This is a genomic window from Streptomyces sp. JK94 (genome assembly GCF_053613315.1).
Genome location: NZ_JBSICH010000019.1, coordinates 1 through 55914 on the forward strand (window position 1 = coordinate 1; position 55914 = coordinate 55914).

A 55914-nucleotide genomic window follows, 5' to 3' on the forward strand; every position below is an offset into this window, starting at 1 on the left:
CCGGACACCTTCGAGGACACACCGGCCAAGGACCGGGACCCGGACTGGTTCAAGCGAGCCGTCTTCTACGAGGTCCTCGTCCGCTCCTTCCAGGACAGCAACGGTGACGGCATCGGCGACCTCAAGGGACTCACCGCCAAGCTGGACTACCTGCAGTGGCTGGGCGTGGACTGCCTGTGGCTGCCGCCCTTCTTCAAGTCACCGCTGCGGGACGGCGGCTACGACGTCTCCGACTACACCGCCGTACTGCCCGAGTTCGGCGACCTGGCCGACTTCGTCGAGTTCGTGGACGCCGCCCACCAGCGCGGCATGCGCGTGATCATCGACTTCGTCATGAACCACACCAGCGACCAGCACCCCTGGTTCCAGGAGTCGCGCAACAACCCCGACGGCCCGTACGGCGACTACTACGTCTGGGCGGACGACGACAAGCAGTTCCAGGACGCGCGGATCATCTTCGTCGACACCGAGGCGTCGAACTGGACCTACGACCCGGTGCGCAAGCAGTACTACTGGCACCGCTTCTTCTCCCACCAGCCGGACCTCAACTACGAGAACCCGGCCGTCCAGGAGGAGATGATCTCCGCCCTGAAGTTCTGGCTGGACCTGGGCATCGACGGGTTCCGGCTGGACGCGGTGCCGTACCTCTACCAGGAGGAGGGCACCAACTGCGAGAACCTCCCGGCGACGCACGCGTTCCTCAAGCGGGTGCGCAAGGAGATCGACGCGCAGTACCCGGACACGGTCGTGCTGGCCGAGGCCAACCAGTGGCCGGAGGACGTGGTCGACTACTTCGGCGACTACGCCTCCGGCGGCGACGAGTGCCACATGGCCTTCCACTTCCCGGTCATGCCCCGCATCTTCATGGCGGTCCGCCGCGAGTCCCGCTACCCCGTCTCCGAGATCCTCGCCAAGACCCCGGCCATCCCCTCCGGCTGCCAGTGGGGCATCTTCCTGCGCAACCACGACGAGCTGACCCTGGAGATGGTCACCGACGAAGAGCGCGACTACATGTACGCGGAGTACGCCAAGGACCCGCGGATGCGCGCCAACATCGGCATCCGCCGGCGCCTGGCCCCGCTCCTGGACAACGACCGCGACCAGATCGAACTGTTCACCGCGCTGCTGCTCTCCCTGCCCGGCTCGCCGATCCTCTACTACGGCGACGAGATCGGCATGGGCGACAACATCTGGCTCGGCGACCGCGACGCCGTCCGCACGCCGATGCAGTGGACCCCCGACCGCAACGCCGGCTTCTCGACCTGCGACCCCGGGCGCCTGTTCCTGCCCACGATCATGGACCCGGTCCACGGCTACCAGGTGACGAACGTCGAGGCGTCCATGGCCTCGCCCTCGTCCCTGCTGCACTGGACCCGGCGCATGATCGAGATCCGCAAGCAGAACCCGGCCCTCGGCCTCGGCACCTACACCGAGCTGCCCTCCTCCAACCCCGCCGTGCTGGCCTTCCTGCGGGAGTACGAGGACGACCTGGTGCTGTGCGTGAACAACTTCGCGCGGTTCGCCCAGCCCACCGAACTCGACCTGCGGGAGTTCGCCGGACGCCACCCGGTCGAGCTGTTCGGCGGAGTCCGCTTCCCCGCCATCGGTGAACTGCCGTACCTGCTGACCCTCGGGGGCCACGGCTTCTACTGGTTCCGGCTCACCCGAGTCGCATCCCGCATCGGCCGCCGCGTGTGAGCGCGGGCCGAGGAAAGGACGCGTCACCATGCCGAAGACCGCATCCCTGCGCCCCAGACGCGGGCATCTCGCCGGGCCCATGGCGTCGCTCGGCGAGCTGCTGCGCCAGTGGCTGCCGCGCCAGCGCTGGTTCGCGGGCAAGGACCGGCCCGTGGCCGAGCTGGGCCTGCTGTCGATGACCGAGCTGTTCCCCGGCTGCCTGCACCTCCTGGTGCACACCGGGCACGGCCCCGTGCCCGCGCCGGGCGGCGCTCCCCCCGCCGGGGACTGCTACCAGCTGCTGCTGGGCGTACGCGAACACCCGTCCCCGCGCCTGGGCCGGGCGCTCATCGGACAGGTGCAGGACGGCCCGCTGGCCGGCCGGACGGTCTACGACGCGCTGCACGACCCCCGCACGGCCCAGTTGCTCCTGGAGCGGCTCAGGCACCCCGGCAAGGCGGGTCCGCTGCGTTTCGAGGCCGACCCCTCGCGGCCGGTGCCCGGCGGACTCGTGCCGCGGCTGCTGGACGCCGAGCAGTCCAACTCGTCGCTGGTCTACGGCGACGAGTTCATCCTGAAGCTGTTCCGGCGTGTCCAGCCCGGCGTCAACCCCGATCTCGAGGTGCCCGACGCGCTGGCCCGCCAGGGCTGCGGCCGGGTCCCGGCGCCGGTCGCGTGGATGCGGACGACCCAGCCCTACCAGGCGACCCTGGGGGTGCTCCAGCCCTTCCTGCACGACGCCTCCGACGGCTGGACCCTCTCCCTGGACGCGCTGGCCGCCGGGGACGACTTCACCGTGCAGGCCCGTGAACTGGGGCGGGCGACGGCCGACGTGCACCTGGCGCTGGCCTCGGCCTTCCCGCCCGGTGCCCCCGGGGAGAACGACCGGACCGCCGCCGCGATGACCGAGCGGCTCACCGCCGCCGCGCACTGCGTACCGGCGCTGCAGCCCTTCGTCCCCGGGCTGCGGGCGGCCTTCGCGGCGCTGTCCACCTGCGACTCCGGACCGCCCGCCCAGCGCGTCCACGGCGACCTGCACCTGGGGCAGGTGCTGCGGGCGGGCCGGGACTGGTTCGTCATCGACTTCGAGGGTGAGCCGTCCCGTCCGCTGTCCGAACGGCGCAGCGCCCACTCCCCCGTGCGGGACATCGCGGGCATGCTGCGTTCCTTCGACTACGCGGCCCGGCAGCGCCGCCCGTGGCGCCCCGAGTGGGCGCGCCGCTGCCGGGAGGCCTTCTGCGCGGGCTACGCCGCCCGCGCCGGCTGGGACCCCCGTAAGAAGCACGGCCTGCTGCGCGCCTACGAGACGGACCGCGCCGTGTATGAGGTGCTGTACGAGGCCCGGCACCGCCCCGACTGGCTTCCCGTACCCATGGCGGCGATCGAACGACTCGCCGTGAGAGGAGACTGACCCGTGGCCCTCCGCGACACCTCGCTCCCCGAGCCGTCCGGTCCCGTCCCGCCCGCAACCGGTGCGTGCGGGGCCGCTCCGCCCCTGGACCCCGTCGACCGGGGGCGCCTCCTGGCGGGCGCCCACCACGACCCGCACGCCCTGCTCGGCGCCCACCCCGTGCCCGGCGGCGTCGCCTTCCGGGCCCTGCGCCCGTTCGCCCGCGAGGTGGGCGTGGTGGTCGACGGCGAGCGCCACGCCCTCGTGTCGGAGGGGGACGGTCTCTTCTCCGGTGTGCTGCCCCTGCCGCGGGTCCCGGCGTACACCCTCGTCGTGTCGTACCCGGAGGGCGAGCAGGAGACGCACGACCCGTACCGCTTCCTGCCCGCCCTCGGCGAGCTGGACCTGCACCTGATCGCCGAGGGACGCCACGAGCAGCTGTGGCGGGCGCTGGGCGCGGAACCGATGGCCCACGGGGGTGTCGCCGGCACCCGGTTCACGGTGTGGGCGCCGAACGCCCAGGGAGTGCGGGTCGCCACCGACTTCACCCACTGGGACGGCACGGCGTTCCCGATGCGCTCGCTCGGCGCGTCCGGGGTGTGGGAGCTGTTCCTGCCGGGCGTCGGCGAGGGCACCCGGTACAAGTTCGAGATCCACTCGCGGTACGGGGACCGGTTCCTCAAGGCGGACCCGATGGCGCGCCGTGCCGAGGAGCCCCCGAACACGGCCTCCGTCGTGACCGCGTCGCACTACGCGTGGGACGATGCCGAGTGGATGCGGACCCGCGCCGACAGGCCCGTGCACGAGGCGCCGTTCTCGGTGTACGAGGTGCACCTGCCCTCCTGGCGGCCGGGGCTGTCCTACCGCGAGCTGGCCGACGTGCTGCCCGCGTACGTCAGCGACCTGGGCTTCACCCACGTCGAGCTGATGCCGGTCGCCGAGCACCCCTACGGCCCGTCCTGGGGCTACCAGGTCACCGGCTTCTACGCGCCGACCGCGCGGCTGGGCTCCCCGGACGACTTCAGGTACCTCGTCGACGCCCTGCACCGGGCGGGCCTCGGCGTGATCATGGACTGGGTGCCGGCGCACTTCCCGAAGGACGACTGGGCGCTGGCCCGCTTCGACGGGGACCCGCTGTACGAGCCCGGGGACTCCCGGCGCGCGGAGCACCCGGACTGGGGGACCTACACCTTCGACTTCGCGCGCACCGAGGTACGCAACTTCCTGGTGGCGAACGCCGTGTACTGGTGCGAGGAGTTCCACATCGACGGCCTGCGGGTCGACGCCGTCGCCTCGATGCTCTACCTGGACTACTCGCGCGACTCGGGCCAGTGGGAGCCCAACCAGTACGGCGGCCGGGAGGACCTGGCGGCCATGGCGTTCCTCCAGGAGATGAACGCGACGCTCTACCGGCGGTGCCCCGGCGTGGTGACGATCGCGGAGGAGTCGACCGCCTGGGGCGGGGTGACCCGGCCCACCGACACCGGCGGGCTCGGTTTCGGCCTCAAGTGGAACATGGGCTGGATGCACGACTCGCTGGAGTACGCCGCCCACGAGCCGGTGCACCGCAAGTACCACCACCACGAGATGACCTTCTCGATGGTGTACGCGTACAGCGAGAACTACGTGCTGCCGATCTCCCACGACGAGGTGGTGCACGGCAAGCAGGCGCTGGTGTCGAAGATGCCGGGCGACTGGTGGCAGCGGCGGGCGAACGTCCGCGCCTATCTCGGTTTCATGTGGGCCCACCCCGGCAAGCAACTGCTGTTCATGGGCCAGGAGTTCGCCCAGGGCGCCGAGTGGTCGGAGAAGCAGGGCCCGGAGTGGTGGCTGCTGGACGAGGGCTATCACTCGGCGGCCGACCACCGCGGCGTCCAGAACCTGGTGCGCGACCTCAACGCCCGCTACGGGCGGACCCCGGCCCTGTGGCAGCGCGACACCGACCCGGCAGGTTTCCGGTGGGTCGCCGTGGACGCGGCCGAGGACAACGTCTTCGCGTTCCTGCGGTTCGACGCGGACGGCACCCCGCTGCTGGCCGTGTCGAACTTCTCCCCGGTCGTCCGGCACGACTACCGCCTCGGTGTCCCCGACGACGTCCCCGCCTGGCAGGAGGTCCTCAACACCGACGCCGAGCAGTACGGCGGCAGCGGTGTCACCGGCCCCGGCCCGGTCGAGCCGGAGGACGGGTGCGTGCGGATCACGCTCCCGCCGCTGGCCACGGTGTGGCTGATGCCGAACGCCCTGTGAGGCGCGGCGGCGCGACCAGGTGTCCGGCCGCCCTCTCGGGGCAGGCGGTGGTCCTACGACCGGGACATCCTAGTCGTCGCCGCAGCCGGGCTCACAGAAAGGCGGCATCACGTGCGCACCGTCGGAGTGGAGGAGGAACTCCTCCTGGTCGACCCCGAGACCGGGGAGCCGCGGGCGCTGTCCGCGGCCGTGCTGGCCCGGGCCTCGCTCGAGGATGCCGAGCAGGACGTGTTCGAGAAGGAGCTGCACGAGCAGATGCTCGAGTTCGCCACCCATCCGCAGGCGGACATGGAGCAGCTGCACGCGGAGATCGTCCGCTGCCGCGAGGAGGCCGGGCGGCACGCCGGAAGCATCGGCTGCGCCGTCGCCGCGCTCGCCACCTCGCCGCTGCCCGTCACCCCCTCCATCGGCATGAACCGCCGGTACGACTGGATGGCGGACCAGTACGGCGTCGTGGTCCACGAGCAGCTGGTCCTGGGCTGCCACGTGCACGTCTCGGTCGAGTCCGACGAGGAGGGCGTCGCGGTGATCGACCGGGTGCGGCCCTGGCTGCCGGTGCTGACCGCGCTCAGCGCGAACTCCCCCTTCTGGCAGGGCAGGGACTCCTCGTACAGCAGCTACCGCAGCCGGGTCTGGCAGCGCTGGCCGTCGGCCGGACCGACGGAGCTGTTCGGGTCGGCCGAGGCCTACCACCGGCGGGTCGCGGACATGGTCGCCACCGGCACGATCCTCGACGAGGGGATGATCTACTTCGACGTCCGGCTGTCCCAGCGGTATCCGACGGTCGAGTTCCGGGTCGCGGACGTCTGCCTGGACGCGAGCACGGCCGCCCTCGTCGCGTCCCTGGCCCGCGCGCTGGTGGAGACGGCCGCCCGGGAGTGGCGGGAGGGGCGCGAGCCGGCCGGGCACAGTGTGAGCCTGCTGCGTCTCGCGGCCTGGCGGGCCGCCCGGTCCGGGCTGACGGAGGAGCTGCTGCATCCGGTGACGATGCGGCGGATGCCGGCCGAGAGCGTGGTGCAGGCACTGATCGAACACGTCGAGGAGGCGCTGGCGGCCGGCGGCGACCTCGACCGGGCGCGGGACGGTGTCGCGGGGCTGCTGCGGCACGGCAACGGCGCACGGGTGCAGCGCGAGCTGCTGGAGCGCACGGGCAGCCTGCGGGACGTCGTCACCGAGTGCGTTCGCCGTACGCAGGCGGTCTGAGGCGCCCCGCGGGGCCGTCGCGCCGAGTTCCCCGTCAGAGGATGAGGACGAGGGCGTAGCCCAGGAAGCCCGCCGCGACGAGGGCCACGAGGACGAGGATCGCCGTCAGGGGCGCCATGGCCCAGCCCTTGGACGGGTTGTTCCCCTCCCACGGGCCGGCCTCGGACATGCTGCTCTCCCCCGGCGGGGTCTCGCCGGGGGGCACACCGCCTCCCTGCTCCAGTCCGGTGCTGCGTTCGGGTTCCGGGTCGGGATTCGTGTATCTCATGCCGTCCGGGTCCCCCGATCCGCGGAGATCACCGGGTGGGAACACTTCTGCCGTCCGGGCCCCCCGGCCCGCGCGCCTCGGCTAGATTCGAGCACCGCCCATCACGGTGCTCGTCGGCGAAGTCACCGTCTGTACATGTCAGGAGCCAGCGCATGCGCGACCTCGCTCTCGCTCCCTCGGCCGCCCCGCCCCTGACCGGCGGGCTCGCCGACAGCCTCTTCGAGACGGCCGCCCGCACGCCGGACCTGCCGATGCTGGCCCGCCGTCCCGGTCCGGAGGCGGCCGTCTGGCAGGAGGTGACGGCCGTGGAGTTCCGCGACCAGGTGGTCGACCTGGCCAAGGGGCTGATCGCGTGCGGCGTCTCGCCGGGCGACCGCGTGGCGATCCTGGCCCGCACCCGGTACGAGTGGACGGTCTTCAGCTACGCGCTGTGGGCGGTGGGCGCCGAGGTCGTGCCGATCCATCCGACCTCCTCGCGCGACCAGGTCGAGTGGATCCTGCGGGACGCGGGCTGCGTGGCCGTGGTGGTCGAGGACGAGCAGAGCGTGATGACCGTCGGGTCGGTGTGCGCGTCGCTGCCGTCACTGCGCCACGTCTGGCAGCTGGACGCGGGCGCGCTGGACACGATCGTGGCGCGCGGCGTGTTCCTCCCGTTCACCGCGGTCGACTCCATGCGCCGCATCGTGCTGCCGGACTCCACCGCGGTCGTCGCCTACACCTCGGGCACGTCCGGGCATGCCCTGGGCTGCGCGCTGAGCCACCGCAGCCTGGCCGGACCGTGCGACACGCTCCTCGCCGGCTGGGGGCACACGGTGGCGCCTCCCGGGGAACAGGGCGCCGTACTCGCCTTCCTGCCGTTCTCGCACGTGTACGGGCTGATGATCCAGAACCTGTGCGTACGGGGCAGGCTGCTGATGGCGCACGAGCCCGCCACGACCGAGGAGGCGCTGTCCTCGGCCCTGCGTTCCTTCCGCCCCACCTACTTCTACGCCGTCCCGTCGGTCCTGGAGAAGCTCTACAAGAACTTCCTGCGCGCGGCCCAGAAGGCCGGCCGCGGCGCGCTGTTCGAGCGGGCCGCCGGGACGGCGCGCGACTTCGCCGCCGCGCTGGAGCGCCAGCGGCTGGGCCGGGGGCCGGGACCCGGTTTCGACCTCCGTCTCCAGCACGCCCTGTACGAGCGGACGGTCTACCGCCGGCTGCGGACCGCGCTGGGCGGCCGGGTGCGCCGGGCGACGTCCGGCGGATCGCCGCTCAGCCGCGAGCTGTCCCTCTTCTACGAGGGCATCGGCGTCTACGTCCACGACGGCTACGGCCTGACGGAGACCAGTGGCGGCCTGACCATGCAGCCGCTGGGCCGGGAGAAGTCCGGCACCGTCGGGCAGCCGCTGCCCGGCATGGAGATCCGGGTGGCCGACGACGGGGAGATCCTGGTGCGCGGGCCGTGGCTGTTCCACGGGTACATCGGCGACGAGGACGCCACCCGTCGGGTGCTGCGCGGGGGCTGGCTCTCCACCGGGGACATCGGGCACCTGGACGATGAGAACTACCTGGCGATCACGGGCCGAAAGAAGGACGTCATCATCACCAGCGGCGGCAAGAGCGTGGCCCCGGCCGCGCTGGAGGAGCGGCTGCGCATGCACCCGCTCGTCCACCAGGCCGTGGTCGTGGGGGACAACCGGCCGTGCGTCGGCGCTCTGATCACCCTCGATCCGCAGTTCCTGACGCACTGGCGGGCGGGTCTGACCCTGCAGGGCGACGCCCCGGCCCGGGAGGCACGCGAGGAGAACGCGCTGCGGGAGGAGGTCGCGCGGGCGGTCGCCGCGGCCAACAGCGCCGTGTCGCGCTCGGAGTCGATCCGGGTCTTCCGCGTCCTGCCCGAGCCGTTCGGCGTGACCAACGGGCTGCTCACGCCGTCGATGAAGCTCCGGCGGGACGAGATCGTGCGGACCTACGCCCTCGAGATCGACGCCATGTACGAAGCCCGGTCCCATCGCCGGCCGCAGGTGCCGCTCGTGGAGCAGGCCGGCCGGGAGGACTCGGACAACGTCTTCCTCCGGTGACCGCACCCCCCGTGACCGCTTTCCCGTGACCGCTTCCTCGGTGACCACGCACGTGTCGCCCGGCCCGCCGGACCGCACGTCCGCCCCGGACCGGTCGGACCGTCCGCTCCCACTCCGGCGGCGTGGCGGCGGGTGACGGCCCCGTCACCACCGGCCACCGGCCCCCGGGCCCGGCAGAACGAGGCGCGTAGCCTCGGCCCGCTCGGGAACTAAGGAACGAAGGGAGTACGAAGAAGGCAACGCCCGGCCGAGGCCGGGCCGGGAAGGCGAGATGGCAGCCGAGTCACGTTGGGACAGGACACTGGCTTCCGAGGAGATCACGAACCGCAGCGCCAGCTTCACCGGAGAGCTGCACAATGTGACCGGTGCGCGCCTGGTCGCGGAGGAGTTCCTCTACGACCTGGCCCGTGCGGCACCGCCCTCGGCGCCCGAGCACTGGGACGACATCCTCCTCGTCGTCACCGAGCTGGCGGCGAACGCGGTGCAGTACGCCCCGGGGCCCTTCCAGTTGCGGCTGCGCCGCACCTTCGACGGGGTGCACGTGGTCATGCACGACACCAGCACCACGGAACCCGCTCCCCGGGCCTTCCACCCGAACAGCGGCGGCGGCGGCATCGGCTGGCACCTGATCCACACACTGTCCGACCAGGTGAGCGTGGTCACCGGCGAGCGGGGCAAGGACATCCACGTCTTCCTGCCCTGGTGACCGCGACCGCTCCGGTCAGGGGGTGGCCGTGTCCCTCAGGGGCACCAGCACGCTGATCGTCTTGTCGCCCTCCGCGCACCGCTCGACGGCGATGCCCCTGGCCAGGCGGACCACGAGCGGCCAGCCGTACCCGCTCCCCCGCTGCGTGGCGGGGAACGCGTACGCGGCACGGGGCACCACCGCGCTGTGGCCGTGGACGGCGATCCACACGCCCTCGTCCGTCGGCCGGACCTCGAAACCGGCCGGCCCGTCACCGTGCCGGATGGCGTTGGTGACCAGTTCCGGGACCACGAGCAGCAGGTCGACGACGTCTTCCTCCCGTACCCCGCGGCCCGTCCCGCGTCGCCCGCGCGCCACCGACTCCGCGTACGCGCGTGCGGGGGCCGCGCTGGTCACGGCGCCCGCCCCGGACGCCGGCACGGGGAGCAGGCCGGTACCGGGGGAGGCCGTGGGAATCGCGTCGGTCGGTGCCGGGTCGGTGGTGTCCCTCGTGTTCGCCGTGCTGTCGTCCGGCACCGGGTCAGTCCGCGGAGTCCTCCCGCGGCGGCAGCCGATGGTAGTACTCGCCGACGGACGCCAGGTAGTCCCGGTCCATCGTCTCGCTGTCGGTCCGGAACCGGGGCGCGGCCTTGACCTGCGCCCTGGTGCAGGCCACCGTGACCGTGCGGGCCTCGGGGTCGAAGCCCCTGACCATGCCGACCGGTACGAGCACGCTCCGTCCGAAGACCCAGACGCCGGTGTCCACGACCAGGTGCCGCATGCCGAAGTGCTCGGCCTGCCGGTCCACGTGGCCGATGGTGCCGTCGCCGGCGACGACGGTGCAGCCCGTCAGGTCCTGTCCCTCCACGTGACCGCTGCCCGCCGTGTACGACCAGATGCTCTCCATCGGCACGCTGTCCCTTTCCTCCCGCGTCGCTGACGACTGTGGGGCCGGGCGGACGCCACGGGCCGGACCGGCTCCACAGCAGCGGATACCCGGCCCGGGCCACCGCATTCGGGTTCCGTCCCGGTCCGGCGGCGGCGAAATCCGGCCGGGTACCCGGTGCGGGTACCCTCATGCACACCGTTCCCCGTCCGGGGGCCGTTCTCCACCCGTCGGCACCCCGCTTTGGCGCATGCCCGGAACCTGGGTTAGCCTCGGGCGTATTTTTCTCATGAGGCAGAAGCGTGAACTGCGGAAATACGCGCGCAGCAGGCCGGACCGCACGATCGGTCCGGAGGGGGTTCCGAGTCCTCGCTCCGAGGGCTCCTGGGGAGCGGAACGAGGGTGCGAATGACCAGCGACAGCACCGGAGCCGTCGACACGGCTCCGGGCGATCAGGAGCTGCGCCGTCTTCTGGCGGGCCTGACCGCCGTACGGGACGGTGACTTCGGCACCCGCCTGCCGGACGAGGCGGACGGCCTCATGGGCGACATCGCCACGGTCTTCAACGGCATGGTGGACCAGCTGTCCGTGTTCACCTCCGAGGTCACCCGGGTGGCCCGCGAGGTCGGCACGGAGGGGACCCTCGGCGGGCAGGCCAGGGTGCCGGGGGTGTCGGGCACCTGGGCCGACCTCACGGACTCGGTCAACGCGATGGCGGGCAACCTGACCAACCAGGTCCGCGACATCGCCCAGGTCGCCACCGCGGTGGCCAAGGGCGACCTGTCGCAGAAGATCGACGTGGACGCGCGCGGGGAGATCCTGGAGCTGAAGAACACCATCAACACGATGGTCGACCAGCTCTCCGCCTTCGCCGACGAGGTCACCCGCGTCGCCCGCGAGGTCGGCACCGACGGACGGCTCGGCGGCCAGGCCGACGTCCAGGGCGTCAAGGGCACCTGGCGCGACCTCACCGACTCGGTGAACTTCATGGCGGGCAACCTGACCAACCAGGTCCGCAACGTCGCGCAGGTCGCCACCGCGGTGGCCAAGGGCGACCTGTCGCAGAAGATCACCGTGGACGCCCGCGGCGAGATCCTGGAGCTGAAGAACACCATCAACACGATGGTCGACCAGCTCTCCGCCTTCGCCGACGAGGTCACCCGCGTCGCCCGCGAGGTCGGCACGGCCGGGAACCTGGGCGGCCAGGCGCAGGTGCGCGGCGTCTCGGGCACCTGGAAGGACCTCACCGACAACGTCAACGTGATGGCTTCCAACCTGACCGGGCAGGTCCGCTCCATCGCCCAGGTCGCCACCGCGGTGGCGCGCGGCGACCTCTCGCAGCGGATCACGGTCGAGGCCAAGGGCGAGGTCGCCGCGCTGGCCGACGTCATCAACACCATGGTCGACACGCTGTCGGCGTTCGCCGACGAGGTCACCCGCGTCGCCCGCGAGGTCGGCACCGAGGGCCGGCTCGGCGGCCAGGCGCACGTGCCGAACGTCGCCGGGACCTGGAAGGACCTCACCGACAACGTCAACTCCATGGCCAACAACCTCACCGGCCAGGTGCGCAACATCGCGCTGGTGACGACCGCGGTGGCCCGGGGCGACCTGTCGAAGAAGATCGACGTCGACGCGCGCGGCGAGATCCTGGAACTGAAGACGACGATCAACACGATGGTCGACCAGCTCTCCGCCTTCGCCGACGAGGTCACCCGCGTCGCCCGCGAGGTCGGCACCGAGGGCCGGCTCGGCGGCCAGGCCGAGGTCGAGGGTGTCTCCGGCACCTGGAAGCGCCTCACGGAGAACGTCAACGAGCTGGCGGGCAACCTCACCCGGCAGGTCCGCGCGATCGCCGAGGTCACGTCCGCGGTCGCCGAGGGCGACCTGACCCGCTCCATCAACGTGGAGGCGTCCGGCGAGGTCGCCGAGCTCAAGGACAACATCAACGCGATGGTGCAGTCCCTGCGCGAGACCACCCGGGCCAATCAGGAGCAGGACTGGCTCAAGACCAACCTCGCCAGGATCTCGGGCCTGATGCAGGGCCACCGGGACCTGCCCGTGGTCGCCGAGCTGATCATGGACGAGCTGGTGCCGCTGGTGGCGGCCCAGTACGGCGCCTTCTACCTGGCGGAGGACGGCCACGACGGTCCCGAGCTGCGGCTCGTCGGCTCCTACGGCTACCCCGAGGACGCGGCCAAGCCCACCCGCATCGCCTTCGGCCGGACCCTGGTCGGCCAGGCCGCGCGCAGCCGGCGCACCATCGTGGTGAACGAACTGCCGCCGGGCTACGTGACCATCTCCTCGGGGCTCGGCGAGGTGGTGCCGACCGCCTTGGTGCTGGTGCCCATCGTGGTCGAGGGGCAGGTCCTGGGCGTCATCGAGCTGGCGTCGGTCGCTCCGTTCACCCAGATCAACCGCGACTTCCTGGAACTGCTGATGGAGACCATCGGCGTCAACGTCAACACGATCGTGGCCAACGCCCGTACCGACGAACTGCTCGCCGAGTCGCAGCGCCTGACCGCCGAGTTGCAGGCCCGCTCGGCGGAACTCCAGGTGCAACAGGAGGAGTTGCAGCGCTCCAACGCCGAGCTGGAGGAGAAGGCGTCCCTGCTGGCCACGCAGAACCGGGACATCGAGGCGAAGAACCTGCAGATCGAGCAGGCCCGGCAGGAGCTGGAAGCCCGCGCCCAGCAGCTGTCGCTGGCCTCGAAGTACAAGTCGGAGTTCCTGGCGAACATGAGCCACGAGCTGCGCACCCCGCTCAACAGTCTGCTGATCCTCGCCCAGCTGCTCGCGCAGAACCCGTCGCGCAACCTCACCCCGAAGCAGGTCGAGTACGCGGGCATCATCCACTCCGCTGGCTCGGACCTGCTCCAGCTGATCAACGACATCCTGGACCTGTCGAAGGTCGAGGCCGGAAAGATGGACGTCTCCCCCGAGCGGGTGACGCTGCGCCAGCTCATCGAGTACGTCGAGGCCACCTTCCGGCCCATGACGACGCAGAAGGGCCTGGAGTTCACGGTGTCCACGGCCACCGGAGCGCCGGCGGACCTGCTGACCGACGACTCCCGGCTGCGTCAGGTGCTGCGCAACCTGCTGTCCAACGCGGTGAAGTTCACCGAGCGGGGCGGGGTGGAGCTGGCCATCGGACCGGCGCAGGACGACGAGGTGCCCCCGGGCGTGGTCCGGGGCGGTGCCGTGGTGGCCTTCCGGGTGAAGGACACCGGCATCGGCATCCCCGAACAGAACCTGGAGTCGATCTTCGGCGCCTTCCAGCAGGCGGACGGCACGACGAGCCGCAAGTACGGCGGCACCGGACTCGGGCTCTCCATCACCCGGGAGATCGCCCAGCTGCTCGGCGGTGCGGTCACGGTGGACAGCACGCCCGACCGGGGCAGCACCTTCACCCTGTTCCTGCCCGCGGCCCGGCCCGACTTCGAGGACCTGCTGGCCCGGGGCCCGGAGCGCGCCCCGGCCGAGTCGCCCGCCGACGTGCTCACCAGCCCGGCAGCGGTGCCCGAGCTCACGAGCGGCCAGCGGCAGCGTCCCCGGCGGCTGCTCGTCGTGGAGGAGCGTCCGCGCGGCCTGCTCACCCTCGTCGCGGAGAGCGTGATCGCCGACCTGACGCACGGACGCGACGACGCGGGCGACCGTCCGCCGCTCGACGTCATCACGGCCGTGGGGGCGCAGGAGGCCGCGGGCGCGCTGGCGGCCGAGCCGTGCCACTGCGTCGTCCTGGAACTGGGCATGCGGGACGCCGAGGCCTCCCGCTTCCTGCAGGCCCTGCGGGGTGACTCGGCGCTGGCGAGCGTGCCGGTGCTCGTACACAGCGGCCACCGTGCGGACGTGGCCCTGGAGGAGAGCCTGCGCTCCGGCGCGCAGGACGGAGCGCTGGAGTTCCTGTCCAGCCTCGACGAGCTGCGGGAGCGCATCGCGCTGCATCTGGCCGCCGAGGAGCCCGGGGACGTGCTCTCCCTGGTCCGGCCCGAGGAGCCGCAGCCGCTGCCCCCGTACGCCGGGGGCGACTCGCCGGCCGGACGCACCGTCCTCGTCGTCGACGACGACGCCCGCAACCTCTTCGCGCTCAGCGGCATCCTGGAGCTGCACGGTTTCCGGGTCCTGCACGCGGAGAACGGGCGCCGGGGCATCGAGACGCTGGTGGACCACCCGGAGGTCGCGCTGGTCCTGATGGACGTGATGATGCCGGAGATGGACGGCTACACGGCCACCGCCGAGATCCGCCGGATCCCCCGGTACGCCGAGCTGCCGATCATCGCCGTCACGGCCAAGGCGATGCCCGGCGACCGCGAGAAGAGCCTCGCCTCGGGCGCCAGTGACTACGTCACCAAGCCCGTCGACACCCAGGACCTCATCGCCTGCGTCCAACGGTGGCTGCCCGCATGAGCAACGCGGCCCCCGTCCCGTACACCGGTGGGCCGGGCGGTGCTCGGCGCGGCGCGTCGTACACCCTGGCGGTCTCCAGCCGAGGAGCGTCCCCATCGTGAGCATGTCCGAGCAGTCCCGCGAAACGGCCGGCGGCGCGCCGCCGGCCCCGTCCGCCGCGCCCCCTTCGGATTCCGGGCCGCGCTCCCCCGCGGTCGACGGGCCGGCCGCCGACCTGCGCGCGATGACCCCGATGTCCCCCGTGGGCAGGCTGGCCGCGACGGTGGACCGGCTCAGCCGCGAGGTGCGCGCCGCCCAGGCGGAGGCCGAGGGCCGGGCCCTGATCGAGCTGGCCAAGGGCATCCTGGTCGCCCGGCTCGGGTGCGGCCCGGCGCAGGCCGCCCGGCAGCTCGCGGAGCTGGCCGACCAGTCGCAGGTGACCCCGCTGGAATTCGCGGTCGACGTCATCAACCAGGCCGCCCGTGACCGCATGTCGGAGGTGACCGACGCGTTCCTCACCGCCACCTCCGCCGCGCAGAGCACCGACGACGAGGAGGGCACGGCCGACGCGGACGCGGAAGCGGCGGCCGAGTCGGCCGCCGTGCGCCTGCGGGCGGCCGAGAGCGGCGCACTCGCCGCGGACGACACCCAGGCCGTCGCCGACGCCCTGCTGGAGCAGGCCCTGCGCCCGCTCGGCGCGGCCGCCGTGGCCATCTGGGCGGCCGGGTACGACGGGTCGCTCACGCTGGCCGGCAGCGCGGGTTTCTCCGCGGCCGAGGCCACCCGCTGGCGGTACGTGCCGCCGGACGTGGCGACGGTGGCCCGGTGCGGTCTGACCGAGCGCACGGGCCAGTGGATCACCTCCCTGGCCACGACCGGCCTGCCCAGCGTGGGCCGGCACCAGTACCCGGACGGCGGCAGGGCCGCCGTGCCCGCCGGTACCGGGGGCCGCATCCACGGTGTACTGGAGATCGCCTGGCCGGAGCCGCTGGCCCCGCAGCCGCCCCAGGTGGTGCGCCAGGTGGAGGCCCTGGCGGAGCTGTGCGCGCACACGCTGGAGTCGTACACGCCCTCGCACGGCACCGGGCAGGAGCCGCGGGTCGTGCCGGACGCGGTGGAGCTGATGGACCTGGCCGACGGGCTGTACGACCCGGCGCTGGTCCTGGTGCCCCATCTGGACGCCGACGGCCACCTGGCGGACTTCCGCATCCAGCACGTGAACAAGCGCTTCCTGGACCCCGCCGGGCGACCGCGCGCCGTCGTGGGCGGCGCGCTGCTGCTGGAGGCCTACCCGATGGCCGCCGGGGACAGCGAGCTGTTCCAGAACGTGGAGCGGGTGTACGCCACCGGTGAGCCGTTCCGGGCCCGGCGCATGAACCTGACCGCCCTGGTGGACCAGGTACCGCTGTCGGCGATCGCGGACATCAGCGTCAGCCGGCACGGCAACGCCGTCCTGCTGATCTGGCGCATCGAGGACGAGACGGCCCGGCTGGCCAGCCTCCTCCAGCACGCCCAGCGCCTCGGCCGCATCGGCGGCTTCGAGGAGAACCTGCTGACCGGCGAGATCACCTGGAACGGCCAGCTGTTCGACCTGTACGGGCGCCCGCAGACGAGCATCCCGGTGCCGCTGGAGGAGCTGGCGGCGCACGCCCACCCGGACGACGCCGTGACCATCGGCCGGTTCCTGCGCACGCTGATGCACCACCGGCGGCCGGCGTCGGCGGCGTTCCGGCTGCAGCGGCCCGACAGGGTCACCCGGCACGTGCGGGTGGTGGCCGAACCGGTCCTGGACACCGACGACCGCCTGCTCGTCGTACGGGGCGCCTATCAGGACATCTCGGCCCAGCACTGGACCGAGGTGGCGCTCGCCGCGACGCGCGACCAGCTGGCGCACACCGAACAGCAGGCCATCGAACGCAACCGGCTGACGCTGCAGCTGCAGCACGCCATCATGCCGCCGACGCGCAACCCGCTGAAGGTGCCGGACCTCCAGGTGGCCGTCCGGTACCGGCCCGCGGAGACGGAACAGCTGGTGGGCGGCGACTGGTACGACGCCGTGATGCTGCCGAACGGGCTGGTGCTGCTGTGCGTGGGGGACGTGGCCGGGCACGGCATAGAGGCCGCGACCAGCATGGTGGTACTGCGCAACGCGCTGCGCGGCCTCGCGGTGACCGGTGCCGGGCCGGGGCAGCTGCTGTCCTGGCTCAACATCGTGGCGCACCACCTGACCGGCGGGGTCACGGCCACGGCGGTGTGCGGCCTGTACGACCCGGCCCGGCGGACGCTGCGCTGGGCCAGGGCGGGGCATCTGCCCCCGGTGCTGGTCCGGGGCGCGGCGGCCCAGCCGCTGCCGCTGGTCAAGGGGATGCTGCTGGGCGCGGTGGCCGAGGCGGCGTACGAGGAGGACGAGGTGCAGCTGGCCGGCGAGGACACCCTGCTGATGTACACCGACGGTCTGGTCGAGCGCCGCGACCGCTCGGTGGAGGAGTCGCTGGCCCAGCTGCTCAGCACGGTCCGCACGGCGCCGAACACCCTCGACCAGCACCTGGACCGGCTGCTCACCTACAGCAGGTCGGACACGGACGACGACACGTGTCTCGTGGGCATCAGGGTCGGGTGACGGAAGGTGACCGGTCACGGTCCCGGCCGGACGGGTGTGACACTCCGATTCGGGGGTAGCCGCGGTGCGCGGTGGGACATGACGTCCCACCGCTCCGGCCGCTTTGTTGGAGGTACACGTGCCCATAGCCCAGAACCCGCTGTCCGTCGAGGTGACGCTGCCGCGGGAGGAGGTGGCGCTGCTCAAGGTGGAGGGCTACCTGGACGTCGACACCGCGACCGAGTTCCAGCACCATCTGGCCAACCAGCTGCACCACGGCCGGCGGCACTTCCTGCTGGACCTGTCGGAGGTTCCGTTCATGGACTCCTCCGGCATGAACATCATTCTGCGGGTCTACCAGGAGGCCCGCGAGCTGCCGGGCAGTGTGCACATCATCTCGCCGGCCCCGGCGGTGCGGCGGGTCCTGGACCTGACGGGCGTCAGTATCACCGTGCCGGTCTCCGAGAGCGTCGACGAGGCGCTCTCGCGCGTCGACGCGCACCCGGAGGGGCCGCAGGTACCGGACGCCTGAATCCCGGTTGCCGCCGCTCATCCGGGATCAGGTGTCGTACGTGGTCGGCGGGTGGATACAGTTGTCGCCCGGCAGGATCACATCGCCGTCACGCTGCCTGCGGGTTCGGTGCGACGCAACGTGGATGAGGAGTGGAACAGGTGCCGGAACAGGCCGAGGGAACAGCGGGATCGCCGACGCACGAGGTCAGGGACTTCCTGCGACGCCGCCGTGAGCAGATCGCCCAACGATGGGCGGACGAGGCCTTGTTCCGGGCCGTGTTCACCGTGTCCCGCGACGAGGCCGTCGAGGCGGGCAAGGCCGTGGTGGACGCGCTGGCCCAAGTCGCGGACGCGGCACGGGTGGAGGACCCGGACGCCGCCGGATTCACGACGGTGCGCGAGCAGTTGGCGAGGATGGGTGCGGCCCGCTCCCGCGCCGGCCTGAGCACGGCGCAGGTGTCGAGCGAACTGGCCGCCCTGCGCCAGCCGGTCGAGAACCTGCTGCTGTCCGATCTGCCGGACACCTCTGCCGAGGACGCCCGGGCCTGTGTCACCACGCTGACCGTGCTGATGGGCACCCTGCGGGTCGTGGTCATGCAGACGGCGCTCAGCGAGGGGCAGGCGCTCATCGACCGGCAGCGGCTGCAGCTGATGGAGGTGGCCACCCCCGTCATCAAGCTGTGGGACGGCATCGTGGCCGTTCCGCTGATCGGGACGCTGGACAGCGCCCGCAGCCAGGTCGTCATGGAGACGCTGCTGGAATCCATCGTGGAGCAGCAGGCGCGCTACGCGATCCTGGACATCACCGGGGTCCCGACCGTCGACTCGCTGGTCGCCCAGCACCTGATGAAGACGGTCGCGGCGGCCCGGCTGATGGGCGCCGAGTGCATCGTCTCCGGCATCCGGCCCGCGATCGCGCAGACCATGGTCCACCTCGGTCTGGACCTGGGCACCGTGGTCACCCGGGCGAGCCTCGCCGACGCCCTCGGGTACGTCCTGCACCAGCTCGGGGTCGGCATCGTGAACCCCGTGGTGAACGGACCGGTCGCGCGGTGAGCGAGGCATTCCCGGGACCCCACGGGGGTCCCGTGACGGGTCATGTTCCGGTGCTCCGGCTCGGCGAGGTGCTGCTGGTCACCCTCCAGGGGGACCTGCACGACAGCACGGCGCAGCAGCTCCAGCAGGACCTCGCCGAGACCATCTCCCGCAGCGGTGCGACGGGAGTGATCATCGACATCTCCGGGGTGGAGATCGTCGATTCCTTCCTCGGCCGGATCCTGGCCGAGATCGCCGGCCAGACCGAGCTCCTGGCCGCCCGGACGGTGGTCGTCGGCATGCGCCCGGCGGTCGCCATCACCCTGGTGGAGCTGGGTCTGTCGTTGCCCGGGGTGCACACCGCGCTCAGTACCGAGGTGGCCATGGAGCTGCTGACGCGGCACGCCCCGTCGTCCCGCTACGGCGGCCTGCGCCAGGAGAGTCCGTGATGCACACTGCCGCGGGCGCCCAGGCCCGCCTGCCGATCCGTTCGGACATGGATCTGGTGTGGGTACGTCAGCACGTGCGGCAGACGGCCGCCCAGCTCGGCTTCGGTCTGGTGGACCAGACGAAGCTGGTCACGGCGGCCAGTGAACTGGCTCGCAACACGCTCGTGTACGGCGGCGGCGGAACGATGGAGACGGAGTCCCTCGCCGAGGCGGGCGTGCAGGGGCTGCGGCTGACCTTCCGCGACGAGGGACCGGGCATCGCGGACCTTGAGCAGGCGCTGAGCGACGGCTTCACCTCGGGCGGCGGCCTGGGCATGGGCCTGGGCGGCGCGCGGCGCCTGGTGCACGACTTCACGATCGAGAGCAACCCGGGCGCGGGCACCACCGTGCGGGTGACCTCCTGGGTGGGCCGGCCGCCCCGGCCACGCGAGGAGTCCTGATGCCACGCGTGTGGGAGGTACCGGTGCACGACTCGACGCGGGTGCGCGACGCCCGCGTGGCCGCGGAGCACGCGGCGGCCCTGGCCGGGCTGGACCAGCAGCGCACCGCCGCGGCGGCGCTGGTGGCGACCGAGCTGGCGACCAACCTCCTCAAGCACGCCGGGGGCGGCCAGGTCCTCATCGACGTCGTCGCCCCGCCGGTCCTCGCGGCCGGCCGGGACCGGGCCACGCTGGTGCAGGTCGCCACGGTCGACCACGGTCCCGGGATCGCCGACGTGTCCGTCGCCCTGCGCGACGGTTTCACCACGACGCAGTCCCTCGGTGCGGGGCTGGGCACCTGCGCGCGCCTCGCCGACGACTTCGACCTGCACAGCGTCCCGGGCCGGGGGACGGTCGTGGTCGCCCGGGTCGGTGCCGTGCTCGACCGCCCCGTCACCGACCCGGGTCCGGCCGCCCGGGTGCGGGCCGGTGCCGTGAACGTCCCGTTCGGCGGCGCCGAGTACTCGGGCGACGCCTGGGCCTGGGCCCGGGACGGGGACCGGGTCACGCTGATGCTGGCCGACGGGCTGGGCCACGGCCCGGAGGCGGCCCGTGCCTCGACCGCGGCCGTGGAGGCACTGCGCAGCGCGGCCCACCTGTCGCCGGCCGAGGCGCTGCGGCGGCTCGACAAGGCGCTGACCGGCACCCGCGGCGCGGCCGTGGCGGTGGCCCAGGTCGACACGCGTGCCGCGGTGCTCAGGTTCGCCGGGGTCGGCAACATCGGGGCGCGGCTGTGCGAGGGCGGCACCTGGCGGCACCTGGTCTCCCGGCCCGGCATCATCGGCACCCACCGGCCCACCACCCTGCGCGAGGAGGAGAGGGCCTGGACGGACGACCGGGTGCTGGTCCTGCACAGCGACGGCCTGCCGAGCCGCTGGGCTCCGACGGCCGACACCTGCCGCACGGCGACCGACCCGGCGGTGACGGCCGCCGTGACCGTCCGTGACGCCAGCAGCTCGGCCCGCCCGGTGCGGGACGACACCGCAGTCGCCGTACTGACCACGACCCCGTCGGACCGCCCATGACCCGTACCTGGCAGATCACCGACGTCACCGACGCGGCGCGGGCCCGTATCGCCACCGCGCGCCTCGCCGCGGCCTACGGTGTGCCGCCGCTGGAGCGCACGCGACTGGTGGCCTCGCTCGGCACGCAGCTGCGGCTGTGCCTGGCCAAGGGCGGCACCTGGCGGCTCACGCTGGAGACGGGCACGGCCTCCCCCGTGACGCCGGAGGCCGGGGCGAGCGTGCTGCACGCCGTGGTGGCACCGGCGCGCGACACCGCCACCGCCGGCCAGCCCCCGTGGCGGGTCACGGTGCCCTGTCCCGAGGCCGTGCCCGGCGTCGGCGCCGACGCCGCCGTGGACGATCCGGCCGTGCTGGCGGAGGCCCTGCTGGGCGCCGACGAGGACACCGCGCTGGTGCTGGACAGGCTCAGCGAGCAGGAGCACCTGGTCGACTTCCACCGGGAGGAGCTGCAGCAGACCAATCAGGGCGTGGTGGCGCTGCACGCCGAGCTGGACGCCGCCGGGCGGGCGCAGCGGGAGGCGTTCGCCGCCGAACGCAAGGCGCGCACGGAGGCGGAGAACGCCCGGCGCAGGCTGACCTTCCTGGCGGACGCGAGCGCGGTGCTGACGGCCTCGCTCGACCACCACGAGATCGTGCGCCGGCTGCCGGAGCTGCTGGTGCCGGAGTACGCCGCGAGTGTCGACGTCTGGCTCTTCGAGCAGGACGGCGAACGGCCGGGCCCGGCCCATCCGGCCGCCGCCGTGGTCGCCGCCCGCACCGGGCGGCCGCAGTACGCCGCCGCGCACCCGGGCGGTCTGTCCGGTGTCGACGACCAGCCGCCGTCGGCGCTCGAACCGGAGCGGCCCCTGCTGTGCGTCCCGCTGCCGACGCGGCAGGCGCCCCTGGGCGTGGTGACCCTGTCGCCGCCCGGGGAACGCTGGGATCCCGACGACGCCGTGATGCTGATCGAACTGACCCGGCGGGCGAGTACCGCGATCGACCACGCGCAGCGCTACCAGCACAACCGCGACATCGCCGAGACGCTGCAGCGGGCACTGCTCACGGAACTGCCGGCCCCGCCGGGACTCGCCCTGGCCGCGCGCTATCTGCCCGCCACCCACGGGCTGAACATCGGCGGCGACTGGTACGACGCCTTCCGTCAGCCCGACGGCGGCACCATCGCCGTGGTCGGCGACGTGACCGGGCACGGGCTGCGCGCAGCCGTGATGATGAGCCAGCTGCGGACCGCGCTGCGAGCCTACGCCGTCGACGGCGGCAGCCCCGGCCGGCTGCTGACCCGGCTGCACATCTTCCTGCACCACCTCCAGCCCGACCTGTTCGCCACGGCCGTCATCGCGCGTTTCCACCCCGACGACCCCACTCTGACGTGGGCCGCCGCCGGTCATCCGCCGCCGGTGCTGCGTACCCCGGACGGGCGGGTCCAGACCCTGGACGCCAAACCCGGTGCGATGCTCGGCATCCCGCTGCGCCAGGAGATCGCCGACCACACGGTTCCGCTGGCGCCGGGTTCGACGCTCGCGCTGTACACGGACGGTCTGGTGGAGCGGCGTGCCCTGGGGATAGACCCGGGCATCGAGCGGCTCGCCGAGGCGCTCGGCTCGTTCGGCTCGGCCCGGCTGGAGGCGGACCTGGACGGTTCGGCGGACGGCATCCTGCGTCCCCTGCTGAGCGACTCGCAGCGCGACGACGACGTGTGCCTGCTGCTCTGCCACCTCCGCGGCTCCGGCTGAGGCCGGGGCACCGCCCCCCCCACGGGACGGTCCGCGTCCGTTCACACCCGTCCGTCCGATGCCTTCCGGGGCCGGCCGGGGCACGGTGACCGCCGGGGCGAGTCGCCTGCCTGCCGCACCCGGCTGGCCGATCCGGCGCGGGCGCGGTGGGATCGACGAGGTGCGAAGGAGCGATCCAGGGGCAGGCGAATGGCGTTCGCGGCAGACCGCCTGGAGCCGCAGAAAGGGATGAACACCGTGACACGACCCAGGATCCTGGTGGTCGGCGCAGGTTTCGCCGGCGTGGAGTGCGTCCGTCGTCTGGAGCGGAGGCTCGCCCCCGACGAGGCCGACGTCACCTTGGTGGCGCCGTTCTCCTACCAGCTCTATCTGCCGTTGCTGCCCCAGGTCGCCTCCGGGGTGCTGACGCCCCAGTCGATCGCGCTCTCCCTGCGCCGCAGCAGCAAGTACCGCACCCGGATCATCCCGGGCGGGGCGATCGGGGTGGACCTGAAGGCGAAGGTCTGCGTGGTGCGCACCATCACCGACCAGATCGTCAACGAGCCGTACGACTACATCGTGCTGGCCCCCGGCAGCATCACCCGCACGTTCGACATCCCGGGGCTCACCGACAACGCGTTCGGCATGAAGACCCTGGCGGAGGCCGCGTACGTCCGCGACCACGTCATCTCGCAGCTCGACCTCGCCGACGCCAGCCAGGACCCGGCGGAACGCGCCTCCCGGCTGCAGTTCGTGGTGGTCGGCGGCGGTTACGCCGGCACCGAGACCGCGGCCTGTCTGCAGCGGCTGACGCACGCGGCCGTCAAGCGCTACAACCGGCTCGACCCGAGCCTGATCAAGTGGCATCTGATCGACGTCGCACCGAAGCTGATGCCCGAACTGGGCGAGAAGCTCGGCCGGGACGCGCAGCGGATCCTCACGCGGCGCGGCATCGAGATCTCCCTGGGCGTGTCCATCGACAAGGCCGGGCCCGAGGAGGTCACCTTCACGGACGGCCGGGTGGTACCCACCCGCACGCTGATCTGGACCGCCGGGGTGGTGGCGAGCCCGCTCATCGCCACGCTCGGCGCGGAAACGGTCAAGGGACGGCTCGCGGTCACCGCCGAGATGTGCCTGCCGAACCACGACGGGGTGTTCGCGCTCGGCGACTCCGCGGCGGTGCCCGATCTCGCCAAGGGCCAGGAGGGCGCCGTCTGCCCGCCCACCGCCCAGCACGCCATGCGGCAGGGCCGGCACGTCGCCGAGAACCTCATCGCCACGCTCCGCAACCAGCCGATGCGGCCGTACGTCCACAAGGACCTGGGGCTCGTCGTCGACCTCGGCGGCGCCGACGCGGTCTCCAAGCCCCTCGGCATCGGGCTGAAGGGCCTGCCCGCCCAGGCCGTGGCCCGCGGCTACCACTGGTCGGCGCTGCGCACGGGCGTGGCCAAGGCCCGGGTGGCGACCAACTGGGCGCTGAACGCGGTCGCCGGCGACGACTTCGTCCGCACCGGTTTCCAGGCCCGCAAGCCGGCCAAGCTGAAGGACTTCGAGTACACCGACGCCTATCTGACGCCGGAACAGGTGCGGGAGCACGTCGGTGGGATGAGCCGGGTGGAGTGACCCTGCGGCCGGGGCCGGTCCGCGGCATGGCATGCTGAGAAGTGGATCTCGGCGTGAACCGGCCGGGACCCGGCTGTGAATGGCCGGAAAGAGGCTGTGGATCGGGAGAGTGTACGGCGGCGTGAAGGCAGCGGGGCGCTCGGCGCGGACACGGCTGCGGGACCGCGTCGCCGCGTCCGACCCGGGGCTGCTGCGACTGACGGCGGGGCTGCGCACGGTGGGCGCCATCGCGCTGGCGCTGGCCGTGCTCGCCGTCTTCGACGCGGACGTCACCCATCTGGTGGCGGGCGCCATGACGGCGATGGTCGCCACCTTCGCCATCCGGGAGAAGGAGCCCGGCCCGCAGGCCGTCACCCTGGCGCTGGGGCTGCCCGTCGCCCTGGCCGCGGTGTCGACCGCCTCACTGCTGTCCTCACGGGTCGTCGTCGGTGACGCGTTCTTCGTCGTCCTGATCTTCTGCGCCGTCTTCGTCCGCAGGTTCGGCGACCGCGGTACGGCCCTGGGGTTGATCGGCTTCCAGGTCTACTTCGTCTCCCTGTTCGTCGGCGCGAAGGTGTCGGTGCTGCCGGGACTGCTGAGTGCCATCGCGGTGGCGTTCGTGTCCAGCGCGGTGGTGCGGTTCGCGGTGGTGCCGGCGACGCCGGCGGGCGTCCTCCAGCGGCTGCGGCAGGCGTTCCGGGCCCGGCTGGCCCAGCTGATCGCGACGCAGGCCGAACTGCTGGACGCCGGACCGGACGAGATCGAGAAGACGCTGGAACGCCTGCGGTCCGGCACCGCGCGGTTGCACGAGACGGCCCTGATGATCCAGTCCCGGCTGGAGGAGGGCACCCCGGACGAGCCCACGGCGCGGCTGGTGCAGCGGCGCGTCGCGGACGCCGAGATCGCCGCCGAGCGGCTGGGTCTGCTGCTGCTGACCGCGCGCAGCGCCGAGCGGGCGGACACCCTGACCCTGCACCTGCCGGGGGCGCCGGCGCCCGCGGTGGGCCGCTCACCGGCGCCCGGCGAGGCCACGGAGATCCTGCGCCGCGACCTGGCGGCGCTGCGCACCCTGGTGCTGCGGCCGCCCGCCGAGGCGCGCGGCACCGCGCTGTCCCTTCTGCGCAACCGGCTCCTCGGTTACCGCGACGAGGAGAACCTCCCCGAGGCGACCCCGGCCGTCCAGGACGTGTTCCGCGGCCTCGGCGAGAGCGCGCGTGCGGTCATGGGCCTGCGGATCGCCCTGGACGGGCCGCAGGACGAGTCGGACGACACCCCCGCGACGACCCGTTCCCGGGAGGAGCTGGACGCCGAGGACGCGGCCATCGACGCCGGAGAGGAGGCCGTGGCGAAGGAGGAGCCGACCGGTTTGCGGCGGCCCACCACGCGTGCCGCGGTACAGGTCGCCGTGGGGTCCTCGCTCGCCATCGCCGGCGGGGAGCTGCTGTCCTCCCAGCGCTGGTACTGGGCGGTCCTCACCTGCTGGATCGTCTTCATCAACACCGCGTCCACCGGCGAGATCCTGGTCAAGGGCTACCGGCGCCTGCTGGGTACCGTCCTGGGCGTCGTGGCGGGCATCGTGCTGGCCGGTCTGGTCGGCAACCACACGTGGACCGCGTTCGCCCTGGTGCTGCTGCTCATCTTCGCGATGTTCTACACGGCGCCGCTGTCGTACACCCTGATGTCCTTCTTCGTCACCGCGATGCTCGGGCTGCTGTACACCCTGCTGCACACCTACAGCCTGTCGGTGCTGCTGCTGCGCATCGAGGAGACGGCGCTCGGCGCGGCCTGCGGGATCGTCGCGGCGGCGCTGGTGCTGCCGATTCGCACCGATCGCCGTACGAACGAGCTGCTCGGCACGGTGCTGGAGCGGCTGACCGACGTGACCGAGGGCGCCGTCGACCAGCTCAGCGGCGGCGCGGCGGCCGATCTGCTGGACACGGCGCGGGAGCTGGACCAGGCACTGGGTGACCTGCGGGCCGCCACCCAGCCGCTCACGCATCCGATCACGCCGTTGCGGGCCCGGCGCGACACGGCCCGGTACGTGGTGGCGCTGCTGGAAACCTGCGCCTATCACGCCCGGTCCCTGGCGGCGACGGCCGAGCTGCTGCCGACCCATCCCTCGATCGCCGCCGATCCCCGGCTGCGCGGGGCGGTACGGCGCACGGTGCGCAACATCGGGGCGATCGCCGCGCGCGTCGCCGACGACGGCGCGCGGACGGAGGTGGAGACCGGGCCGAGCATCGCGTCGCTGCTGGAACCGGACGCCGCCGGGGTGCCGCGGTACGGCCGCATCACCGGCCGGGTACTGCGGCACCTGGAGCGCCTGGACGAGGCGGTGACGGGTCTCGCCCGACCGCTGGACGTGCCCGTCAGGGCGCCGCGGCGGTGAGGGTCAGAAGTCGCTGGGCAGACCGCTGGCCTCGGCGATGCCGCGCAGTTCCTCGTTCTGCCGGTGCCGTTCCTTGAGGTAGTCGGCTATCTCCTCGAGGCGTTCGGGGTCGGAGGCGGTGGTCGCGTCGGTGACGACCCGGACGGGTCCGGTCTCGTCGGTGTCGATCTCGACGACCTCGTTGTCCAGCCGGCCCGTGACCGCGGTGGCGATGACCAGGGCGGCCTCGTCCCTGATCTCCTGGGGCAGTGCCTCGGCGTTGTCCCCGTCCAGGGAGAAGTCGATGGTGGGCATCTGGTGCTCGTCGATCGCCTGGAGGACGGGTTCCACCACGCTGAGCAGGAGCTGGTAGGCGTCGGTCTCCATGCGAACGCGCAGGAGGTCGAGGTAGACGTCCACGGGACGTCCGTCCGGCGGAGGAATCTCGTGTTCGTTCATTCGCCCCGTGTTCCCCGTGCGGGGCGGCTCAGACCCTGCGCCACCGCGCGAGGGCGAAGGAGAACACGCCGAACAGCACCAGGCCTGCGGCGACGCAGACCAGCAGCCAGGGTCCGAGCGGGGTCTCGGCGAAGGAGCGCAGGGTGTCGTCCAGTCCCTTGGCCTCGTCGGGCCGGTAGTCGACGGCGGACCGCACGGCGAAGGCTCCCGCCGCGGCGAAGACGAGGCCGCGCGCCACCCCGCCCCCGACGCCGGTGACGTCGACCAGCCGTCGGGCCCGCGGGCTCAGCTCCCCGAGCTTCAGCTTCTTGTGGTAGTTGCGGCGCAGCGCCTGTACGGCGATCACGACTCCGGCGATCACCACGGCGACGCCGGCCAGGCCCACGAGCCACTGCCCGGCGGGCATCTCCATCACCCTGGAGGTGACGTCCCGGGACTGCCGGTCGCTGGACCCGCTGTCGCCGGAGCCCGCCGCGAAGGCCAGGACGGAGTACGCGACGAACGTGTAGAACACGCACCGGGCGGCGGCCGGCAGCCGCTTCTTCGCCGTGTGGCCGTCCTTGCCGGTGACGCCGAAGAGCGCCTGTGACAGCCGCCAGAGCGCCATGCCCACCAGCCCGGCACCCAGCGCCCACAGCAGCACGGCGCCGAAGGGCTTGTCCGACAGCTCGGCCAGGGCACCGCCCCGGTCCGCCTGGCGGTTCCCGGTGCCGAAGGCGATCTGCAGGGCCAGGATGCCGACCAGCAGGTAGATGACGCCGCGGGCGGTGAGTCCCGCGCGTGCGGCCCCCTCGGCGGTCGACCCCTTCGCCGCCCGGCGGGCCCGGCCCCGGCCCGTACGCCCCAGAACGTTCGTGTTCATCTGCACATCCCCTCCCGGACTCCCGCATGCCCCGTCGCCCCGGGCACACACCCGGCTGCCCGCACACCGCCGTACGGTGTGCGGGCAGCCGGGCCGCCGCTGCGTTCCCCGCCCCGCGTCAGTCCGCCACCGGTGCGGGCCCGGCGCACACGGGCGCCGGGGCCGGGGCGGCCGCGAGCTGGTGCCGTGCCGCCTCCAGGGCCTGCCGCACGTCCCGCGTGCCGGTCGACACGCACAGCGTGTACGCCAGGTCCCGGGCCCGGGGGCCGGGTCCGCCCGTGTCGTCGGCGGGTTCGCAGGCTGCTGCCGCCTCGTACGCGTCGACGAGTCCGCGCAGCACCGCGGGGTCGGGCATCAGCATCCGTCCCGTTCCTCCCGCGCTCGGTTCTCGGCCGCTCACCGGCGCACCGGCCGGCCGCTGCCCCGGTGGCCCGCCCGCTGTCCCATCGCCTCGTCGCGCACCCGGGCGCAGCTGCGGCTGATGAGCCGTGAGACGTGCATCTGCGAGATGCCGAGACGATCGGCTATCCGGCTCTGCGTCATGTCCTCGAAGAAGCGCATGTAGAGGATGGCCCGCTCCCGCTCGGGCAGCCTGCGCAGCCCTTCCTTGGCGGACTCCCGGTCGATGACGGTCTCGTACGACCCGTCCGCGGTGCCGAGGGTGTCCGCGAGGCTGTAGCCGTCGTCGCCGGCCGAGAGTTCCGCGTCCAGCGACAGGGTGCTGAAGCTCTCCAGCGCCTCCATCCCGGCGCTGACCTCGTCCTCGGTCAGCCCGGTGTGGGCGGCGAGGGCGGCCACCGACGGTTCGGGGCTGCCGGGGCTCTGAGTGAGCTCGCGCCGGGCGACCCGCACCTTGTTGCGCAGTTCCTGGACCCGGCGGGGCACCCGCAGGGCCCACATCCGGTCCCGGAAGTGGCGCTTGACCTCACCGGTGATGGTGGGCACGGCGTAGCTCTCGAAGGCTCCCCGCTCCGGGTCGAAGCGGTCGATGGCCTTCACCAGGCCGAGCGCCGCGACCTGGCGCAGGTCTTCGATGGACTCTCCGCGGTCCCGGAACCGGCCGGCGATCCGGTGGGCCATGGGCAGCCAGGCGGTGACGAGTTCGTCCCGGACCGCGTCGCGTTCCGGCCCGTCCTCCAGCTCCGCGAGCCGTGCGAAGCGGGCCATGGTGTCGGGCGCGTCGTCGTGCCGGCGGCGGGTGGCGGCGGTCTCGGTGGTTCCGGGGCGGACAGTGGATGTTTCGATGAGCATGCGGATCGCTCCTGAACGGTGGTCTCAGGGGAACATTCCGCGGGAACGGTGCTTTCCGGGTGACCTCACCCGGAGGGCCCACGCAGCCATACCGCTCCCGCTGCTGCGCCTCCGGTCCGAAGCACGAACTTGCGACTGCCCCCACCCCGGGGGAACAAACTCCGCTTTTCGAAATGTACTCAGGACAGCGGAACGACCACGGTGATGCACTTGCCTCCCGCGGGAAGATCTGCCACGCGTACGTCGCACGCGAGCCGGCAGACGATCGGCCAGCCCCGGCCGCCGACGCGGCGGCGTCCCTGGGCATCGGTCCGCGGCACGGCCACCGGCAGGTCGTGACTGCGGTCGCACACCGACAGGCGTACGCCTGGTCCGACGACGTCGACCCGGAAGTCGGTGATGCCCCCGCCGTGCAGGATCGCGTTGGTGGTCAGTTCCGAGGCGACCAGCACGGCGTCCGACAGGGCGGCGGCGTCGCACGCCGCGTGGCCGTCGGTGCCGCAGCACTCGGTGACGACGCGTTCGACGGTCCTGCGCGCCTCGGCGGGTTTGCACGGCCGGAACCGTCGGTGCCGGTCCGCGTCGTACCGCTCGACGACGGGTTCGGTCGTGTGCCTGTCACACATCCGTGGGCTCCCTGGTCGGTGGGTCGTACCGGGTCCGGCCGGCCCCACGCGCTGTGTGCCGTGTGGCCTGGTCACTGTCGGCTCACCTCTGTCGGTGGGGCCAAACCTCCGGCCCTTCTTACGGCTCAACGGCCATCCCCGCGGCCCACGGGGGTATGCGGAAGGCATGACGGATGTTGTGGATTCGGACGAACTGCTGCGCCGCATGCACCGTGCGAGGGCCTGCGCGGTGGAACAGGAGCGGAGCTGGCGGGCGCGGAGCGAGGAACTGCGGCCGACCGACCCGGAGGGCTCCCGGGAGGCCGCGGTGCGGACGGTGGCGTACGAGGCCGTCCTGCGGGTGCTGGACGAGGTGCTGACCCCGGGCCGCAACGGGCGGTGACGGACCGCGGGGCGGATCGCCCGGGTGGTCGCCGGGAGAGCGGGTCGGCAGGGCGGCCGGCCACACCCGGCCGCCCGTACGGGCGGCCGAGCCGGTGCTACGGGTTCCGCGCGGTGGTCCGGACTCCGGGACGTTCCCACCGGACCCGAGCGGTCCGGCGCGGGAGACGGTCGGGACCGTCGCGGACAGCGGTGGAGGAGTCCGTGCCGTGCCGACGGGACGGCACGGAGGGTCGGGTCGCCGGCGGGAGCCGCAGGTGAAACGGGTCACGTGACCGGGTTCCGGTTGCATGGAACCCCGAGAGATGGTTTAACGTTCATCCATACGTGGCGACGAAGTCGACCCCGAGCGTCCTTCGTACGTCACCGCTTCACGGCCCTGGCTGGCTCCCCCCGTCCAGCCAGGGCTTTTTCACGCCCTCGCGCCTTCGACCCCGGTTCCGGCACCGAATCCGTACCGGATCCGCCGTCCCGCCGAGGTGCCCGGGAAGCCGACAGCGACTGAAATGGACATAGGGAAAGCCCCGGAACCGAAGCGTCGGCGAGGAGCCCCGTGCCATGACCAAAGCGACCAAACTGCTGACCGCCCTCCCCCAGCCCCAGCGCGGGCGGCTCACGGCACTCGCCCGGGAGGTCTCCTTCCCCGAGGACGTTCGGATCTTCGAGGCGGGCGGCAGGGCCGACCGGTTCTGGGTGGTCCGTTCCGGCGCGGTGTCCCTGACCCAGCAGGTGACGTCCCTGCAACGGGTCACGGTCGCCAGCCTCGGCGCGGGCGACCTGCTCGGCTGGTCCTGGCTGTTCCCGCCCTACGAGTGGGACTTCGGCGCCGAGGCCTTCAGCCCGGTGCGCGCCTACGAGTTCGAGGCGTCCGCGGTGCTCGACCTGTGCGAGGAGGATCCCCGGCTCGGCATCGTGCTGGTGCGCTCGGTCGCCGAGATCCTCGCGCACCGGCTGGAGACCACCAGAGGACGGCTCATGGAGCACTACGCGCTGCACGGGCGCGGGTCCCTGTGAGGCGCCCTCGGAACCGGCGACGGTGACGCGCCGGCAGCACGGCCGCCGGCCGAGGGGCCTTCACGGCGGAGAGTCCGCCGTCCGGGACAAGGCGGGCGACGGAGGCGTCGCGGACCGCTCGCGGCGCCGTCCCGGGCCGGGGAGCCGGTGACGTCGTGGATCCGCGCGGGCGCGGCGACGGCGGTGCGCCCGCTGCCGGCGGCCGGGCCGGGCAGGCTCAGGCCCCGGTGACGAGGGTGATCCCGAGAACGACCATGGTGGCGGCGACCAGTCCGTCGAGGACCCGCCAGGCCGCGGGCCGGGCCAGGAAGCGGCCGAGGTGGCGGGCGCCGAAGCCGAGCGCGGCGAACCAGCACAGGCTGGCGGCCGCGGCGCCCGCGCCGAAGGTCCAGCGCAGCGCTCCCCGGTCGGCGGCGACCGAGCCCAGCAGGAGGACGGTGTCGAGGTAGACGTGCGGGTTGAGCCAGGTGAGGGCCAGGCAGGTGAGAACGGCCCGGCGGCGCGATCCGGCCGCGTCACCGTCCGCCCGCAGCGCGCCGGCCGGCCGGAAGACGCGCCGGGCGGCCAGGGCGCCGTAACAGAGCAGGAACGCACCGCCGATCCAGCCGACCGCCGTCAGCGCGCCCGGCCGGGCCACCACCACCGCGCCGACCCCGGCGACCCCGAGGGCGATGAGCAGGGCGTCGGACAGCGCGCAGATGCCGACCACGGCGAGGACCGCGTGGCGGCGGACGCCCTGGCGCAGGACGAAGGCGTTCTGGGCACCGATGGCGACGATGAGCGAGAGACCGGTGCCGAAGCCGGCGGCCGTGGCGGTGAGGGCGTTGGACATGCCTACGGACGCTAAGCGAATGATAACCGGACGTACAGCTAAAGATTCTTACGTATCATTAGCGACCGTGATGACACCGGAGGCGACGGGATCGGCGGGGGCGTTCGCGGACTTGCCGCTCGAACAGGTGCGCACCCTGCTGGCCGTGGTGGACGAGGGCACGTTCGACGCGGCGGCCGCGGCGCTGCACGTGACGCCGTCGGCGGTCAGCCAGCGGGTGAAGGCGCTGGAGCAGCGCACCGGCCGGGTGCTGCTGCTGCGTACCAAGCCGGTGCGGGCGACGGATTCCGGCGCGGTGCTGGTACGCCTCGCCCGCCAGATGATCCGGCTGGAGCGGGACGCGTACGCCGAGTTGGGGCTGAGCGGGGCCGGAGAGCCGACGCGGGTCTCGGTGGCGGTCAACGCCGACTCCCTCGCGACCTGGTTCCTGGGCGCCCTCACCCGGGTGCCCCCGGAGCCGCGGCTCTGTTTCGAACTGCGCCGCGAGGACGAGGACCACACCGCGGCCCTGCTGCGCGAGGGCGTGGTGATGGCGGCGGTGACCTCGTCGCCCGACCCCGTCCCCGGCTGCACCGTCCAGCGCCTGGGCCGGATGCGGTACCTCCCGTGCGCCGAACCCGGTTTCGCCGCGCGGCACTTGGACGGGCCGCTGCGGCAGTCGCTCGGCGAGGCACCGGTGGTGGTCTTCGACCGGCGGGACGACTTCCAGGACGGCTTCGCGCGCCGGTTCGGCCACGACGGCGCGAGTGCCGTGCGGCACCACGTCCCGACCTCGGAGGGGTTCGCCGAGGCGGTCGCCGCGGGGCTGGGCTGGGGCATGGTGCCCGAACCGCAGGCGCGACCGCTGCTGCGTTCGGGGCGACTTGTCGCCTTCGCCCCGGATCTGCCGGTGGACGTCTCGCTGTACTGGCAGCAGTGGAGACTCGACTCCCCGGCGCTGGCCACCGTGGCCGGCGCGGTGGTGTCGGCGGCGGCCCGGGCGCTGCGGAAGTAGGCGCGCGGCACGACTGATGGCACACAGCCGGTTTCACTCCGGTACCGACAGGTCACCCGGAACGGGGTAAGGCAATCAGGGCGCGAACGAGACCGATCGCAGGTGACTTTGATGGACAACTGGCGAGAGTACGCCGCGTGCCGTACGGAGGACCCCGACCTGTTCTTCCCGATCGGCACCACCGGCCCGGCCGCTTTGCAGACCGAGCAGGCCAAGACCGTCTGCCGGGGCTGCCCGGTGCAGGAGCAGTGTCTGCGGTGGGCACTCGACACGGGGCAGACCATCGGCGTCTGGGGCGGGACGAGCGAACTGGAACGCCGTGCGCTCAAGCGGCGCGAGTCCGCGCGCAGGCGCTCCGGCTGACTTCCGCCACGGCCCGGTCGCCGCGGCGGCCGGCCGTGGGCCGACGTCGAACGCCCGGCGTCCGTCGGCCCACGACGGCGGGACCCCTGGCAGGACCGGCCTGAACGTGCGGGTGAGCGGGCGGAGGGGAGCCGCCGGCGTGACGCGTCCGCGGCTCAGGCGGTCTGCCGCGCCGCGGCCCGGCCCGCCGCCCGCCCGGAGAACAGGCAGCCGCCGAGGAACGTCCCCTCCAGCGCGTTGTAGCCGTGCACTCCGCCGCCACCGAAGCCGGCCACCTCACCGGCCGCGTACAGGCCCGCGATCGGCGTGCCGTCGGCCCCCAGGGCGCGGGAGTCCAGGTCGGTCTGGATGCCGCCGAGGGTCTTGCGGGTGAGGACGTGCAGCTTGACGCCGATCAGCGGGCCCGCCGCCGGGTCGAGGATGCGGTGCGGGGTGGCGACCCGGCCGAGCCGGTCACCGATGTAGCGGCGGGCGTTGCGGATGCCCTGGACCTGGGCGTCCTTGGCGTACGGGTTCGCCATCTGGAGGTCGCGGGCCTCGATCTGGCGCCGGATGCCGGCGGCCTCCAGGAGCGGTGCGTCGGTCAACCGGTTCATCTTCTCGACCAGTTGTTCCAGGTTCGGTGCCGTCACGAAGTCGGCGCCGTTGCGCAGGAAGGCGTCCACCGGTCCCGGCGCTCCCTTGCCGAGGACGCGTTCGCGCAGGAACCCGGCGCGGTCCTTGGCGGTGATGTCGGGGTTCTGCTCGGAGCCGGAGAGCGCGAACTCCTTCTCGACGATCTTCTGGGTCAGGATGAACCAGGAGTGGTCGTGGCCCGCCAGGTCGTCGGCCGTGCGCAGGTGCCGCAGCGTGCCGAGGGTGTCGTAGCCGGGCAGGCACGGCTCGGGCAGGCGGCGGCCGAGGGCGTCGAACCACATGGAGGACGGCCCGGGCAGGATGCGGATGCCGTGGCCGGGCCAGATGGGGTCCCAGTTGCGCAGGCCCTCGGTGTAGTGCCACATCCGGTCGCGGTTGACCAGGCGTACGCCCGCCTCGGCGCTGATGTCGAGCATCCGTCCGTCGACGTAGGCGGGAACGCCGGTGACCATCTCGGCGGGCGGTGTTCCCAGGCGCTCGGGCCAGTGGCGTCGGACGGTGTCGTGGTCCGCGCCGATGCCCCCGGAGGTGACGATCACGGCCTGGGCGGTGAGGCTGAACGCGCCGGTCTCCTCGCGGTTGGACGCGGCGCCCCGGGGCGAGGAGTCCTCGGCGAGGATCGTGCCGCGCACCCCGCGCGCGGCGCCGCCCTCGACGACCAGGTGGTCGACGCGGTGGCGGTGGTGGAAGGTGAGCAGCCCGTCGCGCGCGGCCTGCTCCGCGTACCGTACGAAGGGCTCGACGACGCCCGTGCCGGTGCCCCAGGCGATGTGGAAGCGGGGCACGGAGTTGCCGTGCCCGGCGGCCCTGAGGTCACCGCGCTCGGCCCAGCCGACGGTGGGCAGGAAGCTGATGCCGTGGCCGGCCAGCCAGGACCGCTTCTCCCCCGCCGCCCACTCGACGTACGCCCGGGCCCAGCGCACCGCCCAGGAGTCCTCGTCCTCTATCCGGTCGAAGCCCGCGCTGCCCTGCCAGTCGTTCCAGGCCAGGTCGAGGGAGTCCTTGACGCCCAGACGGCGCTGCTCCGGGGAGTCGACGAGGAAGAGGCCGCCGAAGGACCAGAAGGCCTGCCCGCCGAGGTTGGCGGCGTTCTCCTGGTCGACGAGGGCGACCCGCCGCCCCCGGCTGGTCAGTTCGTGCGCCGCGACCAGGCCCGCCAGGCCCGCTCCGACCACGATGACGTCGGCATCCATGGCGACCGTCCCTTCCTGTTTCCGTGCGTGCGATGGGGAGTTCAAGGGGATCCGTGCGCAGCGCCGAGGGCTCGCGGGGGCGCCGCCGCCCTCGGTGAGCCGCTGCCCTCGGTGAGCAGTGCGGTGAGCAGCCGTCCCAGCCAGGCGCGGGCGTGCCCGGTGTCCCGGTCCAGGAGCAGTTGGGTGGTGACTCCGTCGTACGCGGCGACCACGGCCTGTGCGGCGCCGTCGACGTCGCCCAGCACGGCCGGCAGGGCCGTGTGCCCGCGGGCCCGGGCGAGCCGGCCGGCGATCGCGCGCCTGAGCCGCGCCCGGTGTTCCAGCAGGGTGCGTGCCACGGCCGGGTCGCGGGCGGCGTGCGCCAGGAAGTCCGTCTTCACCAGGAGCCAGTCCCGGTCCAGGAGCAGCACCTCGGTGACGCGGTCCACCGCGGCGGGCACGTCCAGGTCCGGCCCGTCCTGGGCCAGGGCGTCGGACACCTGGTCCGCGATCAGGTCGGCCCGTTGGCGGTAGAGGGCGAAGAACAGCTCGTCGAGGCTGTCGAAGTTCGAGTAGAAGGCGCCCCGGCTGTACCCGGCCGCGTCGCAGACCTCCTCGATCGAGACCCGGCCGAACCCCTTGGCCGCGAACACCGTGAACGCCGCCCCCAGCAGGTCCGCGCGGGTACGCGCGCGCCTCCTGGTCACGCGCCCGGTGGTCGCCCTCGCCGCCATGTCCGGCCCCTCCTCCCGCTCGATACGCGAAGGTATCCGATACATCGGCGTATCCACAGCCCCGCGCCATATGTAGAACACATTTTCGAATGAGGGGTACGCTGGTGCCATGACCACGCACCTCCAGGGCTCGCTCTTCGACCAGGCCGACGAGGCCCGGCTCGGCCCGCTGGACGCGGTGCGCCGCACCCGCCTCGGCGCCGGGGCCTGGATCGACCTGCTTCCCGGCTGGCTGAGCGGCGCCGACGCGCTGTTCCAGCGACTGGCCGCCGAGGTCCCGTGGCGAGCGGAGCGGCGCGCCATGTACGACCAGGTGGTGGCCGTTCCCCGGCTGCTCGCGTTCTACGGCGCGGGCGACGCGCTGCCGCATCCGCTGCTCACCGAGGCGCGTGACGCGCTGTCCGCGTACTACGCCGAGGAGCTGGGCGAACCGTTCACCACCGCCGGGCTGTGCCACTACCGCGACGGCCGGGACAGCGTCGCCTGGCACGGCGACCGGACCGGGCGGGGGGCGCGCCGGGACACGATGGTCGCCATCCTCTCGGTCGGCGCGCCCCGGGACCTGCTGCTGCGCCCGGCGGGCGGAGGCGGCGACACGGTGCGCCGGCCGCTCGGCCACGGCGACCTGATCGTGATGGGCGGCTCCTGCCAGCGCACCTGGGAGCACTGCGTCCCCAAGAGCGCCCGCGCCGCCGGGCCCCGCATCAGCGTCCAGTTCCGCCCGCACGGCGTGCGCTGAGCCGTCCTGCGCCGCCCTGCCCGGAAACCCTCCACCGCCGCCCGGACCGGAAGCCCCTCCCCCAGCCGCGGCTCTCCCACCCGGGGCTCCCCCACACCGGGCGGGAAGGGAAGGGCCCGCGCCCGGCCGCCCGCGCCCGGGCGGGGCTCCGCGCAGCGGCACCCCCCGCTGCGGCCCGCTCTCCCGACGTGCTTGTCTGGTGCCGCCGGAACCGGACGAGCGGAACGCGGGACGATCATGCGGGCACGGGTACGACACGTCGGGGACGGCACCTACCTGGTGCACGGCTCCCACACCAACTGGGTGATCCTGACGGAGGGGGACGCCGTCACGCTGGTCGACACGGGCTATCCCGGCGACCGCGCGCAGCTCCTCGCCTCGCTGCGGGAGGTGGGCAGTGCGCCGGAGGCGGTCGTGGCCGTGCTGATCACCCACGCCCACAGCGACCATCTGGGCTCGGCCCAGTACCTGCGCGCCGCCCACGGCACCCCGGTCCTCCTCCACCAGGCCGAAGTTCCCCACGCCCGGGGGGACTTCCTCCACCAGGTGTCGGTCGGCACGGTGCTGCGCAACGCCTGGCGGCCGGGCGTGCTGCCGTGGTCGGTGCACGTGCTCCGTTCCGGCGGTACCGGACGGCACCCGGTGGCCTCGCCGGAGCCCTTCCCCGCCGACGGCCCCCTCGACCTGCCCGGCCGGCCCGTGCCGGTGCACACCCCCGGGCACACCGACGGGCACTGCGCCTACCACCTCCCCGGCGCCGGGGTGGTGATCTCCGGCGACGCGCTGGTGAGCGGGCACGCCACCTCCCGGATCGAGGGCCCGCAGCTGCTGCCCGGCATGTTCCACCGCGACCGGGCACGCGCCGCGGCCTCCCTCGGCGTCCTCGCGGGGCTGGACGGCGACGTCCTGCTCCCGGGACACGGCCCCCTCCACCGCGGCCCGGTGGGGGAAGCCGCCCGACAGGCCCGGGAACGGGCGTTCTAGAGTCGGGGCATGGCCTTGCAGATCAGCGCCACCAATCCGGAGCACCCCGCGCTCCTGCTCGAACTGCCCTGGCAGACGCCGCTCGAGCAGTGGTCCGAGGAGTACCTCGTCCCGCTGCCGCGCGGCATCTCGCGGCACGTCGTCCGCTACGCCCGCGCCGGGGACGAGGTGATCGCCGTCAAGGAGCTGGCCGAACGGCCCGCGCTGCGCGAGTACCAGCTGCTGCGCGACCTGGACCGGCTCGCCATCCCGGCGGTGGACGCGCTGGCCGTGGTCACCGGCCGCGTCGACAGCGCCGGCCAGGCGCTGGAACCGGTGCTGATCACCCGCCACCTCGGCGGCTCCATGCCGTACCGGTCGATGTTCGAGACGACGCTGCGTCCGGCCACCATGCACCGGCTGATGGACGCCCTGGCCGTGCTGCTGGTCCGGCTGCACCTGGCCGGCTTCGCCTGGGGCGACTGCTCGCTGTCCAACACGCTCTTCCGGCGCGACGCGGGCGCCTACGCCGCGTACCTGGTGGACGCCGAGACCGGGGAACTGCACCCCCGGCTGAGCGACGGGCAGCGCGACTACGACCTCGACCTCGCCCGGGTGAACATCAGCGGTGAACTGCTCGACCTGGAGGCCTCCGGTGCCCTGCACCCCTCCGTCGACCCGATCGACTTCGGCACGGAGATCTGCGCCCGCTACCGCCGTCTGTGGGAGGAGCTGACCCGCACCTCCGTCTACCCGGCGGGCAAGTACCACTACATCGAGCGCCGGATCCGGCGGCTCAACGACCTCGGCTTCGACGTGGCCGAGATGCAGATCGAGCACGCCTCCAACGGCGACACGGTCACCTTCGTGCCCAAGGTCGTCGATGCGGGCCACCACCAGCGCCAACTGCTGCGTCTGACGGGCCTGGACGCGGAGGAGAACCAGGCCCGGCGGCTGCTGAACGACCTGGAGAGCTGGATGGCCACCCAGGACGACTACGCCCCGGGCGACCCCCTCGGAGCCCGCCCGGAGGTCCTCGCCCACCGCTGGGTGCGCGAGGTCTTCCGGCCCACCGTGCGCGCGGTACCGGTGGAGCTGCGCGGTGCGATGGACCCGGCCGAGATCTACCACGAGCTGCTGGAGCACCGCTGGTTCCTGTCGGAGCGCGCCCAGCACGACATCGGCCTGGAGACGGCCGTCGAGGACTACATCGCCACCATCCTGCCGGGGGCCCGGGAAACTCTTCGGCCCCCGGCGCACTGAGCGGCGCGCCGGGCCGTCACGTGTGCGGAACCACCGCCACCGGGCAGTCGGCGTGGTGCAGCACGCCGTGCGCCACGGAGCCGATCCGGGCGCCGACGGCCGTACGGCGGGCACGGCGGCCGACGACCATGAGCTGGGCGCCGCCGGCCACCGACAGCAGCACCTGGCCCGCGCTGCCCATCTCGACGTGCTCGAGAACCGGAACGTCGGGGAAGCGCGCCCGCCAGGGCGCGAGCGCCTCGCCGAGTGCCTTCCGCTCGTACTGCTCCAGGCCGCCGGCCTCGTCGGCGAGCCGCATCGAGCCCGGGCTGTAGGTGAACACCGTCGGCAGGGCCCAGGCCCGCACGGCCCGCACCGTGGCGCCGCGCTCGGCGGCCGCCCGGAAGGCGAACCCGATCACGTCGGCGCTGTCCTCCGGTTCCCCCTGCTGGCCCACCACGATCTCGCGGTCGGCGGCCCCGGCCGCGGCCTCCTCCCCGGCCCGCACGAGGACGACGGGCCGGACCGTCTCGGCGATCACCTGCCGGCCGACGGAGCCGAGCAGGAATCCGACGACCGCTCCGTGGCCGCGCGACCCGAGCACGAGCGTCTCGGCGTCGGCCGCGGCGGCGAGCAGCACCGCGACGGCGTCGTCGGCCTCACGGATCTCCGTGGAGACCGTGAGGTCCGGGTGGCGCTCGGTGACGGTCCGGACCGACTCGGCCACCGAGTCCCGTACCAGGCGTTCGTGCGCGTCCCGGTCCAGCGTGCCGGCCGTGTCCTGCGACGGGAGCCGCCAGGCGTGCACGACACGCAGCGGCGCCCGGCGGCGCGCCGCTTCCCCGGCGGCCCAGGCCAGAGCGGCCAGGCTCTCCTCCGAACCGTCCACACCGGCCGTGATCGGGCGCGTCATGCGGGTCCCTCCCTGTATCGCGGTCTCGTTCATGGAGCCCAGTCTTCCCTACGCTGTCGTCATGACCTTGGAGTGGGAGCAGGTGAACGTCGACGCGGCCGATCCCGCCGCGATCGGACGCTGGTGGGCCGAGGCGCTCCGATGGGTCGTGGTGAACGACGCCCCCGACGAGTACGAGATCCGTCCGGAGCCGGACCGGCTGCCGGGGCTGCTGTTCGTCCCGGTGCCCGAGGGCAAGACCGTCAAGAACCGGCTGCACCTCGACTTCCGGCCGGTGGACCAGGAGGCCGAGGTGGCCCGGCTGCTGGAGCTGGGCGCACGCCGGGCCGACGTCGGGCAGGGCGAGCAGCCGTGGGTGGTGCTGAGCGACCCGGAGGGCAACGAGTTCTGTGTGCTGGGGCCCCGGGGCGGTCCTCCCGGCGCCTGAGCGGGCCACCGCGATCGGGCACGGGACACGGCACGGGACCGCGGCTCACCCCGCCGGTCAGCCACCGCGCGGACCAGCCGTCTCCCGGGCCGGCGGGGCGGGTACCCGTCGGCCGGGCCGTTCGGCGCCGCGGCGCCGAGCGGCAGCCGCCCGCTGCGGCGGCCCCGGTCCGGGCCGGTGTGCCGGGCCGGTGTGCCGGGCCGACGTGCCGGGCCGGTGTGCCGGGCCGACGTGCCGGGATGGGCGTCGTGCCGCAGACCTCACGCACCAGCCCGCTCGTCGGCCGCGAGGACGAACTCGCGCGTCTCCATGACGTACTGGAGCGCGCCCGTTCCGGCCAGGCATGTGCGGTGCTGATCGCCGGGGACGCCGGGGTCGGCAAGACCCGGACGCTCGACGAGGCCGCCGCGGCCGGGACGACCGTGCTCACCGGGCACTGCGTCGACCTGGGCGACGTCGGCCTGCCGTACCTGCCGTTCACCGAGATCCTCGGTGCGCTGGCGGCCGACGAGCGCTTCGCCGCCGTCCTGGCCGCCCATCCGGTGGCCGACCGGCTGCTCGGCGGGGGCCCGGACGGCGGGGACGCCGCCACGCGTTCCCGGCTGCGGCTGTTCGAGGGCGTGGCCGCCCTGCTGACCGAACTGGCGGACCCGTCACCGCTGTTGCTGGCCCTTGAGGTCCTGCACTGGACCGAGCAGTCCTCCCGACCGGAGGGGCCGTCCGACTGGATGGGCACGGTGGTCGCGGGCATCGTGCTGACCGACGCCGCCGCGCTGCGCGGGGACGCGGAGGAGGCCGTGCGGTGGATGCGGTCCACCGTCGAGGCGCTCACCGACGACGCGGGCACCCGGCCCGCCGCCACCGTCAGGCTGGCCGCCCTCGCCCTGCCCGCGGTCGCCGACGCCGTCGTCCGGCTGCGCGGGGCCGGCGACGAGACGGGGACGGGTCGCTGGACGGACACCGCGACGGAACTCGTGGAAGGGGCCCGCCGGTCAGTCCGGCGGGGGGAGGACGGCGTACCGCAGGGTCCGGAGGGACAGGCGTGGCTGGCGCGCGCCGAGGCGGAGTGGGCCCGGACCACGGGGGCCGGACCGGACCCGGCGGCCTGGCGGAAGGCGGCGGCCGGGTTCGCGTACGGCGACGTCTACGAACGCGCGCGGTGCCGGCTCCGGCTCGCCGAGGCCCTGCTGACCGCCGACCGCCGCGAGGAGGCCGCCTAGGCCGGCACCGTACGCCGGGAGGCCGACCGGCTGGGCGCCACGCTCCTGCGCGAGCGCCTGGACGACCTGACCCGCCGCGGCCGGCTCGCGGGCGGCAGGGGCGGGGCCGCCGTGCTCACCGCCCGCGAGCAGGACGCGCTGCGGCTCCTGGCCCTCGGCCTGAGCAATCGCCGGATCGGCGAGGAGCTGTTCATCAGCTCCGAGACGGCGAGCGTCCACGTCTCCAACATCCTCGCCAAGCTCGACGCCGCGAGCCGGACCGAGGCGGTGGCGGTCGCCTACCGCCGGGGTCTGATCGCTCCGGGGACGACCACGTCGGCCTGACCCCGGCCCGCCACGGGCACCCGGCCCGGGTCCGCCCCGGCCGAAGCTCCGCCCGGCTCGAGGGTCCCCGATCGGGGTGCGTCCGGGGGCCGGGCACGGGACGAGCCTCGGAGTCCGGGACGGGCTCGGGCGCCCGGTACCGTCGGCCCCGGGGGCCCGCTCCGCGCCGGGAACCCGCGGCGCGCGGCGGACGTTGAGCCGACACCGGAACCCCGGCCGGAGCGCAGACCACGACAGAGGGCGGCACGATGAGTGAGCTGGTCCCCGGGGGCAACGTCCCTCTGCCGGACGGGCCCGTGAGCGTTCGGGTGCCCGGTGGTTTCGACGTGTCGGCACTCGTCACGGACGAGGGCGGGAAGGTGGGCGGCGACGCCGATTTCGTCTTCTACAACCAGCCGGAGGCGCCCGGCGCCCGGCTGCACGGCGACAGGCTCACCGTCGATCCCGCGCGGCTGCGCCCCGGTGCCACCCGGGTGACGGTGGCGGTCAGCCCCTCGGACCCCCGGACCGCCCTGGGTGCGCTGCCCTCCCCCACGCTCCACGTCACCGACGCCCGGGGCCGGGCGGTGACCCGGTTCACCCCCGCGCGGCCCCGGCAGGAGACCGTACTGCTGCTCGCGGAGTTCTACCGGCGCGGCGAGGGCTGGAAGCTGCGCGCGCTCGGCCAGGGATACGCCGACGGACTCGCCGGTCTCGCCCGGGACTTCGGGGTGGAGGTCGTGGAGGACACCGCGGCGTCCGACGTCCGGTCGCCGGCCGCTCCCGCCGCGCCCCGGGGGCCCGCCGCCGGCCCCGACGGCTTCCTCGCCCTGGTGAACTCCGCCCGTACGGCGGCCGGTTCCCGTCCCGTCACCGCCGACGTGCGCCTGGTCTCCGCCGCGCGCGACCACGCCGCCGCGATGGCCGCCGCCGGCACCCTGAGCGTCGAGACCCGGGACGGCGTCTCCGTCCACCAGCGCGTCGTCCGCGCCGGATACACGTACCTCACCGTCGGCGAGCACCTGGTCTCCGGCCCGCGCACGCCCGCCGAGTTCGTCGCCCACTGCCTGGGCACCGAGCGCACCCGGCGCACGCTGCACGCCGCCTTCACGCACACCGGGTGGGCGTACGCCTCGGACGGCGGTTCCGGTGTCACCTTCTGGACCGTGCTGTGGGCCGTGCCGTTCACCGCGGACGGGCTGACCCGCACGACGGCCGAGGTCGTCGACCTCACCAACCGGGAGCGGGCCGCGGCGGGTCTGCCCGCGCTGGCCGTCGACCCCCGGCTCACCGCGGCCGCGCAGGCGCACAGCGCCGACATGGTGGCCCGCGACTTCTACTCCCACACCGATCCGGACGGCGGCGGGCCCTGGGACCGGGCCGCCGCCGCGGGCGCCGGGCGGCGCGCCGTCGGCGAGAACATCGCCTGCGGCCAGCGCTCCCCGGCCGAGGTCGTGGAGGGCTGGATGAACAGCCCCGGGCACCGCGCCAACATCCTCAAGGCCGCGTTCACCCACATCGGGATCGGTCTCGCCGGCGGCGGCCGGGCCGGCACGTACTGGACGCAGCTCCTCGGCGGGTGAGTCCGGTGGGTCCGGCCGGGGGGCGCGATCTTGGCGGAAGGGGTCCCTCCGGGCCAGGATGCCCGTATGAAGGGTGACCTCTTTTCCAGTGAGCACATGGTGCAGCCCGCCACGGCGCCGGGCATGACCGTCGAGAACTCCAAGTGCATCCGTTACACGGTGAACGGCGACATGCTGGCCCGGCAGGGCGCGATGGTCGCCTACCGCGGCAGTCTCCAGTTCGAGCGCAAGGGCCAGGGCGTGGGCGGCATGCTCAAACGCGCGGTCACGGGTGAGGGGCTGCCCCTGATGGCGGTGAGCGGGCAGGGCGAGGCCTGGTTCGCGCACGAGGCGCAGAGCTGCTTCATCGTGGAGGTGGAGTCCGGCGACGAGTTCACGGTCAACGGCCGCAACGTCCTGTGCTTCGACTCCTCGTTGTCGTACCGCATCGCCACCGTGAAGGGTTCGGGCATCGCCGGCGGCGGGCTGTTCAACAGCGTTTTCACCGGGCAGGGCAGGCTGGGGCTGGTGTGCGAGGGCAGCCCGCTGGTGATCCCGGTCTCGCCGCAGTACCCGGTGTACGTCGACACGGACGCGATCGTCGGCTGGTCCGCCGGGCTCGCGACCTCCCTGCACCGCTCGCAGTCCATCGGCTCGATGCTGCGCGGTGGTTCGGGCGAGGCCGTGCAGCTGGTGCTCCAGGGCGAGGGCTTCGCCGTCGTACGGCCGAGTGAGGCGACTCCGCAGAAGACGCAGCAGCACTGAGGCATCGCCTTCCGGGTCGACGACGTGCTGGGCGTCCGGGGCGGTTCGGCCCTCGCCGGCCGACCCGTGTACGGCGACCCGCGGCAGCGGAAGAGGACCTTCCCGGTGCCGTCCGCGCTCCGGGCGCCCCGTCCGGCCGCGCGACGGCCGGCCGCAGTGCCGGCATGCGGGACCGCCGGCCCCGGGACGGCCACCCTCCCGGCCGACGAGGCAGTCGGACACGCGGCGGCCCCGGCCGAGGCGCACCGGTGCCTGGGTGCGGCGGAGGCGGCGCTCGCCGAGGCGGCACCGTGGGCGGGGGCGGCCGGAGAGCTGAGGTCGTTGCGGGACTTCCTGGTGCGACGCCGGCTGTGAGGGCCGCCGGCCGCCGCGCACGCCGCTCACCGCCCGCGGTCCCTGACCGAGTTGACCTCGGGCGCCTGGCGCGAAAGGGTCGCGGGTGCGCGGATCACCGCCCGCGCCGTAAGGAGGACCGACTTGATCGGGATCACGGAGATCGAAGCCGCGGCGGAGCGGATCGCGGGGCATGTGGTCCGCACCCCTACCGTGCCCAGCCCCGGGCTGTCGGCGCTGCTCGGCGTCCCGGTCACCGCGAAACTGGAGCTGCTCCAGCGCACCGGTTCGTTCAAGGCGCGCGGCGCGACGGCGAAGCTGCTGTCGCTGACGGAGGCCGAGCGGGCCGCCGGTGTCGTCGCGGTGAGCGGCGGCAACCACGGCGTCGCGGTGGCGGTCATGGCGGCCTCCCTCGACGTGAAGGCCACGGTGGTCATGCCGAGCACGGCACCGGCCCGTTCCGTGCGGACCGCCGAGGAGGCGGGCGCGCAGGTGCGGCTGACCGACGGGATGGACCGTGCCTTCGCGCTCGTGTCCCGGCTGCGGGAGGAGGGACTGACCCTGGTCCATCCCTTCGACGACCCCGTGGTGATCGCCGGCCAGGGCACCGTGGGACTGGAGTTCGCCGAGGACGCCGGGGAGCTGACCGACGTCCTGGTGAGCGTCGGGGGCGGCGGGCTGATCGCGGGGGTGGCCGCGGGGCTGCGGGCCCGGTGGCCGGGCGTGAGGATCTGGGGCGTGGAGACCGAGGGCGCCGAGGCGATGTCCCGGGCGCTGGCGGCGGGCGGGCCGCTTCCCGTGGCCCTGTCCTCGATCGTCACCACGCTCAGCGCCCCGGCCGTCTCCCGGCTGACGTACGACCACGTGGCGGCGCTCGTCACCGAGGTGCTGGTGGTGTCGGACCGGGAAGCCGTGGAGGGTTCGCTGGCCCTCGCCGAGCACGGGAAGGTGTGGACCGAGCCGGCCGCCGGCTGTCTGCTGCCCGCGGCCCGGCGCGTGGTGGAGCGGGTCGGCGACGGCGCCCGGATCGGTCTGGTGGTCTGCGGCGGCAACGCCACGACCGCCGACATGACGGCCTGGGCGGACCGCTTCGGGCTGCGCTGAACCTGGCCGCCGCGCGGCATCCGTGCTTCGGGGGGGGCATCCCCGGGTGGGCCCCGGATGCACCAAGCCGCGCACTCCGCCGGCCACCCCGTTCCGGACGGATGCGCGGGGGTGCCCGGACCGGACCCGGTGCCCGCCCGCACGGTCGCCTTTCCCCGCGCACGGCCGTCCCGGTGTCCGCGGGGTTTGAGGAACGGTCAGAAACGCATCCCGGTTTCCGCCTGCTGTGAACGCGCCCCCGCCCGCCCGCCGTACCTGTGGGCAAGCCGAGAGCCGGCGGTGCGAGCGAGGGAAGGCCATGGGCAGGGCGCACGTCTCCCCACACGGATCACGACGCTGAAAGGGCCCGTGCGCGCTCGGACGCGTTCCGCCCGTCCTCCGCATCCACCCCGTTTTCGCTCCGCCCGGGCGGGGACTCGCACCGTATGGTGCAAATCGGATACACGATGATGACCGAGCAGGCCGGCCCCCGTGAACTCGTCGGCCATCTGGTGCAGGCCGAGGAGGCGGGGTTCGACTTCTCGGTGACCTCGGACCACTACTTCCCGTGGCTGCGTTCGCAGGGTCACTCGCCCTACGCGTGGGCCGTGCTGGGCGCAGCCGCCCAGGCGACCTCCCGCATCCCGCTGATGACCTACGTGACGTGTCCGACGTTCCGCTACCACCCCGCGGTGGTGGCGCAGAAGGCGGCGACGCTGCAGCTGCTCTCCGAGGGCCGGTTCCGGCTGGGGCTCGGCTCGGGCGAGAACCTCAACGAGCACGTCGTGGGTGGCGGCTGGCCGTCCGTCGACGTGCGGCACGAGATGCTCAAGGAGGCCGTGGAGATCATCCGGGCGCTGTTCGAGGGCGGCCACGTGAACCATCGCGGCACGCACTTCGACGTGGAGTCGGCCCGGCTGTGGGACCTGCCGGAGAGCGCGCCGCCCCTCGGCATCGCCGTCTCCGGGGAGCGTTCCTGCGCGCTCGCGGGCGAGTACGCCGACCTGGTCATCGCCACCGAGCCCAAGCCGGGACTGCTGGAGGCCTTCGACCGGCACGGCGGCACGGGCAAGCCGCGCGTCGGCCAGCTCCCGGTGTCCTACGACCCCGACCGGGGCACGGCGATCAAGCGCGCCCACGCGCAGTTCCGCTGGTTCGGCAACGGCTGGAAGGTCAACTCCGAGCTGCCGCACCCGGACTCCTTCGAGGCGGCCACCCAGTTCGTCACCCCCGACGACGTCGCCGAGTCGATCCCCTGCGGCGACGACCCGGACGCCTTCGTGGAGGCCGTACGCCCGTACGCCGAGGCCGGTTTCACGGAGGTCGCCCTGGTGCAGATCGGCGGTGAGACGCAACCCGCCTTCCTCGACTGGTCGCACAAGACCCTGCTGCCCGCGCTGCGCGAGGCGCTGGGCTCGTCCTGAGGACTCACCGCGGCCGGGACGAATCACCCGTCTGCCTGAGCATCTTGCGGGTGTACGGGGTACTAGAGGGCTCTACGTCCGTCCTCCGGAGGCCCCCCTCGTGAATTCCCTCGTGCACAAAACCCTGGTCGTGCAGCTTCAGGCGGGCGACGCCGATCGCTTCCCCGTGCTCGCCCACCTCGGCTACGACGCCGCGGACCCGTTCGCGCTGACCGTGGTGTTCAGTCACGACGGGCGGGTGCTCGCCCGCTGGACGCTGGACCGGGAGATGGTGCTCGACGGGCTCACCCGCCCGGTCGGTGTGGGCGACGTGCGGCTGCGGCCCGAGTCGCGGGGCATGTGGGACGAGCTGCGGATCGAGCTGCTCGGCGACGCCCGGCCCGACGGGGGCCGCCACCGCGCCGTGGTGTTCGTGTGGGCGGCGGCCGTCGAGGCCTTCCTGCGCGAGACCCACGCCGTGGTCGGGCCGGGCGAGGAGCAGGTGCGCGTCGACGACTTCCTCGCGGAGATCATGGCGGAGGGCTGAGCCGCCTCAGCGGGTCGTGTGCCGGTACCGGGTCCACAGCGGGATCCCGAACCAGCACAGCAGGTACCAGAACACCACCCCGGCGACGAGGTAGGGCACGAAACCGTCGTGGGTCGCGACACGCAGGATCAGCAGGAGCGAGGCGGTCGTCGTGGCGAGCAGCAGGACCAGGCCGAGCAGGGTCAGCCGGGAGGCCCAGCGCACGGCCTGGGGCTTCACGCGCCGTCCGGAGACGATGCGGTGCAGGGACACCGGACCGATCAGGGCGCCGGTGGTCACGGCTCCGAGGACCACCGTCACCAGGTAGATCGTCTGGTCGGTGTCCGAGAGGTCGTCGTACTTCGGGGTGAACACGACGGTCAGCAGGAAGCCGAACAGGATCTGTACGCCCATCTGCGCGACGCGGACCTCCTGGATCAGCTCGGTCCACATGCGGTCCGCCCGCTCCTCCTCGGTCTCGTTGCGCCCTCTGCGCCGAGCCGGGTTCCCCGTCGCGTCCTGGTCCGTCACGTTTCCTCCCGGTCGCCGCGGCCTGTGTTCCCTTCCCTCTTCCCGGGTTCCTCTGCCTCAGGCGCCGGTAGGGGGGGCACCGGCGCCCGGTTTGAGTGATCGGCGTGCGGTTACACGGGCCGGGACCGACGCGCATGCAGGGGAAGGGTGCAGAATGTCCGACACACAGCTCACGGTGACGCTCAGCGGTGGTGGCATCGACGACGCGCGGGCGATCGTCCGCGCACTGGAAGGGGTCTTCGGCGCACCCGACAGCCTCCCGGCCGACGAGCAGGCGACGGTGCGCACCGCGACCTTCGACTCCTCCACCGAGCCGCAGGCGTCCACGGCGTCCCGGGAGGCGGGCGCGTCCCTGTCCGCGCCGGTGACGGTCACCGTTCAGGGCACGCCCCAGGCCGTGGAGGCGGCGAGCGAGACACTGTCCCACGCCTTCACGACGAGGAACGAAGGCGCCGCCTCCGGCGACCAGGAGCGGGAACGGGAACTGCTCCTGGTGCCGTGAGACTGAGGCCCACCGCCTACCAGCGGCCCTCGACCTGGTCCTTGAGACGTCGGTCGTAGAGGTCGCGGATCGCCGTGAGCGTGTCCTCGGACAGCGCCGGCATCCGGGCGGCCTCCGTGTTGGCGCGGGCCTGTTCGGGTGAACGCGCGCCCGGGATCACGGTGGTCACGCCGGGCTGCTGGATGATCCAGCGCAGAGCCAGCTGGGCCGGGGTGCAGCCCTCGGGGGCGAGCGCGGCGAACTCCGCGGCGGCCTCCACACCGGTGGCGAAGTCGACGCCGGAGAAGGTCTCGCCCTGGTCGAAGGCCTCGCCGTGCCGGTTGTAGGTGCGGTGGTCGTTCGCGGCGAAGACCGTGTCCCTGGTGTACTTGCCGGACAGCAGGCCGGAGGCCAGCGGCACCCGGGCGATGATGCCGACGCCCGCACGGCGGGCCGCCGGCAGGACCTCGCGCAGGGGCTTCATGCGGAACGGGTTGAGGATGATCTGCACGCTCGCCACGTTCGGCCGGGCGATCGCGGTCAGCGCCTCCGCGCAGGTCTCCACGCTGACGCCGTACGCGGCGATGCGCTCCTCCTCGACCAGCGTGTCCAGGGCGTCGAACACCTCGTCGCTGGAGTAGACGGGGGTGGGCGGGCAGTGCAGCTGCACCAGGTCCACGACGTCCACGCCGAGGTTGCGGCGGGAGCGGTCGTTCCACTCGCGGAAGTTGTCGAGGACGTAGTTCTGCGGGATCTGCTCGACCCGGCGGCCCATCTTGGTGGCGATCAGCACGTGCAGGTCGGGCCTGCCGCGCAGGAAGCCGGCGATGGTCTGCTCGCTGCGCCCGTCGCCGTAGACGTCCGCCGTGTCGAAGAACGTCACCCCCGACTCGGCCGCTCCCTCCAGCACCGCGAAAGCCTGCTTGTCGTTGACGTCTCCCCAGTCGGCACCCAGTTGCCAGGTGCCGAGGCCGACCACCGAGGCGTGCTGATCCGACCTGTCGAATGTGCGCTCGTCCATGCCGACAGTCTGTCATCCGCAGCGCTCCCGCACCGCGCCGGGACCGGCCGTCGCAGGCCCCTGGTCACACGCGGTGGGTCTTCCGCGCCTGGACCGTCCGCGCGACCCTGGGTCCCAGCCAGCGCTTGAGCCGGCGCAGTGCCTCCAGTCGTCCGGCCGCCCGGTCGAGCCGGTGGTAGAGCCGGGGCGGGAAGTAGGGCAGCAGGGGCGAGTGGCGCTGGCCGAGCAGGGCGAACATGTGCTCCGGGGGGAGGCGGATGTAGCGGGGCAGGTTCTCGTACCACTGGGCACTGTGGCGGGCCGCGCTCTGCACCGCCAGCAGGGCCTCCCTGCGTTCCCGCTCGTAGTGGGCGAGGGCGTCCGGCAGGGTCGCCCGGTCGCGCAGCGCGGCGGACAGGGCCATGGCGTCCTCCAGGGCGAGCGTGGTGCCGGCGCCGATCGAGTAGTGCGTGGTGTGGGCGGCGTCGCCGAGCAGGACGAGGTTGCCCCGGTGCCAGGTGTGGTTGGTGAGGGTACGGAAGGTCAGCCACGAGCCGCTGGCGCCCGCCGCGGACCGGCCGGTGAGCGGATGGCCGTCGAGGACGTCGGCGAAGAGCTTCTCCAGTACGGTCAGCCCTTCCGCCTCGTCGGCCCGGTCCAGGCCCAGGCCGGTCCAGGTCTCGGGCGCGCACTCGACCACGCAGGTGCTGCCCTCGGGGCCGAAACCGTAGCCGTACGCCCAGATCCAGCCGTGCTCCGTCTCGGTGAAGGCGAAGGTGAAGGCGTCGAAGACCTTGGTGGTGCCGAGCCAGACGTAGTGGTTGCGCCCGGCCCGGACCTCGGTGCCGAAGTGACCGGCGTGCCGGGTGCGCAGGGCGCTGCCGACGCCGTCGGCGGCCACGACGAGGTCGGCGCGGGGCGGGTCCTCGGCGGCGGTCTCGTGGTCGAACTCGACGCGTACGCCGAGGGACCGGGCGCGGGCGGCGAGGATCTCCAGCAGACGGTGGCGGCCGATGCCGAAGCCCTCGTCGCCCCGGTGCCGGACGGTCCGGCCGTCCACGTAGGCGACGCCGTCCCGCCAGCGCACGGAGTGCTCCTCGACGGCGCGCGCGGACTCGGGGTCGTGTGCGTGGAGCCGGTCGAGCAGTCCGCGCCAGTAGGTCACGCCCCAGCCGTAGGTGGATCCTTCCGGGCTGCGTTCGTACACGGTGATGTCGTGGGAGGGGTCCTGCCGCTTCAGCAGGATCGACAGATACAGGCCGGCGGGTCCGCCACCGACACATGCGACCTTCACATACACCCCTGAAATGCCCTCAAAACGGTCATTTGGCATCACAGATTAACAGGAAGACACATCGGCGGAGGCAACTGTGCGTCGGACCACGGTGATTCACCGCGTACGCCCCGGGTACCCGCGCCGACCCCACCCGACGAACCGAAGGAGGAGGCACAGCGTGTCGCAGGTCGAGCAGTCCATCCAGGTCGACGTCCCGGTCCACACCGCCTACAACCAGTGGACGCAGTTCGAGTCGTTCCCCGAGTTCATGAGCGGCGTGGAGCGCATCGAACAGCGCACCGACACCCTCACCCACTGGGTGACGAGCGTGGACGGCGTGCGCCGGGAGTTCGACGCCGAGATCACGGAGCAGGTCCCGGACGAGCGGGTCGCGTGGACCACGGTGTCCGGCGAGGCCCGGCAGGCCGGCGTCGTCACCTTCCACCGCCTGGACGAACGGCACACCAAGGTGATGCTGCAGATGGAGTTCCAGCCGGAGGGCGTCGCCGAGAAGGCCGGGGACCGGCTCGGGATCGTCCAGCGGCAGAGCAAGGGCGACCTGGAGCGGTTCAAGCGTTTCATCGAGGAGCGCGGCCGGGAGACCGGCGGCTGGCGGGGCACCGTGGCGTGACCGGTCGTCCCGCGTGGGCCGCCCGGCTCTATCCGGCCGCCGCCGTGCGGCACTCCGGGTGGCCCCAGCCCTGGTCGTTCTTGGCGATGGGCTCGCCGGCCGCGTAGGAACGGCCGCACAGGCACCGCCCGGGGAACTTGGCCTTGATGGTCCGCGCGGAGCCCCCGGCTTTCCTGCGGGCCGTGCCCGCCCCCCGGCGCGGTGCCTTCTTCGCCGCCGGGGCGTCCGGCGAGGGCGGCGGCTCCGGGGAGCCGATGCCGCTGCCCGCCCGCTCCTGGACGACGGCCGCCCGGCTGGCGGCACGGTCGGCGAAGTCGTTGAGCCGGTCGCCGTCGACCTGGTGGGCGGGGACGTAGCGGAACTCGACCGAGCGGCCGTCCAGCAGCTCGTCGATGCGCACCACCAGGTCCCGGTTGGCGACCGGCTTGCCGGCGGCCGTCTTCCAGCCGTTGCGCTTCCAGCCGGGCAGCCAGGTGGTGACGGCCTTCATCGCGTACTGCGAGTCCATGCGGACCTCGAGCGGTACGTCCGGTTCGGTCGACGCCAGCAGGCGCTCCAGCGCCGTGAGTTCGGCGACGTTGTTGGTGGCCCGGCCGAGCGGGCCGGCCTCCCAGCGGACCGGACTCTCCGCCGCGTCCGCGACCACCCAGGCCCAGCCGGCCGGACCCGGGTTCCCCTTCGAAGCCCCGTCGCACGCGGCCACCACACGTTCACGCATGCGCCCGATCATGCCACGGCACGCCGGGACGCCCGGACGGGGACCAGGACACGGCCATGATGCCCGGCACCTCCCCCGGACGAGGGAGCGGTGAGGAGGGCGGGACGCCCCGTCCCCTCACGCCGGCCACCCCCTTCCGGCCCCGCGCGCCGACGGCCGGTTCACTCCCCGGCGTACGCCTTCTCCAGCGCGGCGATGTCGAGCTTGCGCATCGACATCATGGCCTGGTTGGCGCGCGCCACCTTCGCGGTGTCCGGGTCGCGGAACATCTGCTCGAGCCGGACCGGCACCACCTGCCAGGACAGGCCGAACCGGTCCTTGAGCCAGCCGCAGGGGCCCTCCTCGCCGCCGCCCTCGGTGAGTGCGGCCCAGTAGTGGTCGACCTCCTCCTGGCTCTCGCAGGGGATCTGGAAGGAGACCGCCTCGTTGAACGTGAACTCCGGGCCGCCGTTGAGGGCGACGAACTTCTGGCCGTTGGCCGTGAAGTCGACGGTGAGCACGGTGCCGGCGGGCTTGTGCGCTCCCTCGGGACAGCGGGTGACGGCGCCGATGCCGGAGTTCTCGAAGAGGGAGACGTAGAACCGGGCGGCCTCCTCCGCCCGGCCGTCGAACCAGAGACACGTGGTGAATCCGTCGGTGCCCATGAGTACCTCCTGGATGTGGAATCCGGTCACCACTGTCGACCGTCACGGGCCCGGGAACTCATCGGTCGGACCGACCGCCGGTACGGACGGCACGGCAGATCCGCCCGTGGCGGATCTGCCACGGGCAGACGAACGGCCGCACACGGCCGTGGCGGGCCAAGAGTGGAAGAAGCGCGGCACCCCGCCGCGTACGGCTCACTCGACAAGGAGCGCCGATGTCTCCACTCATCACCGGCTCGGCCCCGGCCGCCCCGCCCCGGGCGGAGGAGGGCGACACCCCCGCCACCCGCTTCGACGACCAGCTGGCCGCGCAGCTGCTCACGCAGCGGATCGTGCTGCTGGGGACCCAGGTCGACGAGGTCTCCGCGAACCGGGTCTGCGCCCAGCTGCTGATCCTGTCCGCGCAGGACCCGCGCACCGACATCAGCCTGTACGTCAACAGCCCCGGCGGCTCCGTGCACGCGGGGCTCGCCATCTACGACACGATGCGGCTGATCCCGAACGACGTCGCGACGCTCGCCATGGGGTTCGCCGCCAGCATGGGGCAGTTCCTGGTGAGCGTCGGCGCTGCGGGCAAGCGCCACGCCCTGCCCCACGCGCGGATCATGATGCACCAGCCGTCGGCGGGCATCGGCGGCACCACCGCCGACATCGAGATCCAGGCCGACAACCTGGAGTTCACCAAGCGCACCATCGAGCGGATCACCGCCGAGCACACGGGCCAGAGCCCGGAGACCATCTCCCGCGACGGTGACCGTGACCGCTGGTTCACGGCCGAGCAGGCCGTCGAATACGGCCTGGTGGACCAGGTCGTCCGCTCCCTCGCGGACGTGCGCCCGGTTGCCACCAGGCGACGGATGGGGCTGTGACGTGGGGAGCTACACGATTCCGAACGTCGTCGAGCGGACCCCGCACGGCGAGCGCTCCTACGACGTGTTCAGCCGGCTGCTGTCGGAACGGATCATCTTCCTGGGCACCAAGATCGACGACGGTGTGGCCAACGTCGTGATCGCACAACTCCTCCACCTGGAGTCGTCGGCCCCGGAGAGCGAGATCGCCGTCTACATCAACTCCCCCGGCGGCTCGTTCACGTCACTGATGGCGATCTACGACACGATGACGTTCGTGCAGGCGCCGATCTCCACGTTCTGTGTCGGACAGGCGGCCTCCACGGCGGCCGTGCTGCTGGCCGGCGGCGATCCGGGACGGCGGTTCGTGCTGGAACACGCGCGGGTGCTGCTCGGGCAGCCGGCGGCCGGCGGCAGCCGCGGCACGGTCTCCGACCTGGCTCTCCAGGCCAAGGAGATGGTGCGGATCCGCGCCCAGGTCGAGCAGGTGCTGGCCCGGCACACGCGGCACGACGTGGCGACGCTGCGCGCGGACATGGACCGCGACAAGGTGTTCACCGCTCAGGAGGCCGTGGCCTACGGGCTCGCCGACGAGGTGCTCGACCGACGCCTGCCACGGGTGTGACCCGGGCCGGCGCCCCGCCGTCCGCGGGACGCCGGCCCGTGGGCCGGTGAGCCGGTGAGCCGGTGAGCCGGTGAGCCGGTGAGCCGGTGAGCCGGTGGGCCGGTGGGCCGGTGGGCCCGTACGGGTGGTCAGGCGGCCAGGCACATCCCGTCCCGCCGCATGGCGGACGTGCCGCGTGCCCGGCCCGTACCGGCGTGCCGCGAGGTGAGGCGGACCAGCTCTTCCCGGGCCCGCCCCAGCAGATCCCCCAGCCCCAGCCCGAGGGCGCCCGCCGCGGCGGCCAGCACCTCGGACGACGCCTCCTTGCGCCCGCGCTCCACCTCCGACAGGTACGGCACGGAGATGCGGGCGTCCTCCGCCACCTCCTTCAGGGTGCGCTCCTGGGAGAGACGTTCACGGCGCAGCACGTCGCCGACCAGATCGCGCCACAAGGGCTCTCTGGCGGCGGGCGGCCTCGGCTCCGCGGGGACCGGCGAAGCGCCGGAGCGTCCTTCCGGGCGCGCGGTCCGCGGGCGCAGGGCGATGACACGGACTTCGTTCGGCAGATAACTGGTCACCTCCCCAGCCTAGGAGCCGGGCCGGGCGGCGGAAGGGGCCCGTGTTGCGCCCAGAGGGAAATCACCGGGTGCCGTAAGGCGCCGTCGGGACTACGCTGAGGAGCGACAGCTCACGCCGCGACGCCGTGGCACCGATTTTCCGCCACCCGTAAAACACGGGGGCATGTGCCGCCGCGCCCCGGGTACCCGCAAGCGGGAAGAACCTAGGGAGAGACGTCGAACCGTGACTTTCGTGGGAGAGGTAATGGAGACCGCCGTGATCCGGCCGGAAGCGCAGGTCGTCGTCGAGGGGACCACCGGGAGCAGGACGGGTGACGGATCACTGCCGGGTGTCGTGGACCCCCGCACGGTGGCGCCGCGCGACGCACGGCAGCTGTCCCGCCAGTTCTTCCAGCGTCTGACGGAACTCGAAGAGGGCACGCACGAGTACCAGTACGCGCGCAACACGCTGATCGAGATGAACATGTCGCTCGTGCGGTTCGCCGCCGGCCGCTTCCGCGGTCGCGGGGACGACATGGACGACATCGTCCAGACCGGCATGATCGGCCTGATCAAGGCCATCGACCGTTTCGAACTGTCGCGCGAGGTCGAGTTCACCTCCTTCGCGCTGCCCTACATCGTCGGCGAGATCAAGCGCTTCTTCCGCGACACCACCTGGGCGGTGCACGTACCGCGCCGGCTCCAGGAACTGCGGGTGGAGCTGGCCAAGGCCCGCGAGGAGCTCTCCTCCCGGCTGGACCGCGAGCCCACGGTCGCCGAGCTCGCCACGCTGATGAACATCAGCGAGAGCGAGGTCGTCGAGGGCCAGATCGCGTCCAACGGCTACAACTCCTCCTCGCTGGACGCCGCCCTGACCGGCGAGGGGGCCGAGAGCGGCGAGTCGGTGCTGGCCGACTTCATCGGCGTGGAGGAGGACGGGCTGCGCCTCGTCGAGGACTTCCACTCGCTCGCCCCGCTGATGGCCGAGCTCAGTGAGCGCGACCGGCAGATCATCCACATGCGGTTCGTGGAGGAGGCCACGCAGGCGGAGATCGGCGAGCGGCTGGGCTGCTCCCAGATGCACGTGTCCCGGCTGATCAAGCGGATCATCACCCGGCTGCGCGAGGGCATGCTCGGCGAGCTGGGCTGCGCCTGACGGCGGGGAACGACGAGGACGACGGGTGTCGCCCCACGGTCAGCGGTGGGGCGGCACATGCACGTCTCCACGTCTCGGTGAGTCCTC

The 55914-nt window shown here is 73.1% G+C and carries 52 protein-coding genes and 2 pseudogenes; 36 read left to right on the forward strand and 18 right to left on the reverse strand.

From position 1 onward, the window contains the following. From treS to ACVV2G_RS18135, 4 genes are all read left to right on the forward strand, one after another. Positions 1-1698, forward strand: a 1698-nt coding sequence (gene treS / locus ACVV2G_RS18120) for a maltose alpha-D-glucosyltransferase (RefSeq protein ID WP_453843752.1), incomplete at its 5' end; no start/stop codon positions are given. Between the two features lie 28 nt (positions 1699-1726). Beyond that, entirely contained in the window at positions 1727-3088 is a 1362-nt protein-coding gene (locus tag ACVV2G_RS18125) for a maltokinase N-terminal cap-like domain-containing protein (RefSeq protein ID WP_453843753.1), read from the forward strand. A gap of 3 nt (positions 3089-3091) precedes the next feature. Next, positions 3092-5314: a 1,4-alpha-glucan branching enzyme gene (gene glgB, locus ACVV2G_RS18130; protein ID WP_453843754.1), complete on the forward strand. Its 2223-nt coding sequence runs from the start codon at positions 3092-3094 to the stop codon at positions 5312-5314. Positions 5315-5425: 111 nt separating this feature from the next. Then, a complete protein-coding gene (locus ACVV2G_RS18135) occupies positions 5426-6517 on the forward strand; it encodes a glutamate--cysteine ligase 2 (RefSeq protein ID WP_453843755.1) in 1092 nt (363 codons plus the stop codon). A 34-nt stretch (positions 6518-6551) separates the two neighbouring features. On the opposite strand, the gene ACVV2G_RS18140 is transcribed toward ACVV2G_RS18135, so the two are convergent. Further along, positions 6552-6785, reverse strand: coding sequence for a DUF6480 family protein (locus tag ACVV2G_RS18140; RefSeq protein ID WP_453843756.1), 234 nt, complete (start codon positions 6783-6785; stop codon positions 6552-6554). A gap of 152 nt (positions 6786-6937) precedes the next feature. Here ACVV2G_RS18140 and ACVV2G_RS18145 point away from each other — a divergent pair, with 152 nt between their 5' ends. Together ACVV2G_RS18145 and ACVV2G_RS18150 are read left to right on the forward strand one after the other, a co-directional pair. Beyond that, complete coding sequence (locus ACVV2G_RS18145; RefSeq protein ID WP_453843757.1) at positions 6938-8845, forward strand: AMP-dependent synthetase/ligase; 1908 nt, start codon at positions 6938-6940, stop codon at positions 8843-8845. Positions 8846-9116: 271 nt separating this feature from the next. Next, positions 9117-9551, forward strand: coding sequence for an ATP-binding protein (locus ACVV2G_RS18150; protein WP_453843758.1), 435 nt, complete (start codon positions 9117-9119; stop codon positions 9549-9551). A gap of 15 nt (positions 9552-9566) precedes the next feature. Here ACVV2G_RS18150 and ACVV2G_RS18155 read toward each other — a convergent pair whose 3' ends face one another. Both ACVV2G_RS18155 and ACVV2G_RS18160 read right to left on the reverse strand, forming a co-directional pair. Beyond that, a complete protein-coding gene (locus tag ACVV2G_RS18155; RefSeq protein WP_453843759.1) occupies positions 9567-10067 on the reverse strand; it encodes an ATP-binding protein in 501 nt (166 codons plus the stop codon). A gap of 4 nt (positions 10068-10071) precedes the next feature. Further along, positions 10072-10437 (reverse strand): PRC-barrel domain-containing protein, encoded by a 366-nt coding sequence (locus tag ACVV2G_RS18160; protein WP_453843956.1) that lies wholly within the window; start codon positions 10435-10437, stop codon positions 10072-10074. Positions 10438-10824: 387 nt separating this feature from the next. Between ACVV2G_RS18160 and ACVV2G_RS18165 the strand changes: the two genes are divergently transcribed. The 10 genes from ACVV2G_RS18165 to ACVV2G_RS18210 all read left to right on the forward strand — a co-directional run bounded on the left by ACVV2G_RS18165 (position 10825) and on the right by ACVV2G_RS18210 (position 26599). Beyond that, positions 10825-14820: a HAMP domain-containing protein gene (locus ACVV2G_RS18165; RefSeq protein ID WP_453843760.1), complete on the forward strand. Its 3996-nt coding sequence runs from the start codon at positions 10825-10827 to the stop codon at positions 14818-14820. Positions 14821-14917: 97 nt separating this feature from the next. Next, positions 14918-17419, forward strand: coding sequence for a SpoIIE family protein phosphatase (locus ACVV2G_RS18170; protein WP_453843761.1), 2502 nt, complete (start codon positions 14918-14920; stop codon positions 17417-17419). 118 nt (positions 17420-17537) lie between these two features. Then, positions 17538-17930, forward strand: coding sequence for an STAS domain-containing protein (locus tag ACVV2G_RS18175; protein ID WP_453843762.1), 393 nt, complete (start codon positions 17538-17540; stop codon positions 17928-17930). A gap of 140 nt (positions 17931-18070) precedes the next feature. Beyond that, a complete protein-coding gene (locus ACVV2G_RS18180) occupies positions 18071-18967 on the forward strand; it encodes an STAS domain-containing protein (protein ID WP_453843763.1) in 897 nt (298 codons plus the stop codon). After that, positions 18964-19395 (forward strand): STAS domain-containing protein, encoded by a 432-nt coding sequence (locus ACVV2G_RS18185; RefSeq protein WP_453843764.1) that lies wholly within the window; start codon positions 18964-18966, stop codon positions 19393-19395. Before ACVV2G_RS18180 ends, ACVV2G_RS18185 begins: the two co-directional genes overlap by 4 nt. Beyond that, a complete protein-coding gene (locus ACVV2G_RS18190; protein ID WP_453843765.1) occupies positions 19395-19835 on the forward strand; it encodes an anti-sigma regulatory factor in 441 nt (146 codons plus the stop codon). The genes ACVV2G_RS18185 and ACVV2G_RS18190 overlap by 1 nt, the downstream gene beginning before the upstream one ends. Continuing rightward, positions 19835-20899 (forward strand): ATP-binding SpoIIE family protein phosphatase, encoded by a 1065-nt coding sequence (locus tag ACVV2G_RS18195; protein ID WP_453843766.1) that lies wholly within the window; start codon positions 19835-19837, stop codon positions 20897-20899. Before ACVV2G_RS18190 ends, ACVV2G_RS18195 begins: the two co-directional genes overlap by 1 nt. Continuing rightward, positions 20896-22629: a PP2C family protein-serine/threonine phosphatase gene (locus tag ACVV2G_RS18200; protein WP_453843767.1), complete on the forward strand. Its 1734-nt coding sequence runs from the start codon at positions 20896-20898 to the stop codon at positions 22627-22629. The genes ACVV2G_RS18195 and ACVV2G_RS18200 overlap by 4 nt, the downstream gene beginning before the upstream one ends. A 228-nt stretch (positions 22630-22857) precedes the next feature. Next, on the forward strand, positions 22858-24231 hold the full coding sequence (locus ACVV2G_RS18205; RefSeq protein ID WP_453843768.1) for an NAD(P)/FAD-dependent oxidoreductase: 1374 nt from the start codon (positions 22858-22860) through the stop codon (positions 24229-24231). A 121-nt stretch (positions 24232-24352) separates the two neighbouring features. Next, a complete protein-coding gene (locus ACVV2G_RS18210) occupies positions 24353-26599 on the forward strand; it encodes an FUSC family protein (RefSeq protein ID WP_453843769.1) in 2247 nt (748 codons plus the stop codon). Positions 26600-26602: 3 nt separating this feature from the next. On the opposite strand, the gene ACVV2G_RS18215 is transcribed toward ACVV2G_RS18210, so the two are convergent. From ACVV2G_RS18215 to ACVV2G_RS18235, 5 genes are all read right to left on the reverse strand, one after another. Continuing rightward, entirely contained in the window at positions 26603-27037 is a 435-nt protein-coding gene (locus ACVV2G_RS18215; protein WP_453843770.1) for a hypothetical protein, read from the reverse strand. A 28-nt stretch (positions 27038-27065) separates the two neighbouring features. Beyond that, positions 27066-27899: a DUF1206 domain-containing protein gene (locus ACVV2G_RS18220; RefSeq protein WP_453843771.1), complete on the reverse strand. Its 834-nt coding sequence runs from the start codon at positions 27897-27899 to the stop codon at positions 27066-27068. A gap of 118 nt (positions 27900-28017) precedes the next feature. After that, positions 28018-28260 (reverse strand): DUF5133 domain-containing protein, encoded by a 243-nt coding sequence (locus tag ACVV2G_RS18225; RefSeq protein ID WP_453843772.1) that lies wholly within the window; start codon positions 28258-28260, stop codon positions 28018-28020. 35 nt (positions 28261-28295) lie between these two features. Beyond that, complete coding sequence (locus ACVV2G_RS18230; RefSeq protein ID WP_453843773.1) at positions 28296-29150, reverse strand: SigB/SigF/SigG family RNA polymerase sigma factor; 855 nt, start codon at positions 29148-29150, stop codon at positions 28296-28298. Between the two features lie 179 nt (positions 29151-29329). After that, positions 29330-29776 carry an ATP-binding protein gene (locus ACVV2G_RS18235; protein ID WP_453843774.1) on the reverse strand — a complete coding sequence of 149 codons (447 nt, stop codon included), beginning with the start codon at positions 29774-29776 and terminating at the stop codon, positions 29330-29332. 166 nt (positions 29777-29942) lie between these two features. Between ACVV2G_RS18235 and ACVV2G_RS18240 the strand changes: the two genes are divergently transcribed. Further along, a complete protein-coding gene (locus ACVV2G_RS18240) occupies positions 29943-30158 on the forward strand; it encodes a hypothetical protein (RefSeq protein WP_453843775.1) in 216 nt (71 codons plus the stop codon). Positions 30159-30715: 557 nt separating this feature from the next. Beyond that, the gene (locus ACVV2G_RS18245; RefSeq protein WP_453843776.1) at positions 30716-31171 is read left to right on the forward strand and encodes a cyclic nucleotide-binding domain-containing protein; all 456 of its coding nucleotides are present in this window, start codon (positions 30716-30718) and stop codon (positions 31169-31171) included. Between the two features lie 217 nt (positions 31172-31388). Here ACVV2G_RS18245 and ACVV2G_RS18250 read toward each other — a convergent pair whose 3' ends face one another. Beyond that, a complete protein-coding gene (locus ACVV2G_RS18250) occupies positions 31389-32003 on the reverse strand; it encodes a LysE/ArgO family amino acid transporter (RefSeq protein WP_453843777.1) in 615 nt (204 codons plus the stop codon). A gap of 70 nt (positions 32004-32073) precedes the next feature. Between ACVV2G_RS18250 and ACVV2G_RS18255 the strand changes: the two genes are divergently transcribed. Continuing rightward, positions 32074-32997 carry a LysR family transcriptional regulator ArgP gene (locus tag ACVV2G_RS18255; protein WP_453843957.1) on the forward strand — a complete coding sequence of 308 codons (924 nt, stop codon included), beginning with the start codon at positions 32074-32076 and terminating at the stop codon, positions 32995-32997. Positions 32998-33108: 111 nt separating this feature from the next. Further along, a complete protein-coding gene (locus tag ACVV2G_RS18260; protein WP_453843778.1) occupies positions 33109-33360 on the forward strand; it encodes a WhiB family transcriptional regulator in 252 nt (83 codons plus the stop codon). 155 nt (positions 33361-33515) lie between these two features. Here ACVV2G_RS18260 and ACVV2G_RS18265 read toward each other — a convergent pair whose 3' ends face one another. After that, positions 33516-35189 carry an FAD-binding dehydrogenase gene (locus ACVV2G_RS18265; protein WP_453843779.1) on the reverse strand — a complete coding sequence of 558 codons (1674 nt, stop codon included), beginning with the start codon at positions 35187-35189 and terminating at the stop codon, positions 33516-33518. 41 nt (positions 35190-35230) lie between these two features. Continuing rightward, complete coding sequence (locus tag ACVV2G_RS18270; protein WP_453843780.1) at positions 35231-35902, reverse strand: TetR/AcrR family transcriptional regulator; 672 nt, start codon at positions 35900-35902, stop codon at positions 35231-35233. Positions 35903-36011: 109 nt separating this feature from the next. Here ACVV2G_RS18270 and ACVV2G_RS18275 point away from each other — a divergent pair, with 109 nt between their 5' ends. From ACVV2G_RS18275 to ACVV2G_RS18285, 3 genes are all read left to right on the forward strand, one after another. Then, positions 36012-36641, forward strand: coding sequence for an alpha-ketoglutarate-dependent dioxygenase AlkB (locus tag ACVV2G_RS18275; protein WP_453843781.1), 630 nt, complete (start codon positions 36012-36014; stop codon positions 36639-36641). A gap of 237 nt (positions 36642-36878) precedes the next feature. Beyond that, the gene (locus tag ACVV2G_RS18280; protein WP_453843782.1) at positions 36879-37625 is read left to right on the forward strand and encodes an MBL fold metallo-hydrolase; all 747 of its coding nucleotides are present in this window, start codon (positions 36879-36881) and stop codon (positions 37623-37625) included. A 9-nt stretch (positions 37626-37634) separates the two neighbouring features. Continuing rightward, positions 37635-38867, forward strand: a complete 1233-nt coding sequence (locus ACVV2G_RS18285) for a DUF4032 domain-containing protein (RefSeq protein WP_453843783.1) — start codon at positions 37635-37637, stop codon at positions 38865-38867. 16 nt (positions 38868-38883) lie between these two features. Here ACVV2G_RS18285 and ACVV2G_RS18290 read toward each other — a convergent pair whose 3' ends face one another. Next, positions 38884-39759: a universal stress protein gene (locus ACVV2G_RS18290; RefSeq protein ID WP_453843784.1), complete on the reverse strand. Its 876-nt coding sequence runs from the start codon at positions 39757-39759 to the stop codon at positions 38884-38886. Positions 39760-39820: 61 nt separating this feature from the next. On the opposite strand from ACVV2G_RS18290, the gene ACVV2G_RS18295 reads away from it, so the two are divergent. From ACVV2G_RS18295 to ACVV2G_RS18330, 8 genes and pseudogenes are all read left to right on the forward strand, one after another. After that, entirely contained in the window at positions 39821-40186 is a 366-nt protein-coding gene (locus ACVV2G_RS18295) for a VOC family protein (protein ID WP_453843785.1), read from the forward strand. Between the two features lie 239 nt (positions 40187-40425). Beyond that, positions 40426-40881: pseudogene (locus ACVV2G_RS18300) on the forward strand (ATP-binding protein); the annotation flags it as partial. Between the two features lie 15 nt (positions 40882-40896). Further along, positions 40897-41730, forward strand: a pseudogene (locus ACVV2G_RS18305) (helix-turn-helix transcriptional regulator); the annotation flags it as partial. Positions 41731-41978: 248 nt separating this feature from the next. Further along, positions 41979-43292 (forward strand): CAP domain-containing protein, encoded by a 1314-nt coding sequence (locus ACVV2G_RS18310; protein ID WP_453843786.1) that lies wholly within the window; start codon positions 41979-41981, stop codon positions 43290-43292. Positions 43293-43358: 66 nt separating this feature from the next. Continuing rightward, positions 43359-44036: an AIM24 family protein gene (locus ACVV2G_RS18315; RefSeq protein WP_453843787.1), complete on the forward strand. Its 678-nt coding sequence runs from the start codon at positions 43359-43361 to the stop codon at positions 44034-44036. A gap of 477 nt (positions 44037-44513) precedes the next feature. After that, positions 44514-45473 (forward strand): threonine/serine dehydratase family protein, encoded by a 960-nt coding sequence (locus ACVV2G_RS18320; RefSeq protein ID WP_453843788.1) that lies wholly within the window; start codon positions 44514-44516, stop codon positions 45471-45473. A gap of 425 nt (positions 45474-45898) precedes the next feature. Further along, positions 45899-46876 (forward strand): LLM class F420-dependent oxidoreductase, encoded by a 978-nt coding sequence (locus ACVV2G_RS18325; RefSeq protein ID WP_453843789.1) that lies wholly within the window; start codon positions 45899-45901, stop codon positions 46874-46876. 100 nt (positions 46877-46976) lie between these two features. Beyond that, entirely contained in the window at positions 46977-47402 is a 426-nt protein-coding gene (locus tag ACVV2G_RS18330) for an SsgA family sporulation/cell division regulator (protein ID WP_453843790.1), read from the forward strand. A 6-nt stretch (positions 47403-47408) separates the two neighbouring features. Here ACVV2G_RS18330 and ACVV2G_RS18335 read toward each other — a convergent pair whose 3' ends face one another. Next, on the reverse strand, positions 47409-47912 hold the full coding sequence (locus tag ACVV2G_RS18335) for a DUF6328 family protein (protein ID WP_453843791.1): 504 nt from the start codon (positions 47910-47912) through the stop codon (positions 47409-47411). A 154-nt stretch (positions 47913-48066) separates the two neighbouring features. On the opposite strand from ACVV2G_RS18335, the gene ACVV2G_RS18340 reads away from it, so the two are divergent. Continuing rightward, positions 48067-48414 (forward strand): hypothetical protein, encoded by a 348-nt coding sequence (locus ACVV2G_RS18340; RefSeq protein ID WP_453843792.1) that lies wholly within the window; start codon positions 48067-48069, stop codon positions 48412-48414. A 16-nt stretch (positions 48415-48430) separates the two neighbouring features. Here the strand turns inward: ACVV2G_RS18340 and ACVV2G_RS18345 are convergent, their stop codons facing one another. After that, a complete protein-coding gene (locus ACVV2G_RS18345; RefSeq protein WP_453843793.1) occupies positions 48431-49414 on the reverse strand; it encodes an aldo/keto reductase in 984 nt (327 codons plus the stop codon). Positions 49415-49478: 64 nt separating this feature from the next. Next, positions 49479-50687, reverse strand: coding sequence for an FAD-dependent monooxygenase (locus tag ACVV2G_RS18350; protein WP_453843794.1), 1209 nt, complete (start codon positions 50685-50687; stop codon positions 49479-49481). A gap of 160 nt (positions 50688-50847) precedes the next feature. On the opposite strand from ACVV2G_RS18350, the gene ACVV2G_RS18355 reads away from it, so the two are divergent. Further along, on the forward strand, positions 50848-51300 hold the full coding sequence (locus tag ACVV2G_RS18355; protein ID WP_453843795.1) for an SRPBCC family protein: 453 nt from the start codon (positions 50848-50850) through the stop codon (positions 51298-51300). A 28-nt stretch (positions 51301-51328) separates the two neighbouring features. Here ACVV2G_RS18355 and ACVV2G_RS18360 read toward each other — a convergent pair whose 3' ends face one another. Both ACVV2G_RS18360 and ACVV2G_RS18365 read right to left on the reverse strand, forming a co-directional pair. Beyond that, entirely contained in the window at positions 51329-52030 is a 702-nt protein-coding gene (locus ACVV2G_RS18360) for a ribonuclease H family protein (protein ID WP_453843796.1), read from the reverse strand. A gap of 149 nt (positions 52031-52179) precedes the next feature. Further along, positions 52180-52662 (reverse strand): VOC family protein, encoded by a 483-nt coding sequence (locus ACVV2G_RS18365; RefSeq protein ID WP_453843797.1) that lies wholly within the window; start codon positions 52660-52662, stop codon positions 52180-52182. A 215-nt stretch (positions 52663-52877) separates the two neighbouring features. Between ACVV2G_RS18365 and ACVV2G_RS18370 the strand changes: the two genes are divergently transcribed. Then, positions 52878-53531 (forward strand): ATP-dependent Clp protease proteolytic subunit, encoded by a 654-nt coding sequence (locus ACVV2G_RS18370; RefSeq protein WP_453843798.1) that lies wholly within the window; start codon positions 52878-52880, stop codon positions 53529-53531. Between the two features lies 1 nt (position 53532). Beyond that, the gene (locus tag ACVV2G_RS18375) at positions 53533-54135 is read left to right on the forward strand and encodes a ClpP family protease (protein ID WP_453843799.1); all 603 of its coding nucleotides are present in this window, start codon (positions 53533-53535) and stop codon (positions 54133-54135) included. A 128-nt stretch (positions 54136-54263) separates the two neighbouring features. Here the strand turns inward: ACVV2G_RS18375 and ACVV2G_RS18380 are convergent, their stop codons facing one another. Next, complete coding sequence (locus ACVV2G_RS18380) at positions 54264-54692, reverse strand: helix-turn-helix domain-containing protein (RefSeq protein ID WP_453843800.1); 429 nt, start codon at positions 54690-54692, stop codon at positions 54264-54266. 244 nt (positions 54693-54936) lie between these two features. Here ACVV2G_RS18380 and ACVV2G_RS18385 point away from each other — a divergent pair, with 244 nt between their 5' ends. Further along, on the forward strand, positions 54937-55827 hold the full coding sequence (locus ACVV2G_RS18385) for an RNA polymerase sigma factor SigF (protein ID WP_453843958.1): 891 nt from the start codon (positions 54937-54939) through the stop codon (positions 55825-55827). Positions 55828-55914: the final 87 nt, after the last annotated feature.

What these genes read in the sequence shown, in the direction of transcription:
- ACVV2G_RS18125 (WP_453843753.1), top strand. Translation starts at nt 1,727, where the DNA reads ATGCCGAAGACCGCATCCCTGCGCCCCAGACGCGGGCATCTCGCCGGG.
- ACVV2G_RS18140 (WP_453843756.1), bottom strand. Translation starts at nt 6,785, where the DNA reads ATGAGATACACGAATCCCGACCCGGAACCCGAACGCAGCACCGGACTG.
- ACVV2G_RS18145 (WP_453843757.1), top strand. Translation starts at nt 6,938, where the DNA reads ATGCGCGACCTCGCTCTCGCTCCCTCGGCCGCCCCGCCCCTGACCGGC.
- ACVV2G_RS18150 (WP_453843758.1), top strand. Translation starts at nt 9,117, where the DNA reads ATGGCAGCCGAGTCACGTTGGGACAGGACACTGGCTTCCGAGGAGATC.
- ACVV2G_RS18160 (WP_453843956.1), bottom strand. Translation starts at nt 10,437, where the DNA reads ATGGAGAGCATCTGGTCGTACACGGCGGGCAGCGGTCACGTGGAGGGA.
- ACVV2G_RS18165 (WP_453843760.1), top strand. Translation starts at nt 10,825, where the DNA reads ATGACCAGCGACAGCACCGGAGCCGTCGACACGGCTCCGGGCGATCAG.
- ACVV2G_RS18190 (WP_453843765.1), top strand. Translation starts at nt 19,395, where the DNA reads ATGCACACTGCCGCGGGCGCCCAGGCCCGCCTGCCGATCCGTTCGGAC.
- ACVV2G_RS18195 (WP_453843766.1), top strand. Translation starts at nt 19,835, where the DNA reads ATGCCACGCGTGTGGGAGGTACCGGTGCACGACTCGACGCGGGTGCGC.
- ACVV2G_RS18200 (WP_453843767.1), top strand. Translation starts at nt 20,896, where the DNA reads ATGACCCGTACCTGGCAGATCACCGACGTCACCGACGCGGCGCGGGCC.
- ACVV2G_RS18205 (WP_453843768.1), top strand. Translation starts at nt 22,858, where the DNA reads ATGAACACCGTGACACGACCCAGGATCCTGGTGGTCGGCGCAGGTTTC.
- ACVV2G_RS18215 (WP_453843770.1), bottom strand. Translation starts at nt 27,037, where the DNA reads ATGAACGAACACGAGATTCCTCCGCCGGACGGACGTCCCGTGGACGTC.
- ACVV2G_RS18220 (WP_453843771.1), bottom strand. Translation starts at nt 27,899, where the DNA reads ATGAACACGAACGTTCTGGGGCGTACGGGCCGGGGCCGGGCCCGCCGG.
- ACVV2G_RS18225 (WP_453843772.1), bottom strand. Translation starts at nt 28,260, where the DNA reads ATGCTGATGCCCGACCCCGCGGTGCTGCGCGGACTCGTCGACGCGTAC.
- ACVV2G_RS18230 (WP_453843773.1), bottom strand. Translation starts at nt 29,150, where the DNA reads ATGCTCATCGAAACATCCACTGTCCGCCCCGGAACCACCGAGACCGCC.
- ACVV2G_RS18235 (WP_453843774.1), bottom strand. Translation starts at nt 29,776, where the DNA reads ATGTGTGACAGGCACACGACCGAACCCGTCGTCGAGCGGTACGACGCG.
- ACVV2G_RS18240 (WP_453843775.1), top strand. Translation starts at nt 29,943, where the DNA reads ATGACGGATGTTGTGGATTCGGACGAACTGCTGCGCCGCATGCACCGT.
- ACVV2G_RS18245 (WP_453843776.1), top strand. Translation starts at nt 30,716, where the DNA reads ATGACCAAAGCGACCAAACTGCTGACCGCCCTCCCCCAGCCCCAGCGC.
- ACVV2G_RS18250 (WP_453843777.1), bottom strand. Translation starts at nt 32,003, where the DNA reads ATGTCCAACGCCCTCACCGCCACGGCCGCCGGCTTCGGCACCGGTCTC.
- ACVV2G_RS18255 (WP_453843957.1), top strand. Translation starts at nt 32,074, where the DNA reads ATGACACCGGAGGCGACGGGATCGGCGGGGGCGTTCGCGGACTTGCCG.
- ACVV2G_RS18260 (WP_453843778.1), top strand. Translation starts at nt 33,109, where the DNA reads ATGGACAACTGGCGAGAGTACGCCGCGTGCCGTACGGAGGACCCCGAC.
- ACVV2G_RS18265 (WP_453843779.1), bottom strand. Translation starts at nt 35,189, where the DNA reads ATGGATGCCGACGTCATCGTGGTCGGAGCGGGCCTGGCGGGCCTGGTC.
- ACVV2G_RS18270 (WP_453843780.1), bottom strand. Translation starts at nt 35,902, where the DNA reads ATGGCGGCGAGGGCGACCACCGGGCGCGTGACCAGGAGGCGCGCGCGT.
- ACVV2G_RS18275 (WP_453843781.1), top strand. Translation starts at nt 36,012, where the DNA reads ATGACCACGCACCTCCAGGGCTCGCTCTTCGACCAGGCCGACGAGGCC.
- ACVV2G_RS18280 (WP_453843782.1), top strand. Translation starts at nt 36,879, where the DNA reads ATGCGGGCACGGGTACGACACGTCGGGGACGGCACCTACCTGGTGCAC.
- ACVV2G_RS18285 (WP_453843783.1), top strand. Translation starts at nt 37,635, where the DNA reads ATGGCCTTGCAGATCAGCGCCACCAATCCGGAGCACCCCGCGCTCCTG.
- ACVV2G_RS18290 (WP_453843784.1), bottom strand. Translation starts at nt 39,759, where the DNA reads ATGACGCGCCCGATCACGGCCGGTGTGGACGGTTCGGAGGAGAGCCTG.
- ACVV2G_RS18295 (WP_453843785.1), top strand. Translation starts at nt 39,821, where the DNA reads ATGACCTTGGAGTGGGAGCAGGTGAACGTCGACGCGGCCGATCCCGCC.
- ACVV2G_RS18310 (WP_453843786.1), top strand. Translation starts at nt 41,979, where the DNA reads ATGAGTGAGCTGGTCCCCGGGGGCAACGTCCCTCTGCCGGACGGGCCC.
- ACVV2G_RS18315 (WP_453843787.1), top strand. Translation starts at nt 43,359, where the DNA reads ATGAAGGGTGACCTCTTTTCCAGTGAGCACATGGTGCAGCCCGCCACG.
- ACVV2G_RS18325 (WP_453843789.1), top strand. Translation starts at nt 45,899, where the DNA reads ATGGTGCAAATCGGATACACGATGATGACCGAGCAGGCCGGCCCCCGT.
- ACVV2G_RS18340 (WP_453843792.1), top strand. Translation starts at nt 48,067, where the DNA reads ATGTCCGACACACAGCTCACGGTGACGCTCAGCGGTGGTGGCATCGAC.
- ACVV2G_RS18345 (WP_453843793.1), bottom strand. Translation starts at nt 49,414, where the DNA reads ATGGACGAGCGCACATTCGACAGGTCGGATCAGCACGCCTCGGTGGTC.
- ACVV2G_RS18360 (WP_453843796.1), bottom strand. Translation starts at nt 52,030, where the DNA reads ATGATCGGGCGCATGCGTGAACGTGTGGTGGCCGCGTGCGACGGGGCT.
- ACVV2G_RS18365 (WP_453843797.1), bottom strand. Translation starts at nt 52,662, where the DNA reads ATGGGCACCGACGGATTCACCACGTGTCTCTGGTTCGACGGCCGGGCG.
- ACVV2G_RS18370 (WP_453843798.1), top strand. Translation starts at nt 52,878, where the DNA reads ATGTCTCCACTCATCACCGGCTCGGCCCCGGCCGCCCCGCCCCGGGCG.
- ACVV2G_RS18385 (WP_453843958.1), top strand. Translation starts at nt 54,937, where the DNA reads ATGGAGACCGCCGTGATCCGGCCGGAAGCGCAGGTCGTCGTCGAGGGG.